The sequence below is a fragment of the Gracilimonas sp. genome (assembly GCF_035704785.1).
Lineage (GTDB): Bacteria > Bacteroidota > Rhodothermia > Balneolales > Balneolaceae > Gracilimonas.
On sequence record NZ_DASSWP010000074.1, the window covers coordinates 1 to 40,763 of the forward strand.

38 protein-coding genes are annotated in these 40,763 nt (G+C 40.2%); 15 read left to right on the top strand and 23 right to left on the bottom strand.

All coding sequences use genetic code 11. From position 1 onward, the window contains the following. The 5 genes from VFM80_RS04135 to VFM80_RS04155 all read left to right on the top strand — a co-directional run. A partial coding sequence (locus tag VFM80_RS04135; protein WP_395069838.1) for a NupC/NupG family nucleoside CNT transporter occupies nucleotides 1-1,046 on the top strand: 1,046 nt, incomplete at its 5' end. Between the two features lie 523 nt (nucleotides 1,047-1,569). Continuing rightward, nucleotides 1,570-2,400: a peptidyl-prolyl cis-trans isomerase gene (locus VFM80_RS04140; protein ID WP_395069840.1), complete on the top strand. Its 831-nt coding sequence runs from the start codon at nucleotides 1,570-1,572 to the stop codon at nucleotides 2,398-2,400. Continuing rightward, nucleotides 2,390-3,775 (top strand): peptidylprolyl isomerase, encoded by a 1,386-nt coding sequence (locus VFM80_RS04145; RefSeq protein WP_395069842.1) that lies wholly within the window; start codon nucleotides 2,390-2,392, stop codon nucleotides 3,773-3,775. The genes VFM80_RS04140 and VFM80_RS04145 overlap by 11 nt, the downstream gene beginning before the upstream one ends. After that, the gene (locus VFM80_RS04150) at nucleotides 3,772-4,764 is read left to right on the top strand and encodes an AAA family ATPase (RefSeq protein WP_395069844.1); all 993 of its coding nucleotides are present in this window, start codon (nucleotides 3,772-3,774) and stop codon (nucleotides 4,762-4,764) included. Before VFM80_RS04145 ends, VFM80_RS04150 begins: the two co-directional genes overlap by 4 nt. A gap of 23 nt (nucleotides 4,765-4,787) precedes the next feature. Continuing rightward, nucleotides 4,788-6,884, top strand: a complete 2,097-nt coding sequence (locus VFM80_RS04155) for a hypothetical protein (protein ID WP_395069846.1) — start codon at nucleotides 4,788-4,790, stop codon at nucleotides 6,882-6,884. Here VFM80_RS04155 and VFM80_RS04160 read toward each other — a convergent pair whose 3' ends face one another. The 4 genes from VFM80_RS04160 to VFM80_RS04175 form a co-directional block, all read right to left on the bottom strand. Continuing rightward, a complete protein-coding gene (locus tag VFM80_RS04160; RefSeq protein WP_395069848.1) occupies nucleotides 6,885-7,400 on the bottom strand; it encodes a SixA phosphatase family protein in 516 nt (171 codons plus the stop codon). A gap of 135 nt (nucleotides 7,401-7,535) precedes the next feature. Then, nucleotides 7,536-8,765, bottom strand: coding sequence for a hypothetical protein (locus VFM80_RS04165; protein ID WP_395069850.1), 1,230 nt, complete (start codon nucleotides 8,763-8,765; stop codon nucleotides 7,536-7,538). Then, nucleotides 8,762-9,238, bottom strand: coding sequence for a hypothetical protein (locus VFM80_RS04170; protein ID WP_395069852.1), 477 nt, complete (start codon nucleotides 9,236-9,238; stop codon nucleotides 8,762-8,764). The genes VFM80_RS04165 and VFM80_RS04170 overlap by 4 nt, the downstream gene beginning before the upstream one ends. Before the next feature lie 80 nt (nucleotides 9,239-9,318). After that, nucleotides 9,319-9,861 (bottom strand): adenine phosphoribosyltransferase, encoded by a 543-nt coding sequence (locus tag VFM80_RS04175; protein WP_395069854.1) that lies wholly within the window; start codon nucleotides 9,859-9,861, stop codon nucleotides 9,319-9,321. Between the two features lie 58 nt (nucleotides 9,862-9,919). Between VFM80_RS04175 and tadA the strand changes: the two genes are divergently transcribed. Further along, nucleotides 9,920-10,393: a tRNA adenosine(34) deaminase TadA gene (gene tadA / locus VFM80_RS04180; protein ID WP_395069856.1), complete on the top strand. Its 474-nt coding sequence runs from the start codon at nucleotides 9,920-9,922 to the stop codon at nucleotides 10,391-10,393. A 6-nt stretch (nucleotides 10,394-10,399) separates the two neighbouring features. On the opposite strand, the gene VFM80_RS04185 is transcribed toward tadA, so the two are convergent. From VFM80_RS04185 to trpE, 10 genes are all read right to left on the bottom strand, one after another. Then, nucleotides 10,400-11,140 (bottom strand): methyltransferase domain-containing protein, encoded by a 741-nt coding sequence (locus VFM80_RS04185; protein ID WP_395069858.1) that lies wholly within the window; start codon nucleotides 11,138-11,140, stop codon nucleotides 10,400-10,402. An 86-nt stretch (nucleotides 11,141-11,226) separates the two neighbouring features. Then, nucleotides 11,227-12,330, bottom strand: coding sequence for a DUF4837 family protein (locus VFM80_RS04190; RefSeq protein WP_395069860.1), 1,104 nt, complete (start codon nucleotides 12,328-12,330; stop codon nucleotides 11,227-11,229). Between the two features lie 9 nt (nucleotides 12,331-12,339). Then, a complete protein-coding gene (trpA, locus tag VFM80_RS04195) occupies nucleotides 12,340-13,137 on the bottom strand; it encodes a tryptophan synthase subunit alpha (RefSeq protein ID WP_395069862.1) in 798 nt (265 codons plus the stop codon). A 110-nt stretch (nucleotides 13,138-13,247) separates the two neighbouring features. Then, on the bottom strand, nucleotides 13,248-14,465 hold the full coding sequence (gene trpB / locus VFM80_RS04200) for a tryptophan synthase subunit beta (protein ID WP_395069864.1): 1,218 nt from the start codon (nucleotides 14,463-14,465) through the stop codon (nucleotides 13,248-13,250). A gap of 97 nt (nucleotides 14,466-14,562) precedes the next feature. Next, nucleotides 14,563-15,216 carry a phosphoribosylanthranilate isomerase gene (locus VFM80_RS04205; protein ID WP_395069866.1) on the bottom strand — a complete coding sequence of 218 codons (654 nt, stop codon included), beginning with the start codon at nucleotides 15,214-15,216 and terminating at the stop codon, nucleotides 14,563-14,565. A gap of 3 nt (nucleotides 15,217-15,219) precedes the next feature. Then, nucleotides 15,220-16,032: an indole-3-glycerol phosphate synthase TrpC gene (gene trpC / locus VFM80_RS04210; protein ID WP_395069868.1), complete on the bottom strand. Its 813-nt coding sequence runs from the start codon at nucleotides 16,030-16,032 to the stop codon at nucleotides 15,220-15,222. Nucleotides 16,033-16,314: 282 nt separating this feature from the next. After that, entirely contained in the window at nucleotides 16,315-17,355 is a 1,041-nt protein-coding gene (gene trpD, locus VFM80_RS04215) for an anthranilate phosphoribosyltransferase (RefSeq protein WP_395069870.1), read from the bottom strand. Nucleotides 17,356-17,358: 3 nt separating this feature from the next. Next, nucleotides 17,359-17,922, bottom strand: coding sequence for an anthranilate synthase component II (locus tag VFM80_RS04220; RefSeq protein ID WP_395069872.1), 564 nt, complete (start codon nucleotides 17,920-17,922; stop codon nucleotides 17,359-17,361). 98 nt (nucleotides 17,923-18,020) lie between these two features. Then, on the bottom strand, nucleotides 18,021-19,007 hold the full coding sequence (gene trpS, locus VFM80_RS04225; RefSeq protein WP_395069874.1) for a tryptophan--tRNA ligase: 987 nt from the start codon (nucleotides 19,005-19,007) through the stop codon (nucleotides 18,021-18,023). 99 nt (nucleotides 19,008-19,106) lie between these two features. After that, nucleotides 19,107-20,567 carry an anthranilate synthase component I gene (trpE, locus tag VFM80_RS04230; protein ID WP_395069876.1) on the bottom strand — a complete coding sequence of 487 codons (1,461 nt, stop codon included), beginning with the start codon at nucleotides 20,565-20,567 and terminating at the stop codon, nucleotides 19,107-19,109. Nucleotides 20,568-20,916: 349 nt separating this feature from the next. On the opposite strand from trpE, the gene VFM80_RS04235 reads away from it, so the two are divergent. Genes VFM80_RS04235 through VFM80_RS04260 form a run of 6 tightly spaced genes read left to right on the top strand, consistent with a single transcriptional unit; the run spans nucleotide 20,917 to nucleotide 27,732 of the window. Next, complete coding sequence (locus VFM80_RS04235) at nucleotides 20,917-21,717, top strand: hypothetical protein (RefSeq protein WP_395069878.1); 801 nt, start codon at nucleotides 20,917-20,919, stop codon at nucleotides 21,715-21,717. Beyond that, nucleotides 21,718-23,316, top strand: a complete 1,599-nt coding sequence (locus tag VFM80_RS04240) for a WD40/YVTN/BNR-like repeat-containing protein (RefSeq protein ID WP_395069880.1) — start codon at nucleotides 21,718-21,720, stop codon at nucleotides 23,314-23,316. Further along, nucleotides 23,316-24,371: a PorV/PorQ family protein gene (locus VFM80_RS04245; protein WP_395069882.1), complete on the top strand. Its 1,056-nt coding sequence runs from the start codon at nucleotides 23,316-23,318 to the stop codon at nucleotides 24,369-24,371. The genes VFM80_RS04240 and VFM80_RS04245 overlap by 1 nt, the downstream gene beginning before the upstream one ends. Further along, nucleotides 24,368-25,312 carry a PorV/PorQ family protein gene (locus tag VFM80_RS04250; RefSeq protein ID WP_395069884.1) on the top strand — a complete coding sequence of 315 codons (945 nt, stop codon included), beginning with the start codon at nucleotides 24,368-24,370 and terminating at the stop codon, nucleotides 25,310-25,312. Before VFM80_RS04245 ends, VFM80_RS04250 begins: the two co-directional genes overlap by 4 nt. Nucleotides 25,313-25,320: 8 nt before the next feature. After that, the gene (locus VFM80_RS04255) at nucleotides 25,321-26,328 is read left to right on the top strand and encodes a hypothetical protein (protein WP_395069886.1); all 1,008 of its coding nucleotides are present in this window, start codon (nucleotides 25,321-25,323) and stop codon (nucleotides 26,326-26,328) included. Beyond that, nucleotides 26,329-27,732 carry an oligosaccharide flippase family protein gene (locus tag VFM80_RS04260; RefSeq protein ID WP_395069888.1) on the top strand — a complete coding sequence of 468 codons (1,404 nt, stop codon included), beginning with the start codon at nucleotides 26,329-26,331 and terminating at the stop codon, nucleotides 27,730-27,732. It abuts the gene before it with no gap. 199 nt (nucleotides 27,733-27,931) lie between these two features. On the opposite strand, the gene pssA is transcribed toward VFM80_RS04260, so the two are convergent. The 9 genes from pssA to tmk form a co-directional block, all read right to left on the bottom strand. Next, on the bottom strand, nucleotides 27,932-28,762 hold the full coding sequence (pssA, locus tag VFM80_RS04265; RefSeq protein ID WP_395069890.1) for a CDP-diacylglycerol--serine O-phosphatidyltransferase: 831 nt from the start codon (nucleotides 28,760-28,762) through the stop codon (nucleotides 27,932-27,934). After that, the gene (locus VFM80_RS04270; RefSeq protein ID WP_395069892.1) at nucleotides 28,759-29,412 is read right to left on the bottom strand and encodes a phosphatidylserine decarboxylase family protein; all 654 of its coding nucleotides are present in this window, start codon (nucleotides 29,410-29,412) and stop codon (nucleotides 28,759-28,761) included. The genes pssA and VFM80_RS04270 overlap by 4 nt, the downstream gene beginning before the upstream one ends. Before the next feature lies 1 nt (nucleotide 29,413). After that, complete coding sequence (rseP, locus tag VFM80_RS04275) at nucleotides 29,414-30,754, bottom strand: RIP metalloprotease RseP (RefSeq protein WP_395069894.1); 1,341 nt, start codon at nucleotides 30,752-30,754, stop codon at nucleotides 29,414-29,416. Nucleotides 30,755-30,759: 5 nt separating this feature from the next. After that, nucleotides 30,760-31,908 (bottom strand): 1-deoxy-D-xylulose-5-phosphate reductoisomerase, encoded by a 1,149-nt coding sequence (gene dxr, locus VFM80_RS04280; RefSeq protein WP_395069896.1) that lies wholly within the window; start codon nucleotides 31,906-31,908, stop codon nucleotides 30,760-30,762. Between the two features lie 101 nt (nucleotides 31,909-32,009). Then, a complete protein-coding gene (locus VFM80_RS04285) occupies nucleotides 32,010-32,909 on the bottom strand; it encodes a histone deacetylase family protein (RefSeq protein WP_395069897.1) in 900 nt (299 codons plus the stop codon). Nucleotides 32,910-32,921: 12 nt separating this feature from the next. Further along, nucleotides 32,922-33,671 (bottom strand): peptidoglycan editing factor PgeF, encoded by a 750-nt coding sequence (gene pgeF, locus VFM80_RS04290; RefSeq protein WP_395069899.1) that lies wholly within the window; start codon nucleotides 33,669-33,671, stop codon nucleotides 32,922-32,924. Continuing rightward, on the bottom strand, nucleotides 33,652-34,503 hold the full coding sequence (gene aroE, locus VFM80_RS04295) for a shikimate dehydrogenase (RefSeq protein ID WP_395069901.1): 852 nt from the start codon (nucleotides 34,501-34,503) through the stop codon (nucleotides 33,652-33,654). The genes pgeF and aroE overlap by 20 nt, the downstream gene beginning before the upstream one ends. A gap of 79 nt (nucleotides 34,504-34,582) precedes the next feature. Beyond that, nucleotides 34,583-35,059, bottom strand: a complete 477-nt coding sequence (locus tag VFM80_RS04300) for an SRPBCC family protein (protein WP_395069903.1) — start codon at nucleotides 35,057-35,059, stop codon at nucleotides 34,583-34,585. 231 nt (nucleotides 35,060-35,290) lie between these two features. After that, on the bottom strand, nucleotides 35,291-35,893 hold the full coding sequence (tmk, locus tag VFM80_RS04305; protein WP_395069905.1) for a dTMP kinase: 603 nt from the start codon (nucleotides 35,891-35,893) through the stop codon (nucleotides 35,291-35,293). Between the two features lie 231 nt (nucleotides 35,894-36,124). Between tmk and metG the strand changes: the two genes are divergently transcribed. From metG to VFM80_RS04320, 3 genes are all read left to right on the top strand, one after another. Beyond that, nucleotides 36,125-38,158, top strand: a complete 2,034-nt coding sequence (gene metG, locus VFM80_RS04310) for a methionine--tRNA ligase (protein ID WP_395069907.1) — start codon at nucleotides 36,125-36,127, stop codon at nucleotides 38,156-38,158. Then, nucleotides 38,158-40,179, top strand: coding sequence for an alpha-amylase family glycosyl hydrolase (locus VFM80_RS04315; protein WP_395069909.1), 2,022 nt, complete (start codon nucleotides 38,158-38,160; stop codon nucleotides 40,177-40,179). Before metG ends, VFM80_RS04315 begins: the two co-directional genes overlap by 1 nt. A 46-nt stretch (nucleotides 40,180-40,225) precedes the next feature. Then, a partial coding sequence (locus VFM80_RS04320) for a sodium-dependent transporter (protein WP_395069911.1) occupies nucleotides 40,226-40,763 on the top strand: 538 nt, incomplete at its 3' end.

Consider the following 40,763-nt stretch of genomic DNA (forward strand, 5'->3'; position numbering starts at 1 on the left):
CTGAACACCCTGAAAGCCTTGGAGTATTCTTTGCATTTCAGGTTCTCCCAACTATCGTCTTTTTTGCTTCACTGACTGCTATTCTGTATCACTATGGAATACTTCAGTTTGTAGTAAAGATAGTTTCAAAAGGAATTCAGAAGCTGCTAGGTACTTCCGGTGCCGAGACTTTATCTGTAGTATCTAACATATTTGTGGGCCAAACAGAAGCACCGCTTGTCATTGAGCCCTACATAAAAAAGCTGACCAAATCTGAGCTTATGGTTGTTATGACCGGTGGAATGGCCACTATAGCGGGTGGAGTTTTGGCCGCATATGTAGCAATGCTTGGAACTCCCTTTGCTGAGGCAAATGGACTCGAAATTGCGGTGGCACAACAGTTATTTGCGGAGCGTTTATTGGGTGCCAGTTTAATGGCAGCCCCTGCTGCTTTGGTCATTGCCAAGATATTATATCCCGAAGATGGAGAACCTGTTACCAAAGGTGAGGTTTCCATGAAGGTCGAAAAAACCGATGCAAATGGAATTGATGCCGCCGCTACCGGTGCCGGAGTAGGCCTGAAGCTGGCTTTAAACGTCGGAGCTATGTTGTTAGCCTTCATTGCATTATTAGCAATGTTCAATGGGATCTTAGGCTGGGGAAGTGATCTTACCGGTATCACTTCGTTACTTGGAGAAAGCCTGACCATTGAAATGATTCTTGGATGGATGTTTGCCCCCATTGCATGGATTATTGGCGTGCCCTGGTCTGATGCAGTAAATATGGGATCCTTGATAGGTACAAAAATTGTATTGAATGAGTTTGTAGCTTACCTAAAACTTGCTGAGGAAGTTGGTGCGGCTAACCTTTCTCCCAAAACCATCGCGATGGCTACATTTGCTTTATGCGGCTTTGCGAACTTTTCCTCCATAGCAATTCAAATTGGAGGTATTGGAGGGTTAGCACCGAGCAGAAAATCTGATTTAGCCAAATTAGGAGTTAAAGCAGTTTTTGCCGGAACTTTAGCTAACTTGATGACGGCTACTTTTGCAGGTATGCTTTTTTAAAATCGTACCTGAATATCTCACTTCAATTTCATGCAGAAATGCTCAGAACCGGAGCGATTTTACTTTTAATGTGGATTTCGGACTCTGATAAGAATATTGTGGAGTATCAATACCCAGATAGCCTTATTATTAACTTCGATCAGATCAGAGTCACTCCGATTTCCCTTCCCGGATGGTTGCAGAACCATTTAAGAGCTTAAGAGAAATGCCTGTAAAATCCTTTTCAGATAAATTTGATTATGACAACAGACGTGAGGTATTTTGGCTGGAGAAAAAACTACCTCCCAGAAAAATGAGTTTCGAAGAAGCATTTGACAAACTCTTAGCATCATTTCAACCTTAAAGAGAACAAGATTGGCTGAAAGAGCTTAGAGAAAATTATCAAGTAACACCTAATTACGGCAATCTTAGAGAGGCGTATCAAAAAGACTCCTAAATCATATCAATGATAAAAAAAGCCCCCATATACTTACTCATATCAATATTAATGATTTCCTGTAAATCAGAGACTCAAAATACTGATATGATCTTAGCTGAAGTTGGAAGTAAAGTTTTAACCAAAGAACAAGCTAAAAAAAGTATCCCCACACATATTTTTGAAAGTGACAGTACTCTTGCGTACTTAAATTTCAGAGATGAATGGATTCGCAGACAAATAATTTTACAAGAAGCAGACAGGCTTAATTTTTCAAACCGTAGAGAAGTGAAAGATAAACTAATGCGTTTACAAGAAGAATTTATTCTTCAATCCATTCAAGACTATATTATCAGCGAATTCGAGGCTGATTTAGATGTAGATGAATTAGAAGCACGAAATTATTATCAGCAGAATAAAGATAAGTTCACACTAGAGGAACCTTATGTTCGATATCGTCATCTTATAGCGGAAACTAATGCTGATGCTGAAAGTGCAAAGCGTGAATTAATGCAGGGTGTTGAATGGGAGGAAGTCGCCAATAAATATTCAAAACATCCGGATCTTAAAATTAGTGAATCGGAAAGATATTGGCCTATATCAGTTTCAGGAGGGGATATTTCTATGCTAAACCGCTATTTAAGAATTATAGGCCCCTCAGAAATCTCTCCTACTCATCGTGTGGGCAATGAATTCCATTTTGTGCAGTTATTAGATGAGCGGCCTGAGGGTGATCATCCCGACCTTGATTGGTTGATCGATCAGATCCAAGTATGGTTAACACTTGAAAAAAGGAAAAGAGCATTCAACACATATGTAAAGAATCTTTATCTTCAAGCACAAGCTAATAACGAAATTAAAATATATGATGTTGCTGGAGAAAATAATCCGGCACTAACCGACACTGTTTCATCGAATCAAATTACTAATGAAGAATAACTTACTTTTTATCACTCTCCTTTTTTTATCCTTAACATTTAGTTTTAATACTCAGGCACAAGAAGCCCCCCAACTGGTTGATCAGATCGTAGCTCACGTAAATGATAACATCATCCTTAAATCAGATGTAGATCAAAGCGTGGCAGATTATTTACGACAGGCACGGATATCAGGGGAGCAGATTGAATTCAGCAAGGAACTTTGGTTTAGTTTTCTTGAATCTGCCATTAATAATTATGTATTACTTGAAAAAGCAGAGGTAGATTCCATCACTGTTTCTGATGATGAAGTGAACATGCAAATGGACCAGCGTATCAGGCAGTTGACGGCTCAGGCTGGCAGTGAACAAGCGCTTGAACAGGCTTTTGGCAAGTCGATAATTCAACTTAAAGCTGATTTTCGGGAAGATTTCAGAGAACAGCTATTGGCCAATAGAGTGCAACAACAGAAAAGGCAATCTATAAATATCACACGCCCCGAAGTTGAAAAGTTTTTCAACGGCATTCCAGTTGATTCCCTACCCACTATTCCTGAACAAGTTTCTTTATCTCAAATTGTGATCTTACCACCTGCTAAAGATGATGCCCGACAAGAAGCTTTTGAATTGGCCCAGCAGCTTCGCGACTCTATTGTTGTTCACGGTAAATCGATTGAAGAACTAGCCCGTCGATATAGTGATGACACGGGATCCGGAGAAAATGGAGGTTTGTTGCCAATGATGTCTTTGGATGAATTGGTTTCTGAGTATTCAGCAGCAGCAGCAGCTCTTCAACCAGGTGGCATTTCTGAAGTAGTGGAAACCCAGTTTGGGTTTCATGTTATTCGCCTCAATCGTAGAGTGGGCGACCGAATCGAGACCAATCATATTTTGATATCCATTGACTCGAATCAGCTAGATGAACAATATGCCATTGACAGATTAAATACTATCCGCGACAGCATTTTAACCAATCCGGATGTTAAATTTACTGATGTAGCCCGAAAATTAAGTCAGGATCCAAATACCGCAAACTATGGTGGAAGAATCATTGACCCACAAACCGGCGAGCGTTTGATCGCTCTAACCCGCCTAGACCCAGCCTTGTATAGAGTAGTACTGCTAATGGATGAAGAGGGAGATATTTCTGAGCCAAAGCCTTTTACGCTTCAAAGTCAAAATCAAAAAGCTTTCCGAATTGTAAGGCTAGACAAGCAGATTCCGGAACATGTCGCAAATTTAGACCAGGATTACGATCGGATCAAACGCATTGCTTTACAGCAAAAACAGGTCAGAATAATGCAGCAATGGCTAATTGATCTAAGAAATGATTTCTACATAGAGTATAAGATCAACGTTCCTGACAGGAATGTGTCAGACTCGGAGAATACTCTATGAGTGCCGACTTAAAAGACCCGGTGAAGCTTGCAGATGAATTTTATAGGGTATTTCATGATATAAAAAGTGAGATCCATAAAGTGGTTATTGGCCAGGATAAGATCATTGATTTACTTTTAGTGAGTTTATTCTCAAGAGGCCATTGTGTATTGATAGGCGTTCCGGGTTTGGCAAAAACCTTGCTCATACGCACGCTTGCTCAATCTTTAAATCTTTCATTCAGCAGGATCCAGTTTACTCCCGACCTGATGCCCGGAGATATTACCGGAACGGAAGTTATCGAAGAGAATAAGGATTCAGGCCGAAAGGAATTCACTTTTATCAAAGGACCTGTTTTTGCGAATATTGTACTTGCAGATGAGATAAACAGAACGCCTCCCAAAACTCAAGCTGCCCTGCTTGAAGGAATGCAAGAATATCATGTAACAACAGGTGGTAAAACGTACGATTTGGATACCCCCTTTTTTGTTTTGGCCACTCAAAACCCGATTGAACAAGAGGGTACCTATCCACTTCCTGAGGCACAGTTAGACAGATTTATGTTTAATCTATGGGTCGAATACCCTTCTTTTGAAGAAGAAAAAGAGATAGTCAGTAAAACGACAACTCAACAGGATGTTACCATTGAAGCATTGGTCTCCAAAGAAAAGATCAAAGAACTGCAGAATTTAGTTCGTGAAGTCCCGGTACCTGAAAATGTGTTGAATTATGCTGTGGAGTTGGTATCTAAGACACGGCCGGGAACTGATATGGCTCCTGATTTTGTAACCAAATATATGAGTTGGGGTGCCGGGCCCAGGGCTTCTCAGTATCTCATATTAGGCGGAAAAGCCCGGGCCCTTTCTCAGGGCCGTTATAATGTGACTGAAGAAGATATAAAAGAACTTGCGATACCTGTGCTGCGTCATCGTATCGTAAATAATTATGCAGCTGAAGCCGAAGGGTACACTACCGTCAAGCTAATTAATATGCTTATTGATGAAGCCTAATTTATTACAAATGAGGAATTAATGTGGATTTCCAGGGCTTTCAAAATATTCTTCCTCCGGCTATAATTGTAGTAGTAATAATCGCTTTTTTTCTCCTTTCCTGGCTCTCTTATCGAAAATTTGAAAGTATTCCTTTCATTGGCCGATGGGTTTTAATAAGCCTCAGGGGCATAGCACTGACTCTTATTCTGTTTCTGCTTCTAAATCCCTATTTCTATTCTTCAAGCGAAGTTGAGGTCAAGTCAAAGATTGCGGTCTTTCTTGATAATTCCGAAAGCACCGGCATTGCAAAGGGTGATTACAACGGACTTAACAGTTACAACGAACTTTTAGCCCGGCTTGATCTTTCCTCCATAGAACAAGCCGATATAGAATTCTATTCGATAGGTGAAACTGTTAAGGAATTTTCTCCAGACTCATTGAGTGCCAAAGAAGTGCAAACAAATTTATCGGCACCGATAAATTCCATCCTTGAAATGGAAGAACAGGTTCAGGCCGCCATAATAATCTCTGATGGGATTATTACCTATGGAAGAAATCCAACCATTAATGCTTTTAATTCTACTATTCCAATTTACTCCATTGCAATTGGTGATACCTCAGATGTAAGGGATATTTCAGTTTCAAATGTACTGACAAACGCCACCGGTTACACGAATACAAACCATATTGTAGAAGCTGAGATCACTCAGTCAGGCTTTCAGGGTAATATGATCACCGTTGCAGTTGTTGCTGATGATGAAACAATTGATGAGCAGCAGGTCACTTTCGAAACCGACGATCAGGTTAAAAATGTGGAATTTGAATTATTGTTAGAAGAAGCCGGCCTCAAGCAATTTGAGATCATTGCCTATCCCCTCCCTGAGGAATGGACAGATTCCAACAATTCCCGGTTGTTCACTGTAGATGTGTTAGAGAATAAGGTTAAGATCCTGCACGTCGCTTTTCAAATTCATCCTGATATAAAAGCTTTACGTTCCGTTATTCAAAAAGACGAAAACAATGAACTTTATACTTTAACTTGGCTTGGAGGTAACCGGTTTGTTGAAGAACTGCCTGATGAAGATACATTCGATCTTATTGTGGTACATGGCAGACCGAATACAAGTGAGAGTTTTGAGTTTTTATCGTCCATTGAAACTACACCGACCCTTTTATTTGAATTGAGTGGGCAATCCGGTTCTCAATCGGATGAGTTTGATCAAATGCAGCTTATTGGAGCAAGTTCCGGACAAGTATCTAATGTTACATTGGTTTCATCTCTAAACAGGAATGAGCATCCTATTCTGGATGTTCCGGAGATCATTTATGCAGACGCACCTCCCTTACTCTCTCCTCTGCGAAGTGTATTGCAAGATGTTCAAAGCAGAGCCTTATATAGTTTGAATTATAACGGTGTTGATACAGAATTTCCCGTTATATCTGTTTTAGAACGAGGAAATATCAGACGGTCTCATGTATTACCCTGGGGATGGTATCGTATGCTGCAAAGTACAAATGAATCTCAAAGGGAGTTTGCGGCAATTCTTTTAGGGAATTTGGTTTCCTGGACCTCAAATGATCCGGACGATAGAAAGCTTAGAATCACTCCTGCAAAACAGGTTTTCAGTACCGCGGAAGCTCCTGTACTAAACGGAAGTTTGTTAAATGAACGAGGCGAACCTGAGAGTTCCGGTATCATAGAAGTTCGGATCGAAAATGACGTTGGAACCGACCGGACTTTTAATATGGATAATCAAGGGAGTGGAAATTACAGGCTGAATTTACCCCGTCTTTCTGAAGGTCTTTACAAATATACAGCCACTGCAAGAAAAGGTGATCGCGAATTAGAAACACAGAATGGAGAGTTCTTAGTTTCCAATTCCAGTTCTGAGCTGGCAAATACGACCAGAAATGATGATCTAATGCGTTCTGTTGCAGAGAATTCCGGTGGACAATTCTTTACCTACAACAATGTTTCCGGCTTTTGGGACAGCTTAAGGGAGGCCAATGTATTACAAACACGTACTGAAACTATTGAAAATTACTCCTTCCCTGTTCGCTCTCTTTATTGGTTTATTCTTGTAATTTTGTTGTTGGGATCAGAGTGGATGCTTCGAAAGTATTATTCTTTACCATAACTAATAAGTAAAACGCCGAACACTCACTTGTCCGTCAGATTTTATCTTAAGCTCAAAAATAGTACTAAAATCACTCTCATCAAGTTGCTCATACTTCCTTTCACCTAAAGCAATATTTACTAAAGCTGGAGTAGTATTTGAATGTCCCACAATGAGTACTTGTTTTCCCCGGTAAGTGTCAATGATCATATTTATGAGTGAATCAGGATTGTTGAGTTGATACCCGGTTACAGAAATTTTAAGACTGTCAGAGATCGGCTTAACTGTCTCTTGGGTTCTTTTATACTGGGTACTATATATATCAGTCAGATCGTAGTTATTCATCATGAGCTGCGCCAGGTTAATAGCCCTTTGGTGCCCTTCGGCGCTTAAAGAGGGATCACTTGTCCCAAAGTCTGATTTCTCGGCGTGGCGTACAAATATAAGAGTGGTCTCCTCTTCTGACAGATGGTTTTGTTGCCCAAAAACCGGCAAAACAATAAACAGAAATAAAAAAATAAGAACGGACTTTTTCATAAAGCTCAAGGGTGAATTGAATACTAAATCTTAATATATATTTATCGGATAAAATGCTGATAAGTTTCATTAGTTATGAAAACAAAAAAGGCCGACTTTTCAGCCGACCTCTTCATTCAATTACTCCATTTGAATTTATTTTTTACGTGCAAGTACAATGATCAGGCCAACGATAGTGATAAGGCTTAATCCCAACAGAATTGGAACTACAAAAGATCTTGGCTTTGATTCATCTCTCCAGGTCATTATCTCAGTATCTATTGTTGAGATCTGAGTCATAGTGAGGACCTCTCCTTCCTGTACAAATTCTCCCCAGTCACTTTTTATTTTCTTGTTCCAAAAGTCATAAAAAGCCTGGAAATCCTCGTAATTTTCATTAGTCATCACTTTATCGCGACTTGCATCAGTGGCCTTGGTTATAAAAGACTCAATAGCGTTATAAAAGCTTTCATTGTTATCAAAAGCTCCAAGATCAACATTATTTTGCTCCAGATGAGTATCTATGGAAGCCCACATGTTTTTTGAAGTACTTGCTTTCCAATCTTGCAATTGGTCTTCTATGTTTGACTTCCATTGTTCAGACTTGTCATCACCATACAGATCAGCAAGTTCATTTCCGATCTTGTCCCAAACTTCAGTAAATCTGCTTTGTACTACATACATTCTAAGATGATCTTCAGTTTGAAGGCTTCCGTCATCTGACTTAAGAATTTGGATATTTTCTTCAATGATACCCTGGATAACCTCAAGAGGGTTATCTCCACTTTGAATGGATCGTGCATAGGCTTCTTTTTCGACTTCAGAGAATGAGGCTCCTTCCAGATCTCTATAAGTAACAAAAAGTGAATCGATCATATTCAGCACAAATTCATCACGTTTCTCTATGTTTGAGCGGTAACGCTGAACCAATGCAGAAAGATCCTGTCGACTTTTCTCTGAAGAATTGATCTCGTTTCTGAGGGAATCAGTTCTATTACCAAGGTTGGCTATTTCAGAGCGATAGTTAGAAAGCTCCTGAGAAAGTCGGGTAAGCTTTTCACCCTGATCTTCGATAACCAGCAACAAATGTTCTGTATTTCTTGCATCCTGCTTCAATTCTTCAATGCTACTTGAGAATGTTTCCGGATATAATGCATTATCTAAAAGCTGCTTATGCTCTGTATAATTTTGCTCAAGGTTTTCTACTTCTAAACTGAGGCTGTCAACCTCATCAACAGTCATGGCATTGTCTATAGAAGCTTTCAACTCATTATAGGTTTCTTCAAAATTTACCTTAACCTGATAATCAGAAGTCTGGGCAAATAAATTTGAAGTAACAAGTGTCAGCCCAATAATTAAAAAAAGTGATTTATAGAAACGTTTCATGATTGGTCCTCCTCATTATTGTTCTCTTGAATTCCCCTTTCATTTAAGGTGAGTATTTCATTGGTATCTGTTTTGATCAATTGCACACTGGCATTGCGTAAATTAAATGCGGGAGCATTTAGCCTTTCTTCAGATACCTGAATTTTATTTTTTAGTTTTAATTTTCCTTTGCCCGGTTCCATCACATAAACATTTTTAAATTGATCAGCTGTGATGAAGTAAAAGCCGTCTGCATTTCTGATCAACCTTACTTCTTTGATCTCAGTTGAATCGGTTTCCCCAAATTCCTGCTGCTGAAATGGCTGGATATTAAAAGTAATACCATGACGCACATCGTGCACATTACCGTCTTCATCCGGAACTAAAACAGATTCTATTTGCTGAGCATAATTAACATTTTCGACTACAAATGTTTTGCAGGCTGTACCTATCATCACCATTGAAGCCAACAAAAACATTGGAATAAATCTCAAGGGTCTCATTTTTTTGTATCCTTAATTACTGAATTTTATTGTTCAGTAAGTTGTATCTAAACACGAAAAAAATGTTCCAATTACTCTACAATAATACTTTCTATGGAAGCTGAAGGATCAAGCTGATCTCTTCCTTTTAAAAATGACAGCTCTATAATGAATGAATATCCTACTATTTCTCCACCAAGGCGTTTTATTAATTTTGTAGCCGCTGCAGCGGTCCCTCCCGTTGCTATCAGATCATCATGGATGATCACTTTTGCCCCTTTAAAAATAGCATCTTTATGAATTTCTACGCTGTCTTCACCATATTCGAGCGCATAAACTTCTGATAAAGTATCGGCAGGAAGTTTCCCCGGTTTCCGAACAGGTACAAATCCGGCATTAAGATTTTGAGCTAAATTTGTCCCAAATAGAAATCCGCGCGACTCTAATCCAACTACAAAATCAATCGACTTATTTCTATAAGGCTGTGCCAACATATAGGAAGTTAACTCAAGACCCCTTTTGTCTTGAAGTAAAGTCGTTATATCTTTGAATTGAATACCCTCTTTTGGAAAATCCGGAATAGTTCGGATGGTTTCAGAAATGTAATCTTTTATACTTTGGTGTACTTTTTTCATCAGACTTAAATTAAGTTCGCGCCAAGGTAGTTAAAAGCAACGATAGCAATCAAGTATTATGAATAGAATTGACCTTCCAATGATGCAGCAACATCAGCGATTTATGGCTCGTGCCTTTATGCTTGCTGAGCAAGCGCTTGAAGAAAACGAAGTCCCGGTTGGTGCTATTGTTGTTCATAAAGGAAGTATTGTAGGCAAAGGTTATAATCAGGTGGAGCGATTGAATGATCCCACCGCACACGCTGAGATGCTTGCAATTTCATCCGCATGTGAAACATTGTCTGAAAAATATTTGAACGAATGCACGCTTTATGTAACTCTAGAACCTTGTGCAATGTGTGCCGGAGCAGCTGTTTGGAGTAAACTGGGATCTATTGTATTTGGAGCGACAGACCCCAAAGCAGGTGGTTGCGGCAGCGTGTTCAATATCTCCTCAAATAATAAACTGAATCACCATGTGCAGATTATTCAGGGGGTAATGGAAGCAGAGTGTGAATTTCTGCTGAAGGAATTTTTCAGGAATAAAAGATGACAACATTTAATTCTTTTTAGCTGCCAGATATACTATATGCCACTTAATTTTAACTTTCTCACCTGACTTCTTATCCCAATGATCGATCAAAAGCTTAAACTGTTTAGCATTTAATGATTTATTGTGAGTGCTGGTTGATGAACCAATGTTCTTCAGGTGTTGAAAGAAATCTAAAGCTGAATCAAACTCCTGATACAGATCATTTTCATAGTAGTCTATCTGCATAGGCCCTGTCGATAATTTAATCACAACCTCCTCAACATCCGGAAGAGGATTAGCTGTATGAGGAAGTCCTAATTCCAGGCAGTTCTCATACCAATCGGGAAAAGAATGATTACCGGGAAATGAAGCTAATAATATTCCACCGTGAACTAAGCTTTCAGATAAATTCTGAAGTCCCAAAGAAGTATCCTTGAACCAGTGTGCAGCAAAATTACTGATCACCAGCGAATATTCCTCTGAATCTGCCTTGAACTCATTTACATCTAAATAGCGAAATTCAACATTATCTGTGTTGATACCTTTTTCGGCAAGATCTGCTTTACAAAACTCAAGCATCTTTTCAGAAGCATCGGTAATGACCAATTTTCTTTCCGGAAATTCTTTAATGAGTTTTGAGGTCAAAAACCCGGTACCACAACCAACTTCCAGGATTGGCCCGGGCGGTAAGGTCTCCTTCCATGGTATAAGTGAGGAGATCAAGCCCTTTGCTACTTTTGGCTGGATCTCTGCTTCCTGTTGGTACAATTTGGCTTTTTCACCAAATACTTTTGCGACTCTGTTAATGATGCTTTGAATTTTAACTGAGGTTAAAGATTACTTGTATAAAGTCTCTAAAGTGCCGGTTCTTCTCTGTCCGGGGTCCAGGTAGAATCTGACTCAAATGTTCTTCCCATAGCTCTAAATTGACGTACAAATGGAAGTTGCTTACGAACGCTTGGAGCATGTTGATTATAGTCTGCCATAAACAACCGATTGGTATCAGGATCATAATATGTGAAGTTAACAAATGGTCCTCCCATAAGTCCATTTACCATGTGCCAGGTTCCAAGTGTTTCATAAACAATCAACCTGCCCATCTGAAAAGAATTTGTTTTTACCGGTCGATTTAGATCCGGTCTGTTGAAAGTTTGAACGTACATCGAATCTCTTGCTCCCTTAATGAATTGTTCTTGCAAGGAATCTCGGGTGGCAATAATCCAATCCTGATCCAGAAAAGAAATATCATCTACATTATCAAGATGCCAGGTCCACATCCAGCGATCGTTTTGGGGCAGGAATCTACGGAAACTATGGAAATTCAGCGTATCAATATTTTTAATGTAATCGTGTTGTATGCGAACTTTATACCCGTGATTTTCCCACAGAGAATCTGAATATTGGGTTTGTTCATAGCGTTCATATACAAAGTATTCCCATCGGGCGAGTTCCTTTTCAAGCATATCGCTAAGAAGGGAATTCTCAGTATTTCTGATCTTCTGGGCCAATGCAGAATCTGAAGTTGAAGTTAAAATGAGCGCGTATTGATCCTTATACCATTGATCTTCAAATGGAAATGCAAAACTTTCACCGTCCCTTACCCGCTGTTCGATACTTTCATCAAGAAAACCGCGTATCTGTCGTCCGGTATTTGAATCCTCATCAATAGGTGCTGCAAAAATAATATTCTTATGGCTTCTGATGCGTTCAAGATGATCCTGAGAACGAATATTAGTAAACCTGAGGTCATAATAAGGTTCAGCATTTGGGACAGTTTGTACCCATTTCCCAAATACATTACGAATGGCTTCTGCAGTTTCACTTTCCCATTGAGTTGAGTCCATCACAACCATAACCTCACGGATGTTACCATCGGCTACGGGGCGATAATCCCCATCGCAAGAAATAAATATGAGAACAAAAGCTGATGCTATAAATGATAAAAATATACGCTTCATAATTACGAATTAGTTTCCAAATTTCAGTGAATGAACGAAGGAGAATAACTCAGATTGCCAGCCTTCATTCGGATAATGTGTTTTAATGGTATCAATTAAGGCACTTCCAACAATAAATCCATCGGCATTTGATGCGATGCTTTGGGCATCCTCATGCGACTTGATTCCAAATCCGACCATAACAGGATTTTTGGTAATATTGGTTCTTACACGTTCAATAAACCGGTTAACAGAGTTTGAAACTTCATCTCCGTCCCGGGCTCCGGTAACACCGGTTACGGAAACGCAATATACAAATCCCTGAGAGTTTTCGTCAGCCAGTTTTATTCGGGCATCTGACGTATTTGGCGCTACAAGATGAATGACATCCAAGTCACTCTTTTTTGCATGCTCTTTTATCATTCCATCTTCTTCTAAGGGGATATCCGGGATGATCAATCCATCCACGCCCGCTTCGGCTGCTTTTTGAGTGAATTTACTCACACCATATCGCAATACCGGGTTCATATAACCCATCAAAATAATGGGAATCTCAGACTCTTTGCGGACTTCTTTCACCATCTCAAAGATCTTATTCATGGTGATGCCGTTTTGGATAGCAACATCGCTGGAATATTGAATAGTTGGTCCATCAGCTAAAGGATCACTGAAAGGCATTCCCAATTCGATGATATCAGCTCCATTTTCCTCAAATCCCAAAATGAGATCCACTGTAGAATCCAAATCAGGATACCCTGCGGTGATGAAAAGACTCATCAGTTTTTCATCTTCTTTCTTATTCTTAAATACGTTTTGAATTCGATTCATTTCTGTAATTAAATTATAGCTGTAAACAATATGCGCTCCAACGCAGAGCGTGTGGAGAGAGTCTGTATGTTAATTCTCTGCATCGTTACAAAATCTATTGCTTTGAGTTCCTAACCTTTTTCACGGATGTATTCTGAAATGGTACCCATGTCCTTATCTCCTCTTCCCGAGAGATTTAATACTACAATTTCATCTTTGGACGTCAGTGGCATTAAATTCTCCAGCCATGCAAAGGCATGAGCTGTTTCGAGTGCAGGAATGATTCCTTCTGTTTCGGACAACAATTTAACGGCATCCATGGCTTCTTCATCTGTTACCGCATTGTATTCAACCCGACCCATATCCTTTAGATGCGCATGCTCAGGCCCAACCCCGGGATAATCCAATCCTGCACTAATGGAATGGGCTAACTCGATCTGTCCTTCTTCGCTTTGAAGTAAATAACTCAGCGATCCATGTAAAATTCCGGGCGTTCCCTTACTCATGGTAGCTGCCGTTTTACCTGAATCGACACCAAATCCGGCCGCCTCAATTCCGATGATCTTCACGTTTTCATCGTCAATAAAAGGATAAAAGAATCCGATGGCGTTTGATCCCCCTCCGACACAAGCCACTAAATAGTCGGGGTTTTTGTTTTCTGCTTTCTGAATCTGATCTTTGGTCTCATTTCCAATCACTTCATGAAAATAGCGGACCATCATAGGATATGGATGAGGGCCTACTACCGAACCGATGATATAGAATGTGGTATCCACATTGGTTACCCAATCACGTATAGCTTCGTTTGTGGCATCTTTTAGTGTTTTGGAACCGCTGGTTACATTACGTACTTCAGCTCCCAGCAGTCGCATACGATCCACATTCAATTTTTGACGAACCATATCCTCTTCGCCCATATAGACAATACACTCCAAGCCAAACTTGGCACAGGCCGTTGCTGTGGCCACTCCATGCTGACCTGCACCTGTTTCAGCTATAATGCGCTTCTTACCCATTCTGCGGGCAAGTAAGACCTGTCCGATGGCATTGTTGATCTTATGGGCTCCGGTGTGACAAAGATCTTCTCTCTTCAGATAGATCTTAGCTTTTCCATAATGTTCAGTGAGGCGATTGGCGAAAGTGAGTTTAGTAGGCCGACCCACATATTCATCCAATAGCCCTGCTAATTTCTTTTGGAACTCAGGATCATCTTTAGCTTTGTTAAACTCTTCCTCCAATTCCTGAATAGCCGGAATGAGAATTTCAGGAACGAATTTCCCTCCAAATTGGCCATAATAGCCTCTCGCATCGGGAAATTTATAGGTTTTTTGTTTGGTTTTTGTGGTCATAATATGAGTGAACTCGTCATCCTGAGGATACCTCCGAAGGATCTGCACAGGTCAAGATTGTGTAGGTCTTCGCTTTCTCTCAGAAAGACTTTTAGATTTAATTTTTTTCTATTGCATTTAATTCATCCATGAAGGCTTCGATCTTACCAAAGTCTTTGAGTCCGGGCTTTTGCTCTAAACTGCTTGAAACGTCAACAGCAAAGGGCTGAACCATTTCAATGGCTTCTTTGATGTTATCCGCACTCAATCCTCCGGAAAGGAAAAATGGGATATCATCTCCTATCTCTTTCAAGATATTCCAGTCAAAGGCCGTTCCGGTTCCGCCCCATTTTCCTTCAATCTTCGTATCAAATAATAAATAATCTGCTACATCGGCATATTGCTCGATTTGATGCTTCAAAAGATAATCAACAGTTTCTTCTTCAATATGAATGACTTTTATGATCGGTTTGTCCACCAATTCACAATACTCAACCGATTCATCTCCATGAAGCTGCACATAGTCTAAACCCGTTTCTTTGGCAATTCGGTTCACGTCATCTAATGGTTGATTTACAAAAACACCCACTTTCTCGGGACCTTCTATCCAATTTATGATCGCACCGGCCTCTCCGGGTTTGATATAACGCGGACTTTTTTCATAAAAGATAAATCCGAGGTAATCCACCAACGCTCCTGCCGCAAACCGGGCATCTTCAAGGTTGGTTATCCCACAGATCTTAATTTTAGTTCGTTCTATTCGGTCACTCATTAACTAACTGTATTGCTTTTCAAATTCTTCTTCGGTTTGTTCAATCAACTTTTTTACTGCATGCCCGGGATCTTTTTGTCTCATAAAATACTCGCCGATCAAAGCAGAATGAATACCTTCTTTCTGCAATAAGGCCAGATCTTTCCCGGATGATAAGCCACTTTCGGAAACTAATACTGTTCCTTCCGGAGCTTGCTTTAGTATGGAAATTCCGCGATGCACATCCACTTCAAAGTTCTTAAGATCACGGTTATTCACTCCTAAAATATTCACCAGATCAAAGTCAAGACGATCAAGATCATCTTGGTCATAGCACTCAACCAAGGCATCTAATCCGAATTCGTTGGATGCATGTATCAATTCTTCAAGCTGCTTACCCTCTGTAATAGCCACAATAATCAAGACTGCATCGGCTCCAAAAGCCCTCGCTTCTTTGATCTGATAGGGATCGATGATGAAATCTTTTCGCAGTAATGGTAATTGAACGCGTTTTGAAATGGCTTCTAAATATTGCAGATCACCTTTGAAGAAAGGTTCGTCCGTTAAAACAGAAATAGCAGACGCCCCTCCCTCCTCATACCTGAGGGCAATATCAACAGGATCAAAATCAGGCCGTATGATACCTTTGGATGGAGAAGCTTTTTTAACCTCTGCGATGATGGAAACAGCTTCATTTCCATTCAATGCTTTTTTAAAAGACACTCGGTCTTTCTCAAAGCCTTCAAAGGAATTGAAATCAGCAAATGAAAGCTCACGTTTGCGCTTAGCAAGGTCTTCAGCTGTCTGCTCTGTTATTTTTTCTAAAATGTTACTCATTAAGTTAAGTCTTAGTTCTCGTTACGAAGCTCCTGCTTCGTAATGCAGTCCCGGAAGCTCTAGCTTCCAGTGGCTAGTTATGGCAACATGATTGCCCAACCTCCGATAAAAATTTTACTTACTATTAGTATTCGGGCGGAGGTTTCTTTGTTATTAATTCCTGTCCCCGGGATAAATCCCGGGGCTATAAATCGGTCATCCCTAACGGCATATGATTGTATCACAATTCCAAGCGTAAAATAATTGATCATCTTCCAAATCTGTGTTATCGCGTTCCATCCCTTAGTATTTAAAAGTGCCCATAGCATCGTTTGTGGCATCCATGAAATTGTTTAGCATCTTACGTGCTTTACCGGATTCAAGTGATTCCAGGGCAAGATTTTTAGCATCTTCAAGCTTATCAACTTTACCTGAGGCCTGAATGGCAAATGCAGCATTCAATACGGCAATATTTTGCTGTGCTTCGGTTCCTTTATTCGCCATGATATTGGTCAATATCTCAGCATTTTTTTCTTTTCCACCTCCCATTAGCTCATCCATCTTAACTTTCTGAAAGCCAATGGATTCCGGGTCGAATATAATGGAAGTTGAAACTACATTATCCTTCAATTCGAAGATCTCTGATTGAGAAGTAAGACTCACTTCATCGAGTCCGTCATGAGCGTTAAAGGTATAAGCGAAATCGGTATCAAGATTTGCCAGGATATGCACCATCTTTTCGGCTACTTCCTTGCTAAATGCTCCAATCACATAACGTTGAACTCCGGCCGGATTCACCATGGGGCCAAGAATATTGAAAAAGGTTCGAAATCCTAATTCACGTCGTGTGGGCATTACATACTTCATTGCGGGATGAAACATCGGTGCAAACATAAAAGCCATGCCGATCTCATCAAACACCTGCTCCACTTGCTCCTTACCTAATTCAATAGAAGCTCCCAAATGCTCTAAAACATCTGCACTACCGCATTTACTGGAGGCACTGCGATTTCCATGCTTTATCACCGGAACGCCTGCCGCAGCGGTAATAAAGGAAGCGGCTGTTGAAATATTGAATGTCCCGGATTGATCTCCTCCCGTTCCAACCAAGTCAATGGCTCCGTTTACATCTACATCCACTTTAACAGCTTTAGAGCGCATTACCTTCACAAATGCCGTTAGTTCCTCCACGGTCTCTCCTTTTAATCGCATCGCCGTTAAGAACGATGCAATACGCTCCTCAGAAACTTCGCCGGTCATGATCAAATTCATTGCCGTTTCCGCTTCAATTTCAGAGAGGTTTTCAGAAAATGATAGTTTATTCAGTATGCTTTTAAAATCCATGGATTATTGTCGTAGCCAGTTTGAAATTAGTTTGGGTCCCTCGGTAGTAAGAATGCTTTCGGGGTGAAATTGGATCCCCTGAATAGGGAATTCTTTATGCCGGATTCCCTGTATCACATCATCATCGGAATGAGCGGTGATCTCCAATACATCTGGAATGGTATCCGGATCTAAAACCAGGGAATGATAGCGTGTTGCAGTGAAGTTCTCTTCAATTCCATTAAATATAAATGTCCCACTATGTGATACCTGTGATACCTTGCCGTGCATTAATTTAGGGGCATGAATAACTTTTGCTCCAAACACTTCTCCAATGGCCTGATGTCCTAAACACACTCCCAAAATTGGTGTCTCTTTTCCAAATTCGCGGATGATCTCCTCGGTAATTCCCGCCTCATGCGGCCGACCGGGTCCGGGCGATATCAATATCTTGGTTGGTTTCAATTCACGAATCTCATCCAAAGTCATTGCATCGTTGCGGATCACTTTGTAATTATCGGTCTCTGCAGCAACTAAATGCACAAGGTTATAGGTGAATGAGTCGTAGTTATCGATTATAAGTATCAATTCGTTATTCGTGTAATGGTTAATTGTGTAATGGTAGGCCGGAGGTAGATATTGGCATCGAAATACGAATAACGATTAACCAATAACTAACAACGAACTTAAAAGTGACGAACAATTCCGGTTACTTCTCTAATGGGCTCCATGACTTCCTCAGCACGTTTCCGAGCTCTTTTACTGCCTTCACGAAGCACATCATGAACGTAATCCAGGTCTTTCATCAGTTCGTGCCTCCGCTCACGGGCTTCACCAAAGTAATCTTCTATCATGCCTAAGAGTTCCTTTTTGGCATGACCGTAGCCATACCCACCTGCACGGTATTTCCCTGCTATCTCATCCTGCGTTTCCTTATCTGTAAAAAGCTTGATCAGAGCAAACACGTTGTCTGCTGATGGATCTTTAGGATCGTCAAGAGCTGTAGAATCGGTTTCTATCGCCATAACACGCTTCTTCAATGCCTTTCCTTCCGCAAAAATATTGATGGTATTGTCATAACTCTTACTCATTTTTCGTCCGTCGATTCCGGGGACCACCGCTACTGATTTCACAATATGTTCTTCGGGAAGTTTGAGGAATTCGCCATCGTAGGTGTGATTGAATTTCCCGGCCAAGTCGCGCGTAATTTCGATATTTTGCTTCTGATCTTCACCTACCGGCACAATATCTGAATGATAGATCAGGATATCGGCGGCTTGCAGAATAGGATAAGTGAATAGGCCGATATTGGGTTTGAGTCCGGCCGCGATTTTGTCCTTATAGGAAACCCCTTTTTCCATCAATGAAACCGGAGCCAAAGTTCCTAAGATCCAGGAAAGTTCGGTAACCTGTGGCACATCCGACTGCGCAAAGAAAGTAGCTTTTTGGGGATCTAATCCCAGGGCTAAATAGTCTAAAGTGACATCGATGGTATTTTGGCGAAGCTGCTCCCCGTCATTCAAAGAAGTAAGGGAATGATAGTTGGCTATGAAATAAAACGCCTCTCCCTGCTCCTGCATGGCTATATGCTGACGAATGGCTCCGAAATAATTCCCAATATGAAGTTTACCGGACGGCTGAATACCTGATAAAATGGTTTTTTTCTTACTCATTAATTTAATCTGTTGAGTCTTTTTTAGATTTTCCAAAGAAACACGCTGTAATTGAAATTAACATTCTCTGTGTTCCTCTGTGTCCTCCGTGGTTAAATTTTATTGAATATCTAAAGCCACACTAAGTGCCTGAATTAGTGCCCCTGCTTTGTTTTGGGTTTCTTCGAATTCCTTAATGGGATCACTGTCGGCCACAATTCCTGCACCTGCTTGAATATACGCTTTGTTTCGGGTTACAACCATGGTGCGAATTGCGATACAGGTATCCATGTTACCGGAGAAATCAAAATAACCGACGGCTCCTGCATAAATTCCACGTTTAGTTTGTTCCAACTCATCAATGATCTCCATTGCTCTGATCTTAGGAGCACCGCTTACCGTACCAGCCGGGAAACATTGCATCAAAGCATCCACCGAGGTTTGGTCATCCTGCAATTTCCCAACCACATCACTCACAATGTGCATCACGTGGGAATAGCGCTCGATCACCTGATTACGTTCCATCTTCACCGTACCGGGCTTGCAAACCCGCGATAAATCATTCCGACCCAAATCCACCAGCATAATATGCTCGGCTACTTCCTTGGGATCGTTCTTGAGATCTTCCTCCAACGCGAGGTCTTCTTCATGGGTTTTCCCCCTCGGACGAGTACCTGCGATCGGGAGCACTCTTGTCTCACCTTCTTGAACCCGGACCAACACCTCCGGTGAGGAACCCACAAGCTGAAAATCCTCAAAATCTAAATAGAATAAATACGGAGACGGATTAACCATGCGCAAGGCTCTATATAACATAAAAGGATCACCGCTCATATCAGCTTCAAATCGCTGAGAAAGAACCACCTGGAAAATATCGCCCTCGTAGATGTACTCCTTACCTTTCTTTACGATTCGCTCAAAATATTCCTGCTTCATGTTACTGGACAGAGATTCCGTATCTATACTGAACGGACGGTTTTGATAGTTGGAACTTAGGGCAGCCTCCTCCATCTCATCCAGGCTCTGCTGAGCTTTTTGATACGCTTCATTCAGATTGGATTCCTGATCACCAAAAACGGTTTTAATAAGAACAACCTGGTGTTTTACATGATCGAATGCAAAGATCTCATCATAAAAAGCCCAAATGGCTTCCGGGAGATTCAGGTCATCTTCCGGAACATTCGGGAGATCTTCTACCTGACGAAAGGTATCGTAAGCTGAAAACCCTACTGCTCCGCCTTTCAATCTCGGTAATTCAGGAAGTGTGGGCTCAGAATATGCGGTGGTCAATTCTTTGAGCTTATCAAAATAGGTGGATGATACAAGCTCTGATCCCTCTTTGGTTTCGAGAGTGGTTTCTTCGCCATCAAACATCAGCTTTTGATAGGGATTCCTGCCAATAAAAGAATAACGAGCCAGCTGTTCACCTCCTTCCACTGATTCCAGTAAGAATGGAAATTCAGCTTCTTCCCTGATATTCATAAATAGGGAAACCGGAGTCAATATATCCGCCAACAGTCTCCGGTATACCGGGATGGCTGTATATTCTTTACTAAGTGCTAAAAATTGTTCTTTATTCATTTGGTTATTCGTTAATAGTTATTAGTTAATTGTTGTGATTACGAATAACCATTTTCCAATCACCCAATAACCAATCTCCAAAAACAAAAAAACCCACCATTCGCAGAACAGTGGGTTTTTTAAAATTCTTTTCTAATCGCTCAACTACACACGATGCCCACTGCTATTTATAGCAACCGGCCACCACCAAAAATTTATATGAGCATATTTGTTTTTCATAACGCGTCGAATATAAAAGCACCCTAAAGTAAATGCAATATAAAAGAGCAATTAATCTTGTTAAATAACATATTGGATTTAAGAATGTTGAATCCGTACCATTATATATCCAACCAAAGTGATCAACGTCTTGAATAAATTATTCATCAGTTTTGCTTTTTTATGTCTTAGTTTTATCCTGCTTTCGTGTGATGAAACTATGGACCCTGATCCATTATTGGATGATAAACCTGCAATTACGCAGATAAGTATCAACCCTCAAAATGTCCAGTTTAATATTGAGAACGATGGTTTTAAGGATACAACCTTAGATGTAGGAATTTATATTTCTACCGTAAATATCCCGGATGATAAGCCTCCTCAATTTGCTATAACGAATAAAATCTCGGGTGAACAAGTTTCACAGGGCTCTTTTGATATTTTTGATTCAAGGACGGGAAATTTTGGAACTGAAATTACCCTTCAAACCACTACCACCTCGTTTGATGAGTATATCATAAATGTATTTCCATCAGCTGAGCAGGTAAATGGAAATTATGCACAAACAATTTTTACGATATCGGGGGTATCAAACAATAACCCTTTGATCTTAGAGGCAAATAACCCAGAGGAAGTACAACTCCCTTCTTCTGGAACTGAAAATGTGGAATTTTCGGCAAAGGTAACTGATGAAGACGGACAGAGTACCATAGAAAATGTATTCATGTGGCTTATTAGCCAAAATACAGGCGAAGTTAGCGACTCCCCTTTTCTGCTTTACGATGATGGAAATAATGGCGAAGACTCAATTGCCAATGATTCATTATATACCCTCACCTTAGAGGTGAGTCCTCAAAATCAGCCTGATATTTATGATGTCAAATATTATGCAATTGACAGAGGCGGATTAGTTAGTGATACTGTGGAAACAACTTTCAGGATCTCAGAATAAATGAAGAAACACTACCTGATCTTTACATTTATGCTTTTACCGGTTCTAAGTCAGGCTCAAGTTATTGGCCCTCAAGATCCTTCCATAGATAAATTCAATACTATCCGACAAAATTCAGTAAGTACTATTGCAGCTTTTGGGGATACGGTATGGATAAGCCCGGCCCTTAACCGAAATATTGAAAATGCAGCAGAATGGTATTATCCGGAAAATGCTGAAGAAGTGGTTAATGGTATCGGCCGGGTATTTTCATTGAGTCTGGCAGAGGATACAGTTGTAACAGGGCTAGGCTTTTCTGCAGAAGGCCCTGGTGGCAGTGTTCCTGCAGGCTATGGATTCTATACAAGTATAGATGGCGGTGAAAATTGGACTTTTCATGATTTTCCTTTGGATCCTGACCCTCCGACGACCTGTGATCCAGGCAGTTCAAATTATGATCCAAGCTGTGACATAACTTTTCAATATGGAGGAGAAACTTATACAAGGATCAGGACAACGGTTTCCGAACAATCCCCTCCTTATGCTATCGATTTCAATGGTGATGTAATTTTAGTCTCTGCTTGGGCTTCCGGCTTGTTAAGAAGTACCGATTTTGGAGCAACCTGGAAGAGGATCATATTACCACCTTCCGATGTTATCAACTTTAGTCCAGATAATACATATGAGTGGAATTCTCAATATGATAGTCAATCCATTAACAGATATGACCCGCGAGGAGATAATAATCTTTTTGGATTTGGAGTGCTTATTGATTCTCAAGAGCGAGTTTGGTTTGGTAGTGCCGGTGGTATTAATATTTCCGAAAACGCACTCACCGCACCTACTGATAGTGTTTCATGGAATCGTGTCCGTTTCGATAATTCACCTGACGGTTTATTGGGTGACTGGATCATCGCTATTAAAGAAGACCCTCAAACCAAAAGGATCTGGCTTACAAATTGGATAGCGGAGCAACCTCAAAAACAGGGCGTTGTTTATACCGACGATGGCGGAGAAACCTTTACTCAAGTCCTGATCGGAGAACGTATCAACGACATCGGTTTTAAAGATGGATATGTTTTTGCCGCAGGTGATAATGGATTATTTATTTCTGAAGATGGAGGAAATAGCTGGATCAAATCTCCACAAATCAAAAGCCCAAATACGATAATAAAATCTTCGGCTCAATATTTTGCGGTAGCCTCAACTACGGAAAGAGTCTGGGTTGGAACCGATGATGGGATTGCGTCAACGGATGATTATGGCTTTTCCTGGGAAATCACCCGCGTAGACTTCCCCCTTACCGGTGGAAACAGGTACGAGCCTGATGCAAGGAATGTGAATACCTATGCCTATCCAAATCCCTTTTCACCTACCATTCATAAATTGGTTCGCATTAAGTTTGAGGTAGAAGCCCAGGGAAATGTAAGAGTAAGAGTCTTCGATCTTGGAATGAATTTGGTAAGAGAGATTGAAAATAACAGTTTCGCTTCCGGTATTTATGAAGCAGTTTGGGATGGCTATGATGGCAAGGGCCGGAAAGTAGCTAATGCTCCTTACATCTATATCATTGAAACTGAAAGCGGTCAGATCAACGGCAAAATTTTATTGGCTGATTAATGAAATTGAAGTACACACATAAGAACTTATTATCATTAACTGGATTGGCTGTTTTATGGTTTTTGATCGCTCCTGATCTTTTAGCTCAAAATGGTGGGTTTGCCGGAGCTTCTACCCGCATGGGTTTTAGCGCGCGAGGTATCGCCATGGGGAATGCAATGAGTGCCGTCACTTCAGAAGGGGCTTTCCCCTACTATAATCCCGCTCAAACAGCTTTACTATTGGATAGTAAGCAAACGGATCTAACGGTAGGAGCTTTAAAATTTGATCGAGTATTTCAAAGCACCAGCATTCAACTGCAGCTTCCTCCTACAGCCGGATTATCATTTAGCATTCTGCGAACCGGGGTGAAAGATATTGACGGGAGAACCCAAAGCGGATACCCTACCGAACTGTTCGATATTTCTGAATATCAGTTAGCAAGTAATTTTGGTATTCGACTCAGTGAAAAATTTAATGCCGGTATTGGGGTTAAATTCGGCCTTGCCAACTATCATGAGGAACTGGACAATGCCGTAAGCGTCGGTATCGATCTTGGAGCGCTGTATCATGCAGGAGATCATCTTAATATTGCATTTTCCGTTAAAGATCTGTTTGCCAGCTATTCCTGGAACGCCGAAAACCTGTATCACTTAGATCAATCGCGCAATGTGGTGAATAACTTCCCCACCCGAATCATCTTTGGACTGGCTTACCAGGCCGATCAATTTACCCTTTCCGGAGATTTTGAACTCCAGGCCTACACTTCTGAAACTCAAACCCGTAAGGTTTTTGTCTCAAATGGGACACCCACCACTATTTTCAATACCGAACTTATTAATACAAGTTCAACACAATTACGTCTGGGCGGCTCCTGGAAAACCCACGAACGGTTAACGATAAGAGCGGGATATCAACTTCCCGAACTCACACAAACTGAGAGCTGGACCTTAAGCAGTGGTTTTTCCATTCATCTTCCCTTCGATACTTTTTCGCCTTCCGTTGACTATGCTTTTGTTATGGAGCCATATAGAATTTCTAATATGCATGTATTTTCATTAAGATTGAACCTATGAAAACAGGATTAGCCATTTTATTCTTACTGTTTATCAGCAGCTCTGCTATTGCCCAAAGTTCCGGATTTGCAATGCTAGATATTGCTCCTACCCCTTTCTCTTTATCTAAGGCCGAAGCAACAACCTCAATCCCGGACGGTTCTGCATCTATCTACTCCAATCCGGCTTTACTGATCTATAATAAATCATCATCCATTGATCTGAGTTATACATTATGGATCGCAGGTGTTAATAATATTTTTGGAGGAATTAATTTTATAAATGAACGGCGTGCCATAGCCTTTTCATTTTATTCCTCAGGGGCTGATGACTATCAGCAATACGACCGGCCGGGACAGTCGAATGGTAATTTCTCAATTCAATATTTATCCATTTCTGCCGCTTATGCTTACGATTTCAACTATTTTTCGTTAGGCGGGGCTATTCAATATCTGAATGAAGAAGTATTTACCTACCAGGCCAATGGATATGCATTCAACTTTGGCATTGCCACCCAGGTATTTGATGAACGGATAAAAGCCGGAGCTTCTTTAACAAATGTTGGAGAAATGGATCAGCTAAATATCAATTCAACCTCCCTTCCTTCTAATTTAAAGTTTGGACTTTCAGCGGATATCGCTGAATTAACAGCCCCAAAAAATGATAATCTACCAATTTTAATATCCGCATTTGCTGATTTTATACACCCATTGGAAGATACTTCCGGAAAAGATTTTGCAGGCTACATCTCTTCAGAGAATTATTTTAATCTTGGGTTAGCTCTTACCATAGCTGAAGTTTTGGAGTTAAGCGGTGGTTATAAAACACAAAATAACGTTCGCCCAATTGCTTTTGGGGCAGGATTTACTTCAAATGAAATTACTTTTAATTATGCGCTTATTCCTTTTAATACCGGATATGGTACTGTACATTCCATTGGAATTAAGTATCAATTTAATTAGGGGTATTTATGGAAGCTACCTCTCTTGCGGAGATCTATGCATCGATAAATGAGGAATCAGATACGATTTATGTTGTTCCCTTAATAAGGCATAGTCATAAAGAAACTGACTATTTGTATCTGCTATATAAGGACTTAATTGATTCTGATAAATATAATATCAAATCGATCAGTGTCTTTAATCATTTCAAACTACTACCTGGAATTGTCTCCAATAAAAATGCCATTCTTCACTACCATTGGCTGGAATTTCAGACTTTCAAATCTCTTTTAGGAATGCCCTGGAAAATGATATGCATATACCTTTTCCAAAAGCTTGGTGGTCATATTGTATGGACTCTTCATAATGAATTTCCTCATGATCAAAAATACTTGAACCTGCACAGTTTTTTGCATAAGAAAATGTCTCAATGGGCCGATATATTACATGTTCACTGTAATACTGCTAAAATAAAAATGAGCTCGAGACTGAAAGCACCTAAAGAAAAATTCAGATTGATTCCCCATCCTGAATTTCCTGCTTCCCCCCTGCCAAAAGAAGACGCTATAAGCCATTTAAGTGATCATTACGAAACCCGCTTAATCTCCGACGTCCCTACCGTTCTTATGTTTGGCAACATAAGTCAATACAAGCAAATGAATGAAGTAGCTGAAATTATAACTGCGTTACCTGAAGAATGTAATCTTGTTATAGCCGGCCCGGTAAAGAAAGGTCATATGAAACTCTATGAAGAATTAAGGAAAAAGGATAAGGATAGTGACAGGATCCAGCTCATTCCAAATTTCATACCCGAAAGCCATGTATCCTGGTTTTACTCGGCTGCCGATATTTGTGTATACAATTACAGAGAAATTTTATCATCTGGAAGTTATCACTTAGCCAAAGCGTACAATAAAACTATAATAGCCCCTAATATGGGCTGTCTTTCTGAAGAAAGTGATGTACCAAATGTCTTTCTTTTTAATGATCCAATTGAACTAAATACATTATTGAAAGAACAATTAACAGCCTTTTAAATGACTAAACTTAAAGAAAAGGCTTTTTGGATCATCTCCGGTGATATCGCGGGACGGGGGCTTGCTTTTCTTACCTCTGTTTATCTCGCAAGAACGCTTGGTTCTGAGTTTTACGGACTTATTACCGTCGCTATTTCAATTCTTGGATACGCTACCTGGTTTTCAGATCTCGGACTAAATAATGTTGGTACCCGGGAAACGGCTAAAGAGCCCTCAAAGCGAATTTACAGGGTCCTTGAAGTTTTTAGGATGAAATTACTCCTGGGTGTTATAGTTCTGATTCTTTCCACCTTTTTTATATCTATGATTGACACCGGGGAGATAGAAAAGCAGGTAATATTAGGTTATTTATATTCTCTGATTCCCTATATGGCATTACTGGATTGGTTTTATGCCGGCAAGCAAGAGTTTGGCAAAATAGCCGCTTCAAAAGTCCTTAATGGTCTTGCTTATTTCCTGCTTGTATTTTTAATGGTTCAAAGTTCAGAAGATGTTACCATCGTTCCTGTTCTCTACACAACAGGTATTTCAATTTCAGCACTTACACTTGGTACCTTTGCACTAAAAGATAAGCCCTTTTCACTGCCTTCCCGGGGAAATCAGATATATCCTGATCTACTTAAGACAAGCTCCATTTTAGGATTGGGGCAGTTTTTTGCTCAAGTTGTTCACCTTTTGCCACCCCTGTTAGTTGGCGGTCTTATCTCATTTCATCAAGCAGGTATATATGGTGTGGCTTTTCGAATAGTTATCATTGCCATGATGATAGATCGTGTTTTCGTGAACCTATTACTCCCGAATTTAGCTTCAATTTGGAGTAAAAATCGTTCTTTAGCATTCGCCAGAGTAGGTAGCGTATATCAAGTTGTCTCTACCGGTGGTGCTCTTATAGCTATGGTAACGGCAATAGGTGCAGAGCAAATTATTCAATTGCTTTACGGCTCCGAATATGCAGACAGTGTTATCATACTTCAAATTCTATCTGTTATGATAGCCGTTACTTTTATAAACAGCTTGTTTTCATTCGGACTTGTGGCCACAAATAAAGATAAAGAGTATTTCCTAGCTACTTGTTTTGGAGGTACAATATCGGCAGTTATTATTTTCAGTTTTGCGGCACTTGGTAATACAGTTTTGGTTGCCTATTCAGTTTCATTGGCAGAAATTATAATCACTCTTTTCACCTACTTCTGGTTTAGGAGAGTGATTCCTTCAAGTTATATAAAACCACTATTGGTAAGTTATCCTACAGCAATACTATTATTCTATCTCTCCACCCTTAGTCCCCTCGATCCTCTTTTAAATGCATTTTTAGCAGCAATTATATATTTATTGATCATTCTAAAGTCAGGCATACTTAAAACAGAACAAATTGAATGGGTAAAAACTAAGTTGGGGCAATGAATCAAAGGCTGTGCATAGGAATACAAAATCTTACTTCTGAATTGGAGAAACTCCTAAATGAGATTCCGTATCAGCAATAGATACTGAAAAAATAGCAACCAGAGCAAAAACACTTTTAAAAATCAGGTAGTGATTCTTCCCACTCAGCTATATTTGGCCATGGTGCTGCAACAATAACAATTAAAGAAATCTTGAGAGATCAGCTGTAATCCTGAAACTCATCTACCCCTTCAGGACCATAATCATCAGTGAAAAACTGAATCGCTCCTATTGTAACGCCCTTCAGAATAAAAATGATAAACACTGCCATTAAACCAAATTCTTTAAATGCCAGGATCAATACAAGATATACAAGGAATAAGATGAACCTTCCTTTTTCTTCACGAATGGTTTTACGGTCGAAACGCGGGATTTTATCGAATGGTAACGTACTGACCATTAAAAATGAAATGACCACAATGAGGGGTATTAAGGCAGAGTTCACTCCATTCTCCAAAAAAGAAAAGATCTCCAATGAATCCCTGAATGTCAGGAAAAAGGCACCCAAAATAATAGCTTGAGCCGGTATGGGAAGTCCAATAAAAAAATCCTTAGATGGTTGTAATCTGGCGTTCACGTTGAAACGGGCTAATCTTACCGCGCCGCACAAAGGAGGCAATGCACTTACGATGATCCCGACAAATCCCAGTTCATGTAATGTCCAGGTATAGATCAAAAAGCCTGGCGCAACACCAAAGGAAACCATATCACTAATGGAATCTAATTCTATACCAAAATCACTTGTAGCATCTGCAAGACGAGCCATTAATCCATCAAAAACATCAAACAATCCAGCTAAAGCAATTAGCCAGGCTGCCCTTACGAAATCACCGTCTGATACTGATATTATAGCCAAAAACCCACTGAATAGATTCATCAGTGTGAAAAAACTGGGCACAGCGATCCTCTTATTTACCGGGGGCTTGGTTTCTTTACGCCGCTTTTGACGCTGCTTAAATGAGTGATATTTCTTTTGAATGGGATATTTCATGCGATAATTACTCCGATCACTGATTCTCCTGCCACCGTTTTGTCACCGGGCTTAACTTTGATTTCGACATTTCCGGGAACTACAACATCCATTCGAGAGCCAAACTTCATGATACCAAAACGTTCACCGGCTTTGAGCGCATCCCCTTCTTGGATATTATACACGATGCGGCGAGCCAAAAAACCGGTGATCTGCCGGAAAAATATTTTTGTATTTGATGGGTGAAGAACTCCAAAATCAGCTCTTTCATTTAGCTCAGAAGCATGTTCTGTCCATGCCATAAGATATTCTCCGGGATGATATTTCACATACTCAAGAGAACCTGAAACCGGATTTCTATTTACATGAACATTAAGCGGAGAAAGAAAAATACTGATCTGAGTGGCTTTACCCTTTATATAAACCGGCTCCACTATTTCTTTCACAAAAACAACTTTCCCATCAGCCGGGGAAACAATAAGTTCATCTGCATCAGGGATATTCCGATCGGGATCACGGAAGAAAAAGATGGTCAGACCGGTTAGCACAACCATTGCTAAAACTAGAACATATCTAAACCAGTGCTCCAGAAAATAGAAGGCAAATCCACATACCAGAACTGTGACCAAAAAAACTAATGCTATGGTAGAATATCCGTCTCTTGCAATCATCTTAAAGCCCGAAGTATCTGAATGCGTCGTTGAACATTACAAAGATAAATAACCCGATCATGAGGAAGAAACCAATCTGTTGGGCAACCATTCGTACTTTTTCTGAAGGTTCGCGTCGGGTAATACCTTCATAAAGAAGGAATACCAAATGACCACCATCAAGTATCGGTATGGGGAGAATATTTAAGATCGCGAGTGTTATACTTAACAAGGCCGTTATATTCCAAAACCCTATCCAACCTGCCTGATCTGTTGCGTCCTTGGTTATATTTGCAATGGCAATGGGACCTCCAAGATTTTGAGTTACAGAGATATCGCCTGTGATCATTCGCGTAAAACCTTGTAAGATCCCAACCGTTTGCTCCATGGTTTGATTATAGCCTTCCGCTATTGATTCAAAGAAGCCATAATCAATAGTCTCCAACCCTAAATTATGCAATTGAGGCCGTGCAATTCCAATTGTTCGGGTTTCAGGATTAGGAGTAATGGAAGCATAGAAAAGAGAATCTTCCCGTTGAACTCCAAAGTTAATTGCGGTATCAGCGGTTTGTATAATTTCTACCAACTGCAACCAGTACAAAACCGTATCCCCATTTGCAGATACAATTTGATCTCCAGCTTCTAATCCGGCTTCGGAAGCGGGTTGTCCGGCAGGTACTGATGCAATTTTACTTGGAATCATATAACCTATATCCAAAAATCCACGGGTTTGAAGGCTATCCAAATAATTTGAACTAACAGGAATATTTACACGCTGACCATCGCGAATCACAGTATAATTCAGATCATCTACAGTAATCTCTGATGCAGAGACTAATTCATTAAAATAGACGACTTCTTCTCCGTTTACACCAATTACTTTATCTCCGGTTTCAAAGCCAATTTCATTTAAAATGGAACTTTCAGGGACGTATATTCCGGCTGTTTCCTGAATAGGTAATACAGCTTTTCCATTAGTGTACGTCATACCAAAGTAAATAAAGAATGCCAGGATCATATTAAAGATCACTCCTGCAGTAATTGTGATAATGCGCTGCCAAACCGGTTTGCTCCTGTATTCCCATTCTTCAGGTTCTTTATCGAGGTGTTCGGTATCCATGCTTTCATCTATCATCCCCGATATCTTAACATATCCGCCTAATGGGGTAGCTCCGATGCAGTAATCGGTGTCTCCTTTTTGAAAGCCCCAAACACGTGGTGGAAATCCAATGGAAAAACGCTCCACTCTCATTCCAAACCATTTGGCGGCTAAAAAGTGTCCGAGTTCATGCACAAAAACGAGGATCATTAAAGCCCCGCCAAATATCAGAAGTGTATTTAATAAATTTAAAAACCAGTCCATGTAAATTATTTAGTAATTGATTTTGCGTAGTTACGAGTCTCTTTGTCTATTTCTTTTAGCGTCTCCGGGTTCAAACTATCATTCCAATCAATGTTAGCCAAACTTTTTTCAACAATTTCAGGGATATGAATATAACCAATTTCTTTATTCAAAAATCGTTGAACAGCCACTTCGTTTGCCGCATTTAAAATAGCAGGCGCGTACCCTCCTTTTTCAATGCTCTCCATAGCTAACCTGACACATGGAAACTTATCATAATCAACGGGTTCGAAGGTAAGATTTTGAACGTCATTCCAATCCATTCTTGGAGTATCCAGCTGTAATCTTTTGGGATACGTTAAAGCATAGATTATAGGAACTTTCATGTCCGGTAAACCGAGCTGTGCTTTGCTTGATCCGTCTATAAAAGTGATTATGGAATGAATGATACTCTGAGGATGAATGACCGGTTGAATTTTGTGTACGGGAATGTCAAACAACCAGTGTGCTTCGATGATCTCCAGGCCTTTGTTCATCATGGTTGAGGAGTCAATGGTTATCTTAGCTCCCATATTCCAGTTGGGATGATTAAGCGCCTGCTCTACAGTAACTTCCTTCATCTGCTGTTTTGTGAAGGTGCGAAATGGACCACCGCTGGCTGTAATAATGATCTTCTCGATATCATCAAGGGATTCACCGGCAAGGCATTGAAGCATGGCGCTGTGTTCAGAGTCAACGGGAATGAGTTCCGCATCCGATCTTTTAAGCTCTTCTGTGATGATCTCTCCCCCAACCACCAACGATTCCTTATTGGCCAGTGCGATCCTCTTGCCGGCCTGAACGGCTCTTAAGGTTGAGTCAAACCCTGCGTAGCCAACCAAAGCATTTAGCACGGTATCTACATTCTTGAGTGAAGCTAAGTCAGATAAATGTTCACTTCCGCTTAAAACTTTGGTTTCCGTACATTCTTTTTCTAAGTCCTTTGTATGACTTTCATTTACAATAAGTGTGTATTCCGGATTGAATTCCCTGACCTGCTCTGCCAATAATTTCCAGTTGGAATTTGCAGATAAAGCAATGACTTCAAATTTCTCAGGATGCTGCCGAACGATATCAAGTGTTTGGGTCCCAATGGATCCGGTTGATCCAAGAATAGCCAGTTTTTGTTTCTTCAAATGTTTCTTTCTTTTGCTTCTTTAGAATATTGTACTCAATTTTAAATTTGGTAACCGTAAAACCATAAGTCAAGATAAGTGATTCCAAATTAAGTAGTTTTTCAAAATCCCATCTCTTTAGCCACTTCATACATTTGAGCATGAGCAACTACCGTTTGCTCTAAAGTCGGTGCATAACCCCCGGAAAGTAACAAAACTAACGGATAGTCTTTTTGTTTGAAATGTTCGACCACAATACGGTCCCTTTCCCGAAGTCCGGATAAAGTCAACGAAAGCCTCCCAAAATGATCTGTTTCCAGCGGATCAATACCTCCTAAATAAAACACCAGATCAGCCTTGAATTCAGATTCGATCTTCTGCAAAGCTGAGATCAATGTTTTATGATACACCTCGTCCCCTGTTTTATCCGGTAAGCCAACATCAAGGTCTGATGGCGGTTTTTTGAACGGATAATTCTTCTCCCCGTGTATCGAAAAAGTAAATACATTTGGATCGTCCCGAAATATATAGGCTGTTCCATTACCCTGATGGACATCACAATCTACCACCAAAACTCGATTCACCCACATCGATTGCTGCAAAACCTTAATGGCCACGGCTACATCATTATAAACACAAAACCCTTCTCCATGATCAGGCATAGAATGATGTGTGCCACCTGCCAGGTTTCCGGCTAATCCATCCTCTAAGGCCATCATTCCGGCATTTATAGTGCCCTGAACCGCTAGCCGGGAACGAATGGCCAAAGACTTACTCCAGGGGAGCCCCATTCTTCGAATCTCTTTTTTATCCAGTTCACCGGTCCATACAGCTTTTGCATATCGTTCAGTGTGAGCCGTAATGAGGTTAGAGAAATCTACAAGGGAAGGTTCCACGACTTCGCTTTCCTTAACTATTCCTTTATCAATTAAGTAAGAATGGAGCCCGCTGAATTTCCGCATTGGGAAGATGTGGTTGTCGGGGATATCGGCGACATAGCCTGGGCTGTAGCTGACTCTCAAAAGTAATGCTCTTTAGTTTAACTTTATGATTCCCATCATGCGGCCGCTTTTTTCTTTTTGTCGGCGATAGGAATAAAATTGCTCATCATTGATGGTACAGTGTATATCTAATTCAATTTTAGATTCCATCATTCCCTGTTCCAATAGCTGATGTCGAATGAATTTTTTAAGATCTACGTGAGGTTTTTCATAATTATTTCGATCCACAAATTTATCGGGAAACTGTGCGGCAACCTCTTCCCCAACTTCAAAATTCTTTAAAGAAATACATGGGCTGATAAAGGCTTTTATGTTTTTAATTTCAGCTCCAAGGCTTATCATTTTAATCAGTGTTTTTGGAATGATATTCCCAGCAGCGCCCCTCCATCCGGCATGTGCAGCCGCAATCACTCGATTTTTGGGGTCCGCAAACAGAACTGCGGCACAATCTGCTACTTGAATGGCTAGAGCCAAATTGGTCTTTGCTGTTACAAAAGCATCCGTATTTGTATAGGTTCCACTATGTTGCACCACTTCGATCTTGGTTTTATGTACTTGTATCGCATATGCAATTTGGTGGGTATTTAAACCAATTTCATCGAGAAGCAGTCTTCGGTTTTGGAGTATTATCTCTTCATCTTCTTCAGTATTCAATCCGAGGTTTAAGCCCGGAATGTTCAGCTCGGGGTGAACCGATTCATGATTGCGTAAGCTGAACCAACTCGAGATCGATTCATCATTCAGCAATGTAGGTTTTATGAATTTAATTGGGAAAGACATCATCCAGCTTCATTTTAATGAGACCTAAAGGGAATTCATACCCGGTCCATAGCTTAAAAGAACGTGCACCCTGATGGATCAGCATGTCTAATCCCTCTATGGGGATTCCTCCGGATTCTTTGGCTTGTTTAAGAAATTTTGTTTCCCTGGGATTATATACCACATCATAACAGATTTTACCTTCCAAGGTATGGGTTTCATCTTCCTTTACAGGCGAAGCATCAATATTTGGAACCATACCCAACGGAGTGGCATTAATGATGATCGCAGCATCCTCTGCATAAGCATGCCAATTATCATAGTTACACATAATGACCTCTTCAGAGGGATCATATTGACCCGGCCTTCTGGAAACCAAAATAATTTCATCGATTCCCATTTCATACAATGCAAAAGAAATAGCTTTGGTTGCCCCTCCAGTTCCAAAAATTACTGCTCTTTCACCCGCTAATTCATCTTCATATTCTTCGACCGGTACTTTAAAGCCATGTGCATCTGTATTTTCCCCAACTATTTTGCCATCTCGTTTTACGATAGTGTTAATAGCTCCGATCTGAGCTGCTTCTACTCCAAGTGTATCCATGGCATCGAACAACGTTTCCTTATAAGGTATAGTAACGTTTGCACCAAGAAATTCCAGCTTATTCAAATGAGCTATAAGAGATGATATTTCACTGTTACGAACGGAAACGGCGTGATATTCTGCCTTTAATCGATAATGCTCTAGAGCGGTATTATGCATCAATGGTGAAACACTATGGCTAATAGGACTGCCGATCAGCAAATAATGCGGCATCCGACTCGATTCAGATTGAAGAAATTTTGAGAATTCCATGATCGCTGAAGTTAATGACAAAAAAAATGCGCATCGATACGATGCGCATTGTAAATAAAGTAGTAAAGATTGAATTACCTTATGCAGTAACTTCTTCTTCGGTCTCTTCTTTTGGCTCCAATGGGGTTTCTTTGAAGGTTCCGCCTTCAGCTAATTCTTTAAATTTTGCAAGATCTTTAGCTAATTGTGCAGGTGAATCTTCGATGAAGGAAGCCAATTCTTCTTCAGGATCCCCGAAAAATGTACGGTAGTCCAAAGAAAACTCTACTCGTGTCCGTTCGCCATTATCCAGCGGTGTGAAACGAATAGTTCCGGTTTGGTTGAGATTACCACTAATGGTAATCCAAGCGAATCGGGTATTACGAAGGTTGTCGATAAGATTAGTTGTCCAGTTGTACTCTTCTCCGCCAATATCGGTTGAATATTCGAAGGTCTGAGAATTAACTCTTTCCACTTTGTCTATGCGTTCCAAGAACTTAGGGAATTCAACCGGATTACTTAAAAGTTCATAGACTTTGGCAAGAGGTAAATCAATTTCGATTCTTTCGTGAGCCATAATTTGTTACTTGGTAGTTATGATCGTTAGAATTGTATTCTTTGATGAACTGGTTGTCATGGAAATAGGCAGGACTCATCCAGATTGTTCTAAATTTACGGATAAAATGATTAAGCCTCAATGATCTTTGAAGATAAATACCCAAAAAAAATTTTAAAGTGACCAGAGAAGATCTTTACCCATTTCATTAAAACACTTAAATGTACTTTTAAAGCAAGCAGGTGCTACTTTCTATAACTCTGCTTCCAATTCATTGAAGATATTTTGGTGGATAACATCTATATCTTTCTCGGCATTAATTGTTTTAAACCGAGGTTCGGTTTTGGCAAGATGCTCAAATCCTTCAAAAACGCGCTTATAAAAGCTATCTCCTGCGCGTTCCATTCGGTCTTTCTCGAAGTTTTTAGTGCGTTCAGCAGCTTCATCAAGGCTCAAACGCAAATAAAAAGTAAAGTCAGGGACTAAGTTTTTTGTAGCTGCTGCATTTATTTGATGAATTTGTTCAATAGGCATGCTTTTCCTGCCATATCCCTGGTAAGCAATCGTAGAATCATAAAAACGATCAAGGATAACGATCACATTCTCCTCTAAAAGAGGCCGAACTTTTTCAGCAATTAATTGTGACCGTGCTGATGAGAATAAAAGTAATTCTGTAACAGGATCAATTTCCAGATCAGGGTTAAGTAACATTCCCCTTATCATTTCAGAGACATCGGTCCCCCCCGGCTCTCTGAAAACTTCAACTTGATGACCAAGCTGAATCAGTTTTTCCTTTAAAAGTGAAATCTGTGTCGATTTCCCGCTACCGTCTATTCCTTCAAATGTTATTAGCATGCACAGAAATTAAGAAGAAATTTGATAGGTATAGAAAGTTTTTTCTGATTGTTTAGATTAAATCCATCTGACCGATCGCCAGTCTATGGATAGTTAAGGATTTGTTCCTCAAATTCGGGATCTGTAAGACGAACTTGAAGCCCCGCATTCCCAAAAAATATTAAAATGTAGTCTTAAATATTAAAGCCACCATTTCTTATCTTCCAAAAAAACGACGGACAAAAATTATTCATGCCCAATAAAAAAAGAATTCTTGTTACTTCGGCACTTCCTTATGCCAACGGTCCTATTCATCTTGGTCACCTTGCCGGAGCCTACCTCACCCCCGATTTTTATGTACGCTATAAGCGAAGAACCGATGCAGATGTAGCTTTTATATGCGGTTCTGATGAACACGGTGTCCCTATTACTATTGCTGCCGAAAAAGAAGGGGTTTCACCTCAGGATATTGTAGACCGATATCACGAAATGAATAAAAAGGTATTTGAAGACTTTGGGATCACCTTTGATTATTACGGACGAACGAGTTCCAAAGTGCACCACGAGACTTCTCAGGAATTTTTCACCACCCTTTATGAAAAGGGGTTCTTCAAAAAGAAAACGGAAGAACAACTTTATGATCCCAAAGCGGATATGTTTCTCCCTGATCGGTATGTAAAGGGAACATGCCCCAACTGTGGATATAAAGAGGCTTATGGCGATCAGTGCGAAAAATGTGGTACCTCACTCTCTCCTACTGAGCTTATTGATCCGGTTAGTGCTTTGACCGGTGAGAAACCCAAATTAAAAAAGACAGAACATTGGTACATGCCTCTGGGTGATGTTCAACCAAAACTGGAGAAATGGATCGAGTCTCGCGAAAACTGGAAACCCAATGTTATGGGGCAGGTTAAAAGCTGGCTTACCGATGGGCTGAATGACAGAGCTGCAACCAGGGATCTGAGTTGGGGAGTTCCCGTTCCACTGAAAGAAGCCAAAGGTAAAGTACTATATGTTTGGTTTGATGCGCCCATCGGCTATGTTTCAGCGACCAAAGAATGGGCTCAGCAGCAAGGTAAGCCGGAGCTCTGGAAGGATTTTTGGCAAAATGAAGATACCGAGCTTTACCACTTTATTGGTAAAGATAACATCGTATTTCACTGCATCATGTTTCCGGTTGTATTGATGGAACATGGTGATTACGTACTCCCAAAAAATGTACCGGCTAACGAGTTTCTGAATCTTGAAGGAAAAAAATTATCTACCTCAAGAGGCTGGGCGGTTTGGCTTCATGAATATCTGGATGAATTTGAACCGGACTTGTTACGCTATGCACTTGGAACCACCCTTCCTGAATCAAAGGATTCTGACTTTTCTTGGAAAGACTTTCAGATGCATATTAATACCGAATTAGCCGATGTTTTAGGCAATTTCACTAATCGTTCTCTTTCTTTTACCGCAAATTATGCTGAAGGAAAAGTACCTGAATTGATCGAACCTTCTGACCTTGATAAGGAAACCCTTCAGGCTATTGATGACCAAAAAATGAAGGTTACGCAGGCTTATGAGAATTTTCGCTTCAAAGAAGCCATTAATGAAACCATGAATCTCGCCCGGATCGGCAACAAGTATTTCACGGAAACTGAGCCCTGGAAAACCCGTAAAGATGATCCCATCAAATGTGGGAATACATTACATATAAGTTTGCAGATCAGCGCAGCTCTCTCCTGCCTGTTCGATCCCATTCTTCCCACCAAGATGAAGCAATTGCGGGCTCAGTTTGGATTGAGTGATGACTTTAGTTGGGAAGAGATCAATGCTAACATGCTTAAAAAAGGAACACCTGTTATTCAGGGTGATATTTTATTTAATAAGATCGAGGACGACATCATCGAACAGCAAATCCAAAAATTACATGAAAAATCTTCGGCCGCAGACCCTACACCTGATGTTCCTGAGTTAAAAGAAAACATTGAGTTCGGTGATTTCATGAAACTGGATCTTCGTGCCGGAAAGATCATTTCTGCCGAAAAAATTGAGAGGTCCAATAAGCTCCTTAAACTTAAAGTTGATATAGGACTTGAGAAAAGAACCATCGTATCCGGGATCGCCAAAGATTTTAAAGCTGAAGACTTGCCGGGTCAAAAAGTGAGTGTAGTGGCAAATCTTGCTCCTAAAAAATTAATGGGCGTGGAAAGTCAGGGCATGATCCTGATGGCTGAAACCCCGGAAGGCGAACTAAAGTTTGTGGAAACATCGGCTGAGCCGGGTAGTCCTATTACTTAATGGATACCCAACAAGTTAACGATTGCACTATTTCTGATCTTAACACATATCCCCTGGGTTGTACGTCTGAACATGGGGCGACCATTTTCAGGCTGTTTTCACCGAAAGCTCATTCTGTATCGGTTTTCATATATGAATCATATGAAGATGAATCAGGTATAGTGATTCCTTTAACTAAAAGTGAGGATGGTGTCTGGGAAACCATCATACAGAATACTTTTATTGAAAAGTGGTATGCCTATAAAATATCAGGCCCTGAGAATGATCCCTTTTTCATGCAAACTTCCCACACCATAGCTGATCCATGGGGTAAATACGTAACTTCAAAGAATCATCACCTTCAGTTTCATAAGACAAAGATCCTGCCTCCTCTTAATTTCGATTGGGAAAATGATACATTTATAGGCCCGAAAGATCCTCGAGACCTCATTATTTATGAGACTCATATTAAAGATATGGTTGCTCACCCCACTGCAGAAACTTATGTGCAAGGCATTTATAATGATTTCAGGGAGGCAAAAACAGGTGGGATTCAGCATTTGAAAAAGCTTGGAGTTAATGCCGTTGAATTTCTTCCCCTTCAAAAATTCCCATATTTCGAACCACCCTTTCAAGAAGAAACGGAAGAAGGAATTAAGAATACCTGGAACCCTTATGCCCGGAATTATTGGGGCTATATGACTTCCTTTTTTCTCGCCCCTGAAACGCTGTATGCTTCTGATGCCAGTTTAGAAAAAGGAGACGTTATAGGAAGAACAAGAAAGGCAGAATCAGAGCTCAAAAACTTGGTCAAAGAACTTCATAAAGAAGGCATATCAGTAATCATGGATGTAGTATACAATCATGCTTCCCATTACGATCTGAATCCACTTAAATATACTGCAAAAGACCATTATTTTAGATTAGATGACACCGGTAACTTATTGAACGACAGCTGGACAGGGAATGATATTGATTCAACTTCTGCATACTCAAGAAAATTGATCGTAGAGTCTGTAAAGCATTGGATAACCGAATACCATATTGATGGATTTAGGTTTGATCTTGCCGGTATTTTGGATTGGGAAACAGTGGATCTCATTAAAGAAGAAGCACGGAAGTTAAATCCCCATGTATTATTGATAGCCGAACCCTGGGGCAGTGAATATAAACCCGAGGGGTTTTCTGATCACGACTGGTCCTCCTGGAATGATCAGTTCAGAAATGGGATAAAAGGATATAACCCATCAGAAGATAAAGGACTCATTTTTGGTAATATCGGATTGCATTCTCGTTTTTCTATTGAAAACCTGATAAGAGGTACATTGAAAAGTAATGCTTTCGGGCTTTTTAATCATTCAAGGCATTCAGTAAATTATCTCGAAAGTCATGACGGTTACACACTGGGTGATTATATTCGAATAGCCTTAGACCCCAAAAAAGGCTTGCAGGTGTTCAGTGATAAAGATGAGGCTACTGTACTTTCCGGCCTAGAGGAAAAAATTGCAAAGCTGGCCTCTCTTATTCTTTTTGTATCTCAAGGTATCACAATGTTGCATGCGGGTCAGGAATGGGCTCGCTCAAAAATTATCGCTGACCCTGAAAATATTGATCCCCAAAAAGGACAGTTAGACCGCGATACTTACAATAAAGATGATGAAACAAACTGGCTGAATTACAATGAAATTGAATTAAACGAAAACCTATTTAGATATTATAAAGGCTTAATAAAATTAAGGTTAAAATCTCCAGCATTTAGAAAATCAGAACCTGAGGATATTAATTTTAAAGTTTATGACGACCCGCTTCATATTACATTCTCAATTGATGGAAAAAGTTCGGGTGATAAGTATGATTACTTTGTATCATTGAACGCAAATGAAGGACTTGAGCATGAAATTATATTACCTGCAGGATACTGGGAAATTGTTGTTAACGCCAGCAAAGCCGGTTATAATACCATAAAAAGCACACATCAATCACTAAATGTGCCCCCAAGTTCCGGAGTTGTTTTAAGAAAGTTGCGTGTAACCAATGCTTAAAATATTTTACAGACCTAAAATCAAAACATCCTAAGGAGGAAATCACTTGGCGGAATTAACTACCGATCGCGGATCATGGAATTCAAAACTTGGTTTTGTACTTGCAGCAGCAGGTTCGGCCGTTGGCCTTGGTAACATCTGGGCCTTCCCAACAAAAGTTGCTACCGAAGGTGGCGCAGCATATCTTTTAGTTTATCTGCTGTGTTCGTTCGCCATCGGTTTTCCCGTAATGGCAGCGGAAATAGCAATTGGTCGAAAATCAGGAAAAAATCCTGTTGGTGCCTTTAAAGCTATTAGTTCAAATAAATTCTTTCCCCTTGTGGGTTTGTGGGGTATAATTTGCGGGGTGATGATCCTCTCTTTTTATACCGTTATTGCCGGTTGGGCCTTTGGTTTTGCTTTTGAAGAGATCTTCTATTTTCTTGGCTGGGATGGCGCTGCCAACTGGCTTACAGATACCGATAATGGGTTTAAAAATGCAATAATTGCTACTGTCTTTATGATAGGTACCATAAAGATTATTACAGGTGGTGTCAGCGATGGTATTGAGCGTGCTACCAAAGCTATGATGCCATTACTGATCA

Bases quoted from the DNA above. Each gene is read 5' to 3' on its own strand.
- metG (WP_395069907.1), top strand. From the start codon at position 36,125: ATGCCCAATAAAAAAAGAATTCTTGTTACTTCGGCACTTCCTTATGCC.
- VFM80_RS04270 (WP_395069892.1), bottom strand. From the start codon at position 29,412: ATGATTGCAAGAGACGGATATTCTACCATAGCATTAGTTTTTTTGGTC.
- VFM80_RS04150 (WP_395069844.1), top strand. From the start codon at position 3,772: ATGAGTGCCGACTTAAAAGACCCGGTGAAGCTTGCAGATGAATTTTAT.
- aroE (WP_395069901.1), bottom strand. From the start codon at position 34,503: ATGGAATTCTCAAAATTTCTTCAATCTGAATCGAGTCGGATGCCGCAT.
- VFM80_RS04160 (WP_395069848.1), bottom strand. From the start codon at position 7,400: ATGAAAAAGTCCGTTCTTATTTTTTTATTTCTGTTTATTGTTTTGCCG.
- VFM80_RS04140 (WP_395069840.1), top strand. From the start codon at position 1,570: ATGATCTTAGCTGAAGTTGGAAGTAAAGTTTTAACCAAAGAACAAGCT.
- trpD (WP_395069870.1), bottom strand. From the start codon at position 17,355: ATGGATTTTAAAAGCATACTGAATAAACTATCATTTTCTGAAAACCTC.
- VFM80_RS04145 (WP_395069842.1), top strand. From the start codon at position 2,390: ATGAAGAATAACTTACTTTTTATCACTCTCCTTTTTTTATCCTTAACA.
- VFM80_RS04240 (WP_395069880.1), top strand. From the start codon at position 21,718: ATGAAGAAACACTACCTGATCTTTACATTTATGCTTTTACCGGTTCTA.
- rseP (WP_395069894.1), bottom strand. From the start codon at position 30,754: ATGGACTGGTTTTTAAATTTATTAAATACACTTCTGATATTTGGCGGG.
- trpS (WP_395069874.1), bottom strand. From the start codon at position 19,007: ATGAGTAAGAAAAAAACCATTTTATCAGGTATTCAGCCGTCCGGTAAA.
- VFM80_RS04245 (WP_395069882.1), top strand. From the start codon at position 23,316: ATGAAATTGAAGTACACACATAAGAACTTATTATCATTAACTGGATTG.
- VFM80_RS04315 (WP_395069909.1), top strand. From the start codon at position 38,158: ATGGATACCCAACAAGTTAACGATTGCACTATTTCTGATCTTAACACA.
- trpC (WP_395069868.1), bottom strand. From the start codon at position 16,032: ATGAGTAACATTTTAGAAAAAATAACAGAGCAGACAGCTGAAGACCTT.
- pssA (WP_395069890.1), bottom strand. From the start codon at position 28,762: ATGAAATATCCCATTCAAAAGAAATATCACTCATTTAAGCAGCGTCAA.
- trpB (WP_395069864.1), bottom strand. From the start codon at position 14,465: ATGACCACAAAAACCAAACAAAAAACCTATAAATTTCCCGATGCGAGA.
- VFM80_RS04300 (WP_395069903.1), bottom strand. From the start codon at position 35,059: ATGGCTCACGAAAGAATCGAAATTGATTTACCTCTTGCCAAAGTCTAT.
- trpE (WP_395069876.1), bottom strand. From the start codon at position 20,567: ATGAATAAAGAACAATTTTTAGCACTTAGTAAAGAATATACAGCCATC.
- VFM80_RS04255 (WP_395069886.1), top strand. From the start codon at position 25,321: ATGGAAGCTACCTCTCTTGCGGAGATCTATGCATCGATAAATGAGGAA.
- pgeF (WP_395069899.1), bottom strand. From the start codon at position 33,671: ATGATGTCTTTCCCAATTAAATTCATAAAACCTACATTGCTGAATGAT.
- trpA (WP_395069862.1), bottom strand. From the start codon at position 13,137: ATGAATCGAATTCAAAACGTATTTAAGAATAAGAAAGAAGATGAAAAA.
- VFM80_RS04165 (WP_395069850.1), bottom strand. From the start codon at position 8,765: ATGAAACGTTTCTATAAATCACTTTTTTTAATTATTGGGCTGACACTT.
- tadA (WP_395069856.1), top strand. From the start codon at position 9,920: ATGAATAGAATTGACCTTCCAATGATGCAGCAACATCAGCGATTTATG.
- VFM80_RS04190 (WP_395069860.1), bottom strand. From the start codon at position 12,330: ATGAAGCGTATATTTTTATCATTTATAGCATCAGCTTTTGTTCTCATA.
- VFM80_RS04205 (WP_395069866.1), bottom strand. From the start codon at position 15,216: ATGAGTGACCGAATAGAACGAACTAAAATTAAGATCTGTGGGATAACC.
- VFM80_RS04260 (WP_395069888.1), top strand. From the start codon at position 26,329: ATGACTAAACTTAAAGAAAAGGCTTTTTGGATCATCTCCGGTGATATC.
- tmk (WP_395069905.1), bottom strand. From the start codon at position 35,893: ATGCTAATAACATTTGAAGGAATAGACGGTAGCGGGAAATCGACACAG.
- VFM80_RS04175 (WP_395069854.1), bottom strand. From the start codon at position 9,861: ATGAAAAAAGTACACCAAAGTATAAAAGATTACATTTCTGAAACCATC.
- VFM80_RS04250 (WP_395069884.1), top strand. From the start codon at position 24,368: ATGAAAACAGGATTAGCCATTTTATTCTTACTGTTTATCAGCAGCTCT.